This is a genomic window from Arthrobacter sp. ok909 (assembly GCF_900104405.1).
Classification (GTDB): Bacteria; Actinomycetota; Actinomycetes; order Actinomycetales; family Micrococcaceae; genus Arthrobacter; species Arthrobacter humicola.
This window is the reverse complement of the sequence record NZ_FNJS01000014.1, coordinates 57144-112948: the sequence shown is the minus strand read 5'-3', so window position 1 is coordinate 112948 and position 55805 is coordinate 57144. Positions and strand designations below refer to the sequence as shown.

55 protein-coding genes and 1 pseudogene (1 of these 56 only partly in view) are annotated in these 55805 nt (G+C 66.0%); 25 read left to right on the top strand and 31 right to left on the bottom strand.

The window, feature by feature from the left end:
* Positions 1–98: 98 nt before the first annotated feature.
* From BLR03_RS13115 to BLR03_RS13090, 6 genes are all read left to right on the top strand, one after another.
* Positions 99–974: an ABC transporter substrate-binding protein gene (locus tag BLR03_RS13115; protein WP_091253176.1), complete on the top strand. Its 876-nt coding sequence runs from the start codon at positions 99–101 to the stop codon at positions 972–974.
* 112 nt (positions 975–1086) lie between these two features.
* Positions 1087–1875 (top strand): amino acid ABC transporter permease, encoded by a 789-nt coding sequence (locus tag BLR03_RS13110; protein ID WP_091253175.1) that lies wholly within the window; start codon positions 1087–1089, stop codon positions 1873–1875.
* Positions 1872–2651 carry an amino acid ABC transporter ATP-binding protein gene (locus BLR03_RS13105; protein ID WP_091253173.1) on the top strand — a complete coding sequence of 260 codons (780 nt, stop codon included), beginning with the start codon at positions 1872–1874 and terminating at the stop codon, positions 2649–2651. The genes BLR03_RS13110 and BLR03_RS13105 overlap by 4 nt, the downstream gene beginning before the upstream one ends.
* Positions 2651–3706: a Gfo/Idh/MocA family protein gene (locus tag BLR03_RS13100; protein WP_091253171.1), complete on the top strand. Its 1056-nt coding sequence runs from the start codon at positions 2651–2653 to the stop codon at positions 3704–3706. Before BLR03_RS13105 ends, BLR03_RS13100 begins: the two co-directional genes overlap by 1 nt.
* A 65-nt stretch (positions 3707–3771) precedes the next feature.
* The gene (locus tag BLR03_RS13095; RefSeq protein ID WP_091253169.1) at positions 3772–4893 is read left to right on the top strand and encodes an NAD(P)/FAD-dependent oxidoreductase; all 1122 of its coding nucleotides are present in this window, start codon (positions 3772–3774) and stop codon (positions 4891–4893) included.
* Between the two features lie 90 nt (positions 4894–4983).
* The gene (locus BLR03_RS13090) at positions 4984–5667 is read left to right on the top strand and encodes a hypothetical protein (protein WP_091253168.1); all 684 of its coding nucleotides are present in this window, start codon (positions 4984–4986) and stop codon (positions 5665–5667) included.
* A 168-nt stretch (positions 5668–5835) separates the two neighbouring features.
* Here the strand turns inward: BLR03_RS13090 and BLR03_RS13085 are convergent, their stop codons facing one another.
* The gene (locus BLR03_RS13085) at positions 5836–6408 is read right to left on the bottom strand and encodes an MOSC domain-containing protein (RefSeq protein WP_091253166.1); all 573 of its coding nucleotides are present in this window, start codon (positions 6406–6408) and stop codon (positions 5836–5838) included.
* Positions 6409–6634: 226 nt separating this feature from the next.
* Between BLR03_RS13085 and BLR03_RS13080 the strand changes: the two genes are divergently transcribed.
* On the top strand, positions 6635–8596 hold the full coding sequence (locus BLR03_RS13080; RefSeq protein ID WP_091253164.1) for an ATP-binding protein: 1962 nt from the start codon (positions 6635–6637) through the stop codon (positions 8594–8596).
* Positions 8597–8617: 21 nt separating this feature from the next.
* On the opposite strand, the gene BLR03_RS13075 is transcribed toward BLR03_RS13080, so the two are convergent.
* Positions 8618–8827 carry a hypothetical protein gene (locus BLR03_RS13075; protein WP_175460535.1) on the bottom strand — a complete coding sequence of 70 codons (210 nt, stop codon included), beginning with the start codon at positions 8825–8827 and terminating at the stop codon, positions 8618–8620.
* A 131-nt stretch (positions 8828–8958) separates the two neighbouring features.
* On the opposite strand from BLR03_RS13075, the gene BLR03_RS13070 reads away from it, so the two are divergent.
* From BLR03_RS13070 to BLR03_RS13060, 3 genes are all read left to right on the top strand, one after another.
* Positions 8959–9393 carry an ArsR/SmtB family transcription factor gene (locus BLR03_RS13070; RefSeq protein ID WP_217639785.1) on the top strand — a complete coding sequence of 145 codons (435 nt, stop codon included), beginning with the start codon at positions 8959–8961 and terminating at the stop codon, positions 9391–9393.
* A gap of 19 nt (positions 9394–9412) precedes the next feature.
* Positions 9413–9910, top strand: coding sequence for an SRPBCC family protein (locus BLR03_RS13065; RefSeq protein WP_091253161.1), 498 nt, complete (start codon positions 9413–9415; stop codon positions 9908–9910).
* Between the two features lie 90 nt (positions 9911–10000).
* A complete protein-coding gene (locus tag BLR03_RS13060; RefSeq protein WP_217639784.1) occupies positions 10001–10789 on the top strand; it encodes an alpha/beta fold hydrolase in 789 nt (262 codons plus the stop codon).
* A gap of 7 nt (positions 10790–10796) precedes the next feature.
* Here BLR03_RS13060 and BLR03_RS13055 read toward each other — a convergent pair whose 3' ends face one another.
* On the bottom strand, positions 10797–11534 hold the full coding sequence (locus BLR03_RS13055; RefSeq protein WP_091253159.1) for a TetR/AcrR family transcriptional regulator: 738 nt from the start codon (positions 11532–11534) through the stop codon (positions 10797–10799).
* Positions 11535–11668: 134 nt separating this feature from the next.
* Here BLR03_RS13055 and BLR03_RS13050 point away from each other — a divergent pair, with 134 nt between their 5' ends.
* Positions 11669–12394, top strand: coding sequence for a DUF2306 domain-containing protein (locus tag BLR03_RS13050; RefSeq protein WP_091253157.1), 726 nt, complete (start codon positions 11669–11671; stop codon positions 12392–12394).
* Positions 12395–12541: 147 nt separating this feature from the next.
* Positions 12542–13081, top strand: coding sequence for a DinB family protein (locus BLR03_RS13045; RefSeq protein WP_091253219.1), 540 nt, complete (start codon positions 12542–12544; stop codon positions 13079–13081).
* 85 nt (positions 13082–13166) lie between these two features.
* Here the strand turns inward: BLR03_RS13045 and BLR03_RS13040 are convergent, their stop codons facing one another.
* Complete coding sequence (locus tag BLR03_RS13040; protein WP_254788468.1) at positions 13167–13910, bottom strand: TetR family transcriptional regulator; 744 nt, start codon at positions 13908–13910, stop codon at positions 13167–13169.
* A 67-nt stretch (positions 13911–13977) separates the two neighbouring features.
* Here BLR03_RS13040 and BLR03_RS13035 point away from each other — a divergent pair, with 67 nt between their 5' ends.
* Entirely contained in the window at positions 13978–14757 is a 780-nt protein-coding gene (locus BLR03_RS13035; RefSeq protein ID WP_091253156.1) for an SDR family NAD(P)-dependent oxidoreductase, read from the top strand.
* Positions 14758–14879: 122 nt separating this feature from the next.
* Here the strand turns inward: BLR03_RS13035 and hutH are convergent, their stop codons facing one another.
* From hutH to BLR03_RS13010, 6 genes are all read right to left on the bottom strand, one after another.
* Positions 14880–16355 (bottom strand): HAL/PAL/TAL family ammonia-lyase, encoded by a 1476-nt coding sequence (gene hutH / locus BLR03_RS13030; protein WP_091253154.1) that lies wholly within the window; start codon positions 16353–16355, stop codon positions 14880–14882.
* A gap of 211 nt (positions 16356–16566) precedes the next feature.
* A complete protein-coding gene (locus tag BLR03_RS13025) occupies positions 16567–18294 on the bottom strand; it encodes a thiamine pyrophosphate-dependent enzyme (RefSeq protein WP_254788467.1) in 1728 nt (575 codons plus the stop codon).
* Between the two features lie 98 nt (positions 18295–18392).
* The gene (locus BLR03_RS24430) at positions 18393–18539 is read right to left on the bottom strand and encodes a hypothetical protein (protein ID WP_175460534.1); all 147 of its coding nucleotides are present in this window, start codon (positions 18537–18539) and stop codon (positions 18393–18395) included.
* 70 nt (positions 18540–18609) lie between these two features.
* On the bottom strand, positions 18610–20124 hold the full coding sequence (locus BLR03_RS13020; RefSeq protein WP_091253150.1) for an amino acid permease: 1515 nt from the start codon (positions 20122–20124) through the stop codon (positions 18610–18612).
* A gap of 73 nt (positions 20125–20197) precedes the next feature.
* Positions 20198–21142, bottom strand: a complete 945-nt coding sequence (locus tag BLR03_RS13015; RefSeq protein WP_091253149.1) for a glutaminase — start codon at positions 21140–21142, stop codon at positions 20198–20200.
* On the bottom strand, positions 21139–22737 hold the full coding sequence (locus BLR03_RS13010; RefSeq protein WP_091253147.1) for a PucR family transcriptional regulator: 1599 nt from the start codon (positions 22735–22737) through the stop codon (positions 21139–21141). The genes BLR03_RS13015 and BLR03_RS13010 overlap by 4 nt, the downstream gene beginning before the upstream one ends.
* Before the next feature lie 420 nt (positions 22738–23157).
* Here BLR03_RS13010 and BLR03_RS13005 point away from each other — a divergent pair, with 420 nt between their 5' ends.
* The 3 genes from BLR03_RS13005 (at position 23158) to BLR03_RS12995 (ending at position 27095) form a co-directional block, all read left to right on the top strand.
* Complete coding sequence (locus tag BLR03_RS13005; RefSeq protein WP_254788466.1) at positions 23158–24396, top strand: MFS transporter; 1239 nt, start codon at positions 23158–23160, stop codon at positions 24394–24396.
* Between the two features lie 74 nt (positions 24397–24470).
* Complete coding sequence (locus BLR03_RS13000) at positions 24471–26159, top strand: long-chain-fatty-acid--CoA ligase (RefSeq protein ID WP_091253145.1); 1689 nt, start codon at positions 24471–24473, stop codon at positions 26157–26159.
* 9 nt (positions 26160–26168) lie between these two features.
* Positions 26169–27095, top strand: coding sequence for an MBL fold metallo-hydrolase (locus BLR03_RS12995; RefSeq protein ID WP_091253144.1), 927 nt, complete (start codon positions 26169–26171; stop codon positions 27093–27095).
* 124 nt (positions 27096–27219) lie between these two features.
* Here BLR03_RS12995 and BLR03_RS12990 read toward each other — a convergent pair whose 3' ends face one another.
* Both BLR03_RS12990 and BLR03_RS12985 read right to left on the bottom strand, forming a co-directional pair.
* Positions 27220–27531: a putative quinol monooxygenase gene (locus BLR03_RS12990; protein WP_091253142.1), complete on the bottom strand. Its 312-nt coding sequence runs from the start codon at positions 27529–27531 to the stop codon at positions 27220–27222.
* 24 nt (positions 27532–27555) lie between these two features.
* Positions 27556–28590 (bottom strand): LacI family DNA-binding transcriptional regulator, encoded by a 1035-nt coding sequence (locus BLR03_RS12985; protein WP_091253141.1) that lies wholly within the window; start codon positions 28588–28590, stop codon positions 27556–27558.
* A 241-nt stretch (positions 28591–28831) separates the two neighbouring features.
* On the opposite strand from BLR03_RS12985, the gene BLR03_RS12980 reads away from it, so the two are divergent.
* From BLR03_RS12980 to BLR03_RS12965, 4 genes are read left to right on the top strand one after another with little or no spacing between them, the layout of a single operon-like run.
* Positions 28832–30187: an NAD(P)H-dependent oxidoreductase gene (locus tag BLR03_RS12980; RefSeq protein ID WP_091253139.1), complete on the top strand. Its 1356-nt coding sequence runs from the start codon at positions 28832–28834 to the stop codon at positions 30185–30187.
* Between the two features lie 60 nt (positions 30188–30247).
* Positions 30248–31282, top strand: a complete 1035-nt coding sequence (locus tag BLR03_RS12975) for a DctP family TRAP transporter solute-binding subunit (protein WP_091253138.1) — start codon at positions 30248–30250, stop codon at positions 31280–31282.
* A 59-nt stretch (positions 31283–31341) separates the two neighbouring features.
* The gene (locus BLR03_RS12970) at positions 31342–33282 is read left to right on the top strand and encodes a TRAP transporter large permease (protein ID WP_254788465.1); all 1941 of its coding nucleotides are present in this window, start codon (positions 31342–31344) and stop codon (positions 33280–33282) included.
* Positions 33283–33300: 18 nt separating this feature from the next.
* Positions 33301–34191: an NAD(P)-dependent oxidoreductase gene (locus tag BLR03_RS12965; protein WP_091253135.1), complete on the top strand. Its 891-nt coding sequence runs from the start codon at positions 33301–33303 to the stop codon at positions 34189–34191.
* Positions 34192–34229: 38 nt separating this feature from the next.
* Here the strand turns inward: BLR03_RS12965 and BLR03_RS12960 are convergent, their stop codons facing one another.
* Both BLR03_RS12960 and BLR03_RS12955 read right to left on the bottom strand, forming a co-directional pair.
* Positions 34230–36257 carry a glycosyltransferase family 2 protein gene (locus BLR03_RS12960; protein ID WP_091253133.1) on the bottom strand — a complete coding sequence of 676 codons (2028 nt, stop codon included), beginning with the start codon at positions 36255–36257 and terminating at the stop codon, positions 34230–34232.
* A 216-nt stretch (positions 36258–36473) separates the two neighbouring features.
* Positions 36474–36707 (bottom strand): hypothetical protein, encoded by a 234-nt coding sequence (locus BLR03_RS12955; protein WP_091253132.1) that lies wholly within the window; start codon positions 36705–36707, stop codon positions 36474–36476.
* Positions 36708–36983: 276 nt separating this feature from the next.
* Here BLR03_RS12955 and BLR03_RS12950 point away from each other — a divergent pair, with 276 nt between their 5' ends.
* Complete coding sequence (locus BLR03_RS12950; protein WP_091253215.1) at positions 36984–37577, top strand: DnaJ family domain-containing protein; 594 nt, start codon at positions 36984–36986, stop codon at positions 37575–37577.
* A gap of 7 nt (positions 37578–37584) precedes the next feature.
* Here BLR03_RS12950 and BLR03_RS25315 read toward each other — a convergent pair whose 3' ends face one another.
* From BLR03_RS25315 to arfB, 3 genes and pseudogenes are all read right to left on the bottom strand, one after another.
* The gene (locus BLR03_RS25315) at positions 37585–37749 is read right to left on the bottom strand and encodes a hypothetical protein (RefSeq protein ID WP_368086967.1); all 165 of its coding nucleotides are present in this window, start codon (positions 37747–37749) and stop codon (positions 37585–37587) included.
* Positions 37750–37776: 27 nt separating this feature from the next.
* Positions 37777–37884 (bottom strand): annotated as a pseudogene (locus BLR03_RS25310) (hypothetical protein); the annotation flags it as partial.
* A 23-nt stretch (positions 37885–37907) separates the two neighbouring features.
* Positions 37908–38330: an alternative ribosome rescue aminoacyl-tRNA hydrolase ArfB gene (arfB, locus tag BLR03_RS12940; RefSeq protein ID WP_091253130.1), complete on the bottom strand. Its 423-nt coding sequence runs from the start codon at positions 38328–38330 to the stop codon at positions 37908–37910.
* A gap of 380 nt (positions 38331–38710) precedes the next feature.
* Here arfB and BLR03_RS12935 point away from each other — a divergent pair, with 380 nt between their 5' ends.
* Complete coding sequence (locus BLR03_RS12935) at positions 38711–39397, top strand: HAD family hydrolase (RefSeq protein WP_302846589.1); 687 nt, start codon at positions 38711–38713, stop codon at positions 39395–39397.
* A gap of 130 nt (positions 39398–39527) precedes the next feature.
* On the opposite strand, the gene BLR03_RS12930 is transcribed toward BLR03_RS12935, so the two are convergent.
* From BLR03_RS12930 to BLR03_RS12870, 13 genes are all read right to left on the bottom strand, one after another.
* A complete protein-coding gene (locus tag BLR03_RS12930) occupies positions 39528–40448 on the bottom strand; it encodes a MurR/RpiR family transcriptional regulator (protein ID WP_091253128.1) in 921 nt (306 codons plus the stop codon).
* 21 nt (positions 40449–40469) lie between these two features.
* Positions 40470–41375, bottom strand: coding sequence for a phosphoglycerate dehydrogenase (locus tag BLR03_RS12925; RefSeq protein ID WP_254788464.1), 906 nt, complete (start codon positions 41373–41375; stop codon positions 40470–40472).
* A 53-nt stretch (positions 41376–41428) separates the two neighbouring features.
* Positions 41429–42019 (bottom strand): glucose-6-phosphate isomerase, encoded by a 591-nt coding sequence (locus tag BLR03_RS12920; protein WP_091253126.1) that lies wholly within the window; start codon positions 42017–42019, stop codon positions 41429–41431.
* Positions 42016–42978: a shikimate dehydrogenase family protein gene (locus BLR03_RS12915; protein WP_091253124.1), complete on the bottom strand. Its 963-nt coding sequence runs from the start codon at positions 42976–42978 to the stop codon at positions 42016–42018. The genes BLR03_RS12920 and BLR03_RS12915 overlap by 4 nt, the downstream gene beginning before the upstream one ends.
* Before the next feature lie 9 nt (positions 42979–42987).
* Complete coding sequence (gene glpK / locus BLR03_RS12910) at positions 42988–44517, bottom strand: glycerol kinase GlpK (protein ID WP_091253123.1); 1530 nt, start codon at positions 44515–44517, stop codon at positions 42988–42990.
* A gap of 42 nt (positions 44518–44559) precedes the next feature.
* A complete protein-coding gene (locus tag BLR03_RS12905) occupies positions 44560–45609 on the bottom strand; it encodes a zinc-dependent dehydrogenase (protein ID WP_091253121.1) in 1050 nt (349 codons plus the stop codon).
* Positions 45606–46673 carry a galactitol-1-phosphate 5-dehydrogenase gene (locus BLR03_RS12900; protein WP_091253119.1) on the bottom strand — a complete coding sequence of 356 codons (1068 nt, stop codon included), beginning with the start codon at positions 46671–46673 and terminating at the stop codon, positions 45606–45608. The genes BLR03_RS12905 and BLR03_RS12900 overlap by 4 nt, the downstream gene beginning before the upstream one ends.
* Positions 46674–46679: 6 nt before the next feature.
* The gene (locus BLR03_RS12895) at positions 46680–47519 is read right to left on the bottom strand and encodes an SDR family oxidoreductase (RefSeq protein ID WP_091253117.1); all 840 of its coding nucleotides are present in this window, start codon (positions 47517–47519) and stop codon (positions 46680–46682) included.
* 79 nt (positions 47520–47598) lie between these two features.
* Complete coding sequence (eda, locus tag BLR03_RS12890; RefSeq protein ID WP_091253115.1) at positions 47599–48261, bottom strand: bifunctional 4-hydroxy-2-oxoglutarate aldolase/2-dehydro-3-deoxy-phosphogluconate aldolase; 663 nt, start codon at positions 48259–48261, stop codon at positions 47599–47601.
* Entirely contained in the window at positions 48251–49165 is a 915-nt protein-coding gene (locus BLR03_RS12885) for an MBL fold metallo-hydrolase (protein ID WP_091253113.1), read from the bottom strand. Before BLR03_RS12885 ends, eda begins: the two co-directional genes overlap by 11 nt.
* Positions 49162–50001 carry an ATP-binding cassette domain-containing protein gene (locus tag BLR03_RS12880; protein ID WP_091253111.1) on the bottom strand — a complete coding sequence of 280 codons (840 nt, stop codon included), beginning with the start codon at positions 49999–50001 and terminating at the stop codon, positions 49162–49164. Before BLR03_RS12880 ends, BLR03_RS12885 begins: the two co-directional genes overlap by 4 nt.
* Positions 49998–51053, bottom strand: coding sequence for an ABC transporter permease (locus BLR03_RS12875; RefSeq protein ID WP_091253110.1), 1056 nt, complete (start codon positions 51051–51053; stop codon positions 49998–50000). The genes BLR03_RS12880 and BLR03_RS12875 overlap by 4 nt, the downstream gene beginning before the upstream one ends.
* A 49-nt stretch (positions 51054–51102) precedes the next feature.
* Positions 51103–52158, bottom strand: a complete 1056-nt coding sequence (locus BLR03_RS12870) for a substrate-binding domain-containing protein (RefSeq protein WP_091253108.1) — start codon at positions 52156–52158, stop codon at positions 51103–51105.
* A 137-nt stretch (positions 52159–52295) separates the two neighbouring features.
* Here BLR03_RS12870 and glmS point away from each other — a divergent pair, with 137 nt between their 5' ends.
* The gene (gene glmS, locus BLR03_RS12865) at positions 52296–54185 is read left to right on the top strand and encodes a glutamine--fructose-6-phosphate transaminase (isomerizing) (RefSeq protein ID WP_091253106.1); all 1890 of its coding nucleotides are present in this window, start codon (positions 52296–52298) and stop codon (positions 54183–54185) included.
* Between the two features lie 262 nt (positions 54186–54447).
* Here the strand turns inward: glmS and BLR03_RS24425 are convergent, their stop codons facing one another.
* Entirely contained in the window at positions 54448–54600 is a 153-nt protein-coding gene (locus tag BLR03_RS24425) for a hypothetical protein (protein ID WP_175460532.1), read from the bottom strand.
* 10 nt (positions 54601–54610) lie between these two features.
* On the opposite strand from BLR03_RS24425, the gene BLR03_RS12860 reads away from it, so the two are divergent.
* On the top strand, positions 54611–55516 hold the full coding sequence (locus BLR03_RS12860) for a sugar ABC transporter substrate-binding protein (RefSeq protein ID WP_217639783.1): 906 nt from the start codon (positions 54611–54613) through the stop codon (positions 55514–55516).
* A gap of 1 nt (position 55517) precedes the next feature.
* Positions 55518–55805, top strand: partial view of a sugar ABC transporter ATP-binding protein gene (locus BLR03_RS12855; RefSeq protein WP_175460530.1) — the start only. The gene runs 1263 nt beyond the window's last position; 288 of the gene's 1551 nt are visible here — the first part of the coding sequence; it begins with the start codon at positions 55518–55520; the stop codon falls past the right edge of the window.

Here is a 55805-nt window from a genome sequence, read left to right as displayed (position 1 = left end):
CTCAATCCTAGGGACTGAGACCGGACTCAGCAAGAGCTTCATCGACAGTCCCGCACTACGGGGGCCCACTGCCCGACTACCTCGCCCCTCTCCCACGATTGGAAAACGCTGTGAACACAGGAAAGAAATACCGCCCGGTGGCGCTCGTCGCCGCGGCCGTCGCCGCGGTCCTGGCATTGTCCGGCTGCGGGGGATCCTCCTCCGCCTCGTCCTCGCCGGCGGACAACCCCTACGGCCTGATTGAGGCCGGCACCATTCGCGTGGCCAGCCTGGGCGATTCGAAGCCCTACACCTTCACCGACGCGCAGGGGAACTTCACGGGCTTCGACGTCGAGCTCTTCAAGAACGTCGCCCACCGCGCCGGAATCGACAAGGTCGTCTTCACCGGACAGGACTTCTCCGGGCTGCTCGCCGCCGTCTCCAACGGCCAGTTCGACGCCGGCGTTGCGGCCATTGGAATCACGGACAAGCGCAAGCAGACCGTCGACTTCTCCGATGGGTACCTCGCCGGCTATCTGACGGTCATCACCACGAAGACCTCGGGCATTGCCGGCGCAGACGGGCTCTCCGGTAAGCGACTCGGCGTCGTGCAGGGAACGCTGCAGGAGGCCTACGCGGTCAAGAACTTCACCTCCGCGAACCTGGTGCGCTTCCCAGACAACAACACGGCAATCGCCGCCGTCAACAGCGGATCCGTCGACGCGCACTTCCTGGACTACGAGGCCGCCAAGGCTTATGAGACGCAGTACGGTCTGGTCAGCGCCGCGGACATCCCGTCCTTCGACGCCCCCGCCGGGTTCGCCGTGGCCAAGGGCAAGACTGCCTTCAAGGACGCCCTTAACAAGGGCCTGGCCGCAGCCATGGAGGACGGCACCTGGAAGAAGCTCTACCAGAAGTGGTTCCCGGGCTCCCCGATGCCCGAGCAGTACCTGCCGAAGGCCGAACAGACGGCCAGCCCGACCCCCAGCAAATAAGCGTCCCCACAACGAGGCACGTCCGGCACCTAGCCCGCCGGCCACCTGACCGGGCGGGCCGCGCAGCGCGGCCCGTCCGGGATCCACAAGCTACCTACGTCTGAGAGCAACCATGGACTGGTTAAGCACCATCACCCGCACCTTCTTCGACTTCGACGCAATGGCCGAAGTCCTTCCGCAACTTCTGGGAGTCGGTCTCCTCAACACCCTCATCATCTCCATCGCAGCAACGATCATCGGCGTTGCCCTCGGCATGATCGTCGCGGTGATGGGAATATCCCCCTCCAGGTGGCTGCGGGTCCCGGCACGGATCTACACGGACCTCTTCCGAGGGCTGCCGGCCATCCTGACCATCCTGCTGATCGGCCAGGGATTCGCCCGCTTCAGCCAGTCGATCTTCGGTCCCTCGCCGTATCCCCTGGGCATCATCGCGTTGAGCCTGATTGCCAGCGCCTACATCGGCGAAATCTTCCGCGCCGGCATCCAGAGCGTGGACAAAGGCCAGGGCGAGGCCTGCCGCGCCCTGGGCATGAGCTACGCAAAATCCATGGCCCTCGTGGTGGTTCCGCAAGGCGTCCGCCGGGTCCTCCCGGCACTGGTGAACCAGTTCATCGCGATCGTCAAGGACTCCTCGCTGGTCTACTTCCTGGGCCTGCTGGTCACCGAACGGGAACTCTTCCGCGTTGGCCAGGACGCCGCCGTTCTCTCCGGCAACCTCTCGCCCCTGGTCATGGCCGGCATCTTCTACCTGCTGATCACGGTGCCCCTGACCCACCTGGTCAACCACTTCGACAACCGCTTCCGCACGGGCCGGCGCCGCCCCGCCGCCCCCAGCAGCGGTCTCAAGGAAGTCAAGGAACTCGCCGCGGCCTCGCCGCTGACCACCGGGAGCAACACATGAGCCTCGCCAGCAACACCACAAAGAACGCCGCCCCGGACATCGAGACCTTCCACGGCTCCAGTTTGGAACTGAAGAACCTCACCATGGCCTACGGCGACATCGAGGTGCTCCGCAACGTGAGCCTCACCGTCGCCCCGGGCACCACCACGTGCATCATCGGGCCCTCCGGCTCCGGCAAGTCCACCCTCCTGCGCGGCGTCAACCGTCTGCACGAACCCAAAAGCGGGGACGTGCTCCTGGCCGGCGAAAGCGCCCTGGCGGTTAAGCCGGACCTCCTGCGCGCCCGCATAGGCATGGTGTTCCAGCACTTCAACCTCTTTCCGGACCACACCGCCCTCGAGAACGTGGCCCTGGCCCTTTGGAGCGTCAAAGGCATGCCCAAAGCCGATGCCAGGGAACGCGCCCGCCGCCGCCTCGCCGAGGTCGGCCTCGCCGAACGCGCCGACCACCGCCCCCGGGACCTCTCCGGCGGACAACAGCAGCGCGTGGCGATCGCCCGCGCCCTGGCCATGGAACCGGAAGTCATGCTCTTCGACGAGGCCACCAGTGCGCTCGACCCGGAACTGGTCAAGGGGGTGCTGAACCTCATGGCAGGCCTGGGTCGCCGCGGCATGACCATGCTCGTGGTCACGCACGAGATGGGATTCGCCCGCAAAGTCGCCGACCAGGTCGTCTTCATGGACGAAGGCGAAGTCGTCGAGTCCGGAACCCCCGCCGAGCTCTTCGACAACCCCCAAAGCGAACGCCTCCAGCGCTTCCTCTCGGAAGTGCTCTGATGGAGACCCTGACCGGAAACGCAGGAGCTGCACCGATCCGCACCGCCGTCGTCGGATTCGGAATCTCGGGCAAGGTCTTCCACGCACCGCTGATCGCGGCGGATCCCGGCTACTCGCTGGACGTGATCGTCACGGCGGATCCGGTCCGCGCCGCGGAAGCGGCACGGCTCTACCCGGACACCCGGATCGTCCCGACGCCGGAGGATTTGTTCGCCCTCGCCGGGGACCTGGACCTCGTCATTCTCGGCACGCCTCCGCTGACACACTACGACCTCGCTGCAACCGCGATGGCCCGTGGCCTCCACGTGGTGGTGGACAAACCGTTCGTCACGACGGCGGCCGAGGGCGAAGCGCTCATCGCCAGGGCGTCCGAGGCCGGCGTGCAGCTCACGGTATTTCAGAACCGACGCTGGGACGCCGACTTCCTGACCCTCCAAGAGCTTCTCCGGGAAGGACCGCTGGGGGAGGTCCGCAGCTTCGAATCGCGCTTTGAATGGTGGCGGCCGGAAGGCTTCGGGAACTGGCGGGACACCGCCGCAGTGTCCGACGGCGGCGGGATCCTCAACGACCTCGGCGCCCACCTGATCGACCAGGCCATCCAGCTCTTTGGTGCCGTGACGGAAAGCCATGGGGAGACCGCGAACCACGGCCCGGACCCGGACGGTGCCGACACCGAGGCCTTCGTGTCCCTGCTCCACGAATCCGGGGTCCGGTCGCGGCTGTGGATGAACGGGATGGCGGCCCAGGTGGGCCCGAGGTTTCATGTCCTGGGCTCCGAGGCCGGCTACACGAAGTGGGGCCTGGACAGCCAGGAACCTGCCCTCGCAGCCGGCATGACGCCGTTGGATCACGCCTACGGTGTCGACCCCGAGGATACCTGGGGGCGCGTCGGCGTCGATGGCGCCGACGAGTCCGTCCCTGCCCGGGCGGGCGCCTATCCCGAGTTCTACACCCGGCTGGCAGCAGCCCTCCGGGGCGAAGGCCCGCTACCTGTGGACCCCGCAGAGTCCCTCGAAGTCCTGAAGGTCATCGACAAGATCCGCGTTTTCGCCTAGCCACACTGCGCCCCGGCCAAGGCTCGTGCGCAACCCAAACTCACTACGCAACGAAAGGGAGACCCATGTCCTCCACGCCCTCAACCAAACGCGTCGCTATCATCGGCGGCGGCATCCTCGGCGTCTCCACCGCCGTCCACCTGCTCCGCGAAGGCGCCTCCGTTATCCTCCTGAGCGAACGTGGCCTCGCCAGCGAGGCCACGGGCCGCTCGCTGTCGTGGCTGAACTCCGCCGGAGAACGGTCCACCCCGTACCACCAGCTCCGGGTCGCCGGCGTGGACCGGTACCGCACCCTCTTTGCCGCGGACCCCGGCCGGGACTGGCTGCAGTTCGGCGGCGGCGTCATGTGGAACGCCGCCGGGCACGGGGCTGCCACGGAAGCCCGCCACGACTACGAAGAATCCATCGGCTACAACTCCAAGCTCCTTGCCCCCGAACAGATTCCCGCAGCCACGCCCGGCATCGATCCGGACGCCGTACCCGAGAACGCCATCTTCAACCCCGGCGAGGGCTGGGTCAGCCTGCCCGAACTCGTGGATTTCCTGATGGAGGAATTCCACGCCCGGGGCGGCGAACTCGTCCTCAACGCCGGCAAAGTCTCCGTGACGGTCGACGCCGGCCGGGCCGCCGGCGTCGAGACGGCCGCGGGCGCCACCTACGAGGCAGACACTGTGCTGGTGGCGTGCGGCGCCGCAACGCCCGCCGTCGTCGCGCCCCTCGGCGTCGACATCCCGAACGGGTCCCCGGTCTCCATGCTGGTGGTGACCAAACCCGTGGAGCACGGGCTGAAAGCCGTGCTGAACACCCCGCGGGCCGCCGTCCGGCCCAACCCCGGCAACACGCTTGCCCTGGACCACGACTGGTACGAAGAGCACATCACCGAACACGTCGACGGCTCCTTCAGCATCCCCGATGACGTCGTCCAGGAACTCGCCGACGAAGCCTCCAAGCTCATCGCCGGAAACCCCGAGCTCAAGCCGGCCTCCTGGAAGCTCGGGTACAAGCCCATCCCGGGCGACGGCGAGCCGGTCCTCGGCGAACTCGGCCAGGTCCCCGGCTGCTTCGTGGCCTTCACGCACTCCGGGGCCACGCTCGGCCTCATCGCCGGCGAACTCCTCGCGGGCGAGATCATGACCGGCAAGAAGCACCCGATGCTGGCAACCTTCCGGCCGGGACGCTTCTCCTAGGCACTGCCAGCAGAGGCCGAGCCGTGCCCGTCACGGCTCGGCTATGGTGGCTTCAACTGCCCACTCGTCGCAGGAAGCTGAAGGAGCAACTTGTTCGCCGAGACGTCCGCCGCGCTTGCCGGGCTTGCCCTGCTCGCCGTCGAGCTCATCCGGTCAGTTCCCGCGCTCCTGCGGGTGCAACGCACCGGGACCAGCGACGGCGTCAGCGGCGTGAGCCTGGGCGTGCTCGCAGGCACCGGACTGGGCTGGCTGGCCCTGGCGTTGTTGGTGCAGAGCTGGTGGGTGCTGGCCGCCAACCTCTTGTGGATCGTGATCCATGCCTTCCTGTGCCGGGAAGTGGCCCGGACCGATAGCCGGAAGAGACGCGAAATTGTCCTGGCCGGGGCCGGCTCCGCGGCGGCCCTTGTGCTCGCGGCGCTCGGCGCCCGGTTTTTCGTGCCCGTGCAGGACGCCCTCGGGCTCATGCTGGGCGTATCGACGCTGTTCTACGCCGTCCCCGCCGCGTACGAAGGCCTGGCCAGCGCCTCCACTCGCGGCCTGAGCCTGCTCTCTGTGGGTGTGAACACCGTGGAAGGCAGCATCTACTTCTTGGCCGGAATCGCCGTGCTGAGGATCGCCGAGGCCGGGGACCCGGTGTTCGGCTTCGCCTTCTTCGGCGTGGTCAGCATCGCCTCCAACGGGGTGCGGTTCGTGCGCGTCGCGTACCGGCGGATTAGAGGGCTCGACCAGGCCTGGCCGCGGGCGGACGCGCCCGTCGCCGCAGCCCGGCCCTAGCGCCGCCGTACCAGCAGGGGGACGACGACGGCGGGAGCCTCCCGTGAAGCCTGCGGGCCGGATTCGCCGGAAACCCTCCAATTCGCCGGAAGCTTCCGGCGAATTGGCAGCCTTCCGGCGAAATCGGCTGTGGTTGTGAGCACCCGACCATGCGCAGTGCGGTGACTGCTACGGCAGGCGTCTCGGCCGGAGCACCACAGCCTGGCCTGCTTTTTCTGGCTCGAGCGGGACGGGGCTGACCAGGACGGCCGGCCCGCGGCTCAGGAAGCCGTCCGAGAGCGGCTGGCAGCGCACGCCACCCCGTCCCCGCATGGCGGCGTGGGCTCCGGCCGCGAGCATCCGGTCCATCCAGGCGCAGGGGTGGGCGGGGCGACCGGCCCGGAGCCGGACCACTTCCCCGCCCGATTCGAGCGCGAAGTCTTGACCCAGCAGGGGAGCCAACTGGGCGCCCCGGAGGACCACGTTGCGCCGGGTCAGGAGCGGGTCAAAGGGTCCGACGCCCAGCTCCGCGGCCATCGCCTCGAGGGACTCGACGGCGATAAGGGTAACCGCGGCATCCATGTGCGCGGCCTTGCCGAAGAACCGGTCGCCGACGATGCCCTTCCCGGCGACCAGTTCGGCCCGCTCCGCGTCCGTCGTAGGGACATCTGCCGCACCGTCGCGCGCGCGGCCGAAATAGGCGTGCGCCGGCGAGACGAGAAGATGGAGGATCTCGACGTCGTACCTGTACGTTTCCGTCATGCCACCAAACTAGCGTCCAATGCACGGCTCAGGGCCATCGACTGCTCCACAACAGCCCTTTTGGGTCCTCATAACGGCAGTACTGGAGCAGTCGATGCCGTGTTGTCCCCGGCAGGCGAGATTTCGCACGCTCGTGCCACAAAAGCTCAAACTGCTACGCTCCACGTATCGGCACGTCCGGTGCCGACGGCGCAGCAACAGCGAAGTTGTGAGCGAGGTAAACAGCATGACGGTTGCCGAAATCCAAGTGGACCAGCGCGTGATCGGGATCGACTCCCGGCGTTTTGCCTCGGTGGAGAAGGCGCTGGTGGAGCTGATCACGAACAGCGACGACAGCTACGCCCGGCTGGAAAAGGCCGGCGCTTCCGTGACCGGGCGGATCCACGTCGGCTACGAGCGGCACCACGCCGGGGCCGTGCTGATGGTCAGCGACCAGGCGGAGGGCATGTCCTTCGAGCAGGCCGGGCGCATCCTCAGCTACGGCGGCGCGCACAGCCCGCTCGCCCGCGGCGAGGGCGCCGGGCGCGGGTACTTCGGCCGCGGCCTCAAGCAGGCCATCTTCGGCCTGGGCCACGGCTGGATCGAGACCATCCAGAACGGCCGGTTCACCCGGATCGACGTCTTCCGCGGCGAGAATGGCGGCTACCTCTACGACGACGACGGCGCAGACCGCCGCGCCTTCCCCGCCGACTACGCCCGGCTGGGCATCCCCGCCGGGGACATCGACGCCGGCGCCGCCGGCAACGGCACCCGGGTGACGATCGTCGTCGACAATCCCCACGTCACGATCACCCAGCACGCGACCTTGCTGCAGTCACTCTCGGACAACATCTATCTGCGGGACGTCCTGGACCGGCGCGAGGTGGAGCTGGTGCACGGACGTCCCGGCGCCGAGGACTACGGCAGCGAGAACATCCGTTTCCACGAGCCGCCGGCCACCGTGCTCCTCGGCCCCGACCAGCCGGGAAGCTTCAGCCTTGATGGTGAGGAGTTCCCGTTCACCGTCACGCTCAAGCGGGCCCGGGACGTGGAACTGACGCTCAAGGGCGACGAACGCACCGCCGGCTTGGTGGTTGAATCCGGCATGGCCGTGCTCGACTGCCAACTGTTCGAGTACGAGAACCAGGTGGGCACGGAATACCTCTTCGGCACCGTGCGCTGCCCGGCACTGACCGAGATGCTGGGCCGGGGCAAGGCGATCATCAGCGACGAGCGGGAGGGCCTGAATCTCAAGGACCCCTTCGTCGCCGCCTTCTCCCGCGCCGTCAGCCGGATGATCGCCGGCCCCGTGCAGGCTGAGAAGGAAAAGCTCACCCACCTGGAACGCGCCACGACGTCCGGGCGGACCGCCGAGATGATCGAGCACCTGCTGCAGCACATGAGCGAGGCGGCCGTCATCGATCTGGGGCTGGAGACGGGCCCGCCGCTCCGGAACGGCGACGGCTCGGCGGCGGTGGCACCGCCGGCGGCCCTGCGGTTCACCACCCCCTTCTACTACCGGCCGCCGGGGCACCCGTTCCATGTCGCGCTGCTGCTGGATCCTGGTCAGCTGCCCGACGCCGAGACGCTCACCTTTGAGCTCGCGTTGCCCGGTTCACTGCGGATTGACCCCGCGCCCGCCCCGGTCCCGGTCAGCGCGCTCGGGGACACGCGGAGGATCGAGTGGACCATGGCGGGGGAGCGCGCCGGGGAGCACGGCGAGATCACTGTCCGGGCCGGCGACTGCTGGGCGTTGTGCGAGATCGTCATCGCTGAACACGCCTCACGCCGCAGCGCCGACCAGCCGCCGCACCACGCCATCGCCGCCGATGCCTCGGCGCAACAGGCGGCGGCGCACCGCGAGGTCCACCGCCCGAGCCGGGATCACGGCGTCGACCTCTTCACCGGCTACGACTTCCGCACGCTGCACAACAGCGCGGACCGTGCCGTCTACAGCCCCGCGGAGCGCAAGGTCATCATCAACACCGGCGCCCCAACGGTCCAGCTGTATGTCGACGGCCGCGGCCGTTTCCGGGATTCCGCCCGGCTGTTACTGGCCGAGCTCTTCCTGGATGTGATCTCGGACGAGCTGGCCAGGCGCCGCGTGGAACAGCACGGGCATGCGGGCGACCTTAAGGCCTTCCAGGCCGCCAAACGGGACATCATCCGTCGCTACGGGAGCGACATCCACCGCACGTTCCTGGGCTAAGCGCTCGGTGACCGTGCCGGTTTAGGGGACGAGCACGATCTTCCCTGTAGCCGCCGTGCTCCCCAGCAGCTCATGGGCGCGCCGGGCCTCCGAAGCGGCAGCCGCTCGGCCACCACAGGCGATATAGGTGCGGGCCCGCAGTTGCGCGTCGGTGAACGAGTCGCCGCAGGCGAGGACCCTGACACGGACTTCGCCCGGGGCCGGCGGGGGATCCGCGACCTCAACAGGCACGCGAATTCGCCGGACCCCTGTGGGGTCGCCGTAAGCTTCCGGCGAATTGGCGGGCCTCCGGCGAACTCGGCGTCCCGGGCCACCCGCCACCCCATTGACACCCTCGAAACACCGGGCTATTCTACAACCAAATGGTTGTAGATCAGCGCAGGAATCAGCTCGGCGAACCGCTTGGCGACGAAGAACTCGACCGCTTGTTCCAGGCGTTCGCCGATGCGACGCGACGGGACATTGTGCGCCGGGTGACGGTGGGGGAGTACTCGGTCTCCGGACTGGCTGCCCTCTACGCCATGAGTTTCGCGGCCGTCCAGAAACACGTGGCGGTGCTGGAACGGGCTTCGCTGGTCTCGAAGCAGAAGCGGGGAAGGGAACAGATTGTGCGGGCCAACCATGACGGGCTGCAGAAGGCCCGCCGCCTGCTCGATGAGTACGAGGTCATCTGGCGGCGGCGGGCCGACCGGATCGCTGACCTGCTCGCCGAGACAGCCGACCCGCAACCAGGCAAGTCAGAATCAGACAGGACCGAAGCAGGCAAGAAACAGGCAGGGAACACGCAGCAATGCTGAAGGATAGGAAGGGTTTGTCATGACCGTTGTCAGTTCAGTCAAGAATCTCGAGGCGCTGAGCCTCACCGTGGTCGCCGAATTCGACGCCCGCGTGGAGCGCGTCTGGCAGATATGGGAAGACCCGCGCCAGCTCGAGCGCTGGTGGGGCCCGCCCACCTGGCCGGCCACGTTCGAGAAGCACGACTTCGTCCCCGGCGGCGAGGCCACCTATTTCATGACGGGCCCCGAAGGGGAGAAGGCCCGTGGCTGGTGGCGGTTTGTCGCCATCGACGCCCCGCACCGTCTGGAGTTCGATGACGGCTTCTCGGACGACAACGGCGACCCCGTGGCCGACATGGGCAGCATCCGCGGGGTCGTGACGCTGGAACCGATCGGCAGCCGCACCCGGATGACCGTCCTGTCCACCTTCGAGGCCGAGGAACAGATGGAGCAGATCGTCGCCATGGGCATGGAAGAGGGCATGAACCAGGCCCTGGGCCAGGTGGACGCGATCCTCGCCGAATCCGTCAACGCCTGAGCTGCAGCGACAGCGGACGACGGCGGGAACCTCCCGCCGTCGTCCGCTGTGGCCCTATTCAGCCCGCTGCCTGCGGCGTTAGGATGCCTTGTGACTTTCACCCACGGTTACGCGGCCAATGGCGATCTCCGCATGTACTACGAGGTCCACGGTCACCCACGTGCCGACAAGCCCCCGCTGCTGCTCATCCCCGGCGGAGGGTCGACCATCGAGACGAACTTCGCCGGCCTCATCCCGGCGCTGCTGGCCGAGAGTCTTCAGGTAATCGCCGTCGATGAAGAAGGGCACGGCCGGACCGCCGCGACCGGCCGCCCGCTCACCGCTGAAAACTCCGCCGACGACATCAAAGCCGTGCTCGACGAGCTCAAGGTGGACTCCGTGGACGTGCTCGGTTTCAGCGCCGGCGGCCATACCGCGCTGGCACTGGCGATGCGGTATCCGGCCTCCGTGCGGTGCCTGATTGCCGCCTCCACCTTCGTCGGCCGGGACGCGGTCAGCGACGAGTTCTGGGACGGAATGGCGAAGGGCACCCTTGCCGAGATGCCGGAGGCGCTTAAGGACGCGGACCGCCGGCTGAATCCGGAGCCCGGACACCTTGAGCGGCTGTTCGAGCTGGACCGTCAGCGCATCCTGACCTTCGCAGGCTGGCCGGACGATGACCTGCGCCGCATTACGGCCCGCACCCTGGTCCTGGGCGCCGACCGCGACGTCATGAGCCCAGAACACGCCGTGCGGATGTCCCGTGTCATTCCCGGGGCCCGCCTGATGATCGTGCCGGGCGGCCATGGCGATTACCTCGGCGAACTGTCTGCCAGCGGCGGCGACCTGACGGCCATGCGGACCATCGTCCCCTACCTGCTGCGGTTCCTGGGGGAGTAGGACGCGGTCAGGGCTTTGCCGGCGTCGAGGTCTTTTTCGGCATGGAAGTCCAGTGTTGCCGGTGCAGGCGTTCAAAGCCCTCCAGGAGCAGATCCAGCGCGAACTCAAATTCGAACTGGTCGTCGCAGCCCTGCCCCACCACGGAGTCCTCGTGCGCGGACGAGGTGGCGACCTTCAGGATGTTCGGGTACCGCTCGGCCATCTCGCGGAACATGGCGGCCTGCACCTCCGGCGGCAGATCCGCCGTCCCCTCAGCCGTCCCGCCGGCAGGCTCAGGGAACAGCTCCTGAGTGAACCCCCACATGCGGCTGCCCAGGGCATGCATGACGTGGTGGGTCAGATCGACGGAGAAGCCGCCGGCCAGGAACATCCCGATGAACGAATCCATGTACCCAAGGACCGCCGGCGTCTTGTTGGTGCGCGACTCCAGCACCTGCCGGGCCCACGGGTGACGCAGGAGCGCCCGCCGGGCCGAGAGCACCCTTAGCCGCACGGCGTCCTTCCAGCCGGCATCGCGGGCGGGAGGATCGATCTCGCTGACGAGCGCGTCCACCATGCCGTCGAGGAGTTCCTCCTTGTTGGCCACGTGCTTGTAGAGCGCCATCGGCACGACGCCGAGTTCCAGGGCCAGCCGGCGCATGCTCAGCGCCTCGATCCCCACCTTGTCGGCCAGTACGACGGCTGCCGTCAGCACCCGGTCCCGGCTCAGGGGGATCCGGCGCGTGCGTTCCGCTTGCTGGGTCATCCGGCCACCTTTCCCTAGCGCTCTCCTATTGACAAGTGTACGGCGTACACCTAGCGTTGTGCGCATCAGGTGTACGCCGTACACCGCGAGCCGTTCGAAACGGGCCGCGAGCCGCTCCAGCGAAGGACCAAGCCATGACGATTCAAGCCAGCAGCGCTCCCGTGCCCCGCGTCCGCCGTCGCCCCCAGTGGCCGGTGCCCGCCGGATTGATCCTGCTCAGCCTCATCCCGGTCATTGCGGGGGCAGCGCGGCTGACGGAATTGACCGGAGGTGCGGCCATCACGCCGCAGAACGCCCGGTTCTTCGCCTCGCCCGTTCCCGTGGTGACGCACATTGTCTGCGTCACGACCTACAGCCTGCTCGGGGCATTCCAGTTCCTGCCTTCACTGCGGGGCCGCCGCGGCTGGCACCGGATCGCCGGCCGCATCCTGGCACCGGCGGGCCTGCTGGCCGCCCTGTCCGGTTTGTGGATGGCCGCCTTCTATCCGCTGCCGGCCGGCGACGGCCCGGCGCTCTTCGTCCTGCGGCTCGTCTTCGGCTCGGCCATGGCGGCGAGCATTGTCCTGGGAGTCGTCGCCATTGTGAGCCGGGACTTTGTGCGGCATGGAGCATGGATGACCCGCGGCTACGCGATCGGTGTCGCTGCGGGAACGCAGGCGCTGGTGAGCCTGCCCTGGATGCTGCTGGTCGGCCCGCCCGACGAGCCGACCCGGGCGGCGCTGCTGGGATCGGCCTGGGTGATCAATGTTGCGGTGGCCGAGTTCGTCATCCGCCGGCGCGCCCAGCGGGCCACGGGGGTGCCGCGGCCTTCCGGGCGGAAAGTCACGGGTCTTGAACCAGTGAGGCGGACGACGGCGTGAGGCGCCCGCCGTCGTCGAAATCGCCGGAGTGCTGCCGGTTCGCCGTACTTTCCCGGCGACTCGGAGAGTTTCCGGCGAGATCGAGGCCGCGAGGCGTCGGCGGCGCGCCCCACGGACGCCGGATGGCAGGCCGCTAGACTCATGCGCATGACAATTGTGGACGATCAGGGGCGCCCGGAGCCTCCCCTTTCCGCCGATGAAACCGCGACCCTCCTGGGTTTCCTGGACTTTCAGCGGGCCACGCTGGCGTGGAAGTGCGCCGGACTGGACGCCGCCGGCCTCGGGGCGACCACCGCTGCCTCATCGATGACCCTGGGCGGGCTGCTGAAGCACATGGCCTACGTGGAGGGCGAATGGTTTTCCCGTTCCCTGCACGGGCGGGACCGGGAGGCTCCGTTCGACACCGTGGACTGGAAGGCCGACCCAGACTGGGACTGGCATTCCGCCGCCGGAGACACCCCGGACCAGCTACGCAACCTGTGGCAGGACGCCGTCGGCCGCTCCCGGGAATGCGTCGCGGATGCCCTGGCCGGCGGCGGCCTGGACCAACTGGCCCGGCGCCCGTGGCCGGACGGCTCGGCGCCGAGCCTGCGCTGGATCCTGTGCCACATGATCGAGGAGTATGCCAGGCACAACGGCCACGCCGACCTCCTTCGCGAAGTCGTAGACGGCCAGACCGGGGAGTAGCCACGGCGGCCACGGCGTTCCCCGGGCGTTTCCGGCGGGGAGTCCGACGGCGCCACTCGCCCGCCGCCTGCGTCTTCAGGGAGTCCTACGCGTCTATCGAAGACTCCTGCACATCGGGCATCTGCAGCACGTTCATGGCGGCCAGCAGGTACGGCACGGGATCGGAATCGCTGCCGGCGGCCCACTGCATCCAGGCCTCGAATGTTGCCCCCAGATAGGCCGCGCAGAGGTAGCCGGCCATGTCCTCGCGGATGCCGAGCGTGATCAAATACCGGCGGCCCCGCTCGCGCTGGGGAGCGAGGGCGGCGTAGCTCCGGCTGGCCAGTTCCGGGTGTTCGGCGATAAGCCGCAGGCGTCCGCGGGTGAGGTCAAGGTCCGCCAGCACGGCCGCCCCGGCGACGGCCGCCGCGCTCAGCCCCGCCCGGATCTGCGCCGCCCGGATCTGCGCCGTACCCGCCCCTGGCCGGAGCCCGCCGTCGAAGTCGGCGTTGGAACCGCCGTCGGACGCGCCAGCGGGCCCGTCGTCGGACTCGCCAACGGGGCCGCCGCCGTCACCCGCACTACCCAGTGCCCGGCCGGCCGCCTCCGTGACCGGCTCGATGCCGCCCCAGACGAGGTCGGCCTTGCTGGCGAAGTAGCGGTAAAGGCTCTTGCGCCCGATCCCGGCCGCGCCCGCGATGTCCTCCATGGACGTCTGCTCGTAGCCGCGCTCGGCAAACAGGCGCAGGGCGATGCGGGCGACGGCGTCGGGGTCGATCGTCGCCGGCCGCCCGGTGGCGCGCGCGGCGGCGGCGGGCTGGTGGTCCTCGGAGGGCTGGCCGGTATTCACCCTTACATAATGACACAGAGTGTCATAAGGTGAGCCTGTCAGCATCCTCAACGTCTGGAAGGACATCATGGGCAACGAAGCTTCATGGCAGGAAACCGTCACCGCGGGCCGCTTTGCGGGCAAGACCGTCATCGTCACGGGTGCGGGATCGGGCATTGGACAGGCCACGGCCCTCCGCGTCGCAAAGGAGGGCGGCCGGGTGATCGCGGCTGACATCAGCAAGGAACGCCTGGACGCCCTCGTGCAGGACAACGCCGGCCTGGACCTGGTTCCCGTGCCCGGCGACATCTCCACCGAGGAAACCGTTGCCGCCGTCGTGGCCGCGGCGGGCGGCCGCGTTGATGCGCTGGCGAACGTCGCCGGGATCATGGACAACTTCACGCCGATCCACGAGGTGGACGACGAAACCTGGGAGCGGGTTTTCCGGATCAACGTCACGGCCCTCATGCGCCTGACCCGCGCGGTCGTGCCGCTCATGCTCGAGGCCGGTACCGGTTCCGTGGTCAACATCGCCTCCGAGGCCGGGCTGCGCGGGTCCGCCGCCGGCGCCACCTACACGGCGTCCAAGCACGCCGTCATCGGCCTGACCAAGAACTCCGCCGTGATGTACGGGCCGAAGGGCCTGCGGTTCAACGCCGTGGCCCCGGGCGCCACCATCACGAACATCGAGGCCCCGTGGGGATCCGAGCTCGGCGCCGCGCGCCTTCAGCCGCTCATGGGCGTGAACATCCCGGCACCCGCCACCGCGGCGCAGCTGGCAGCCTCGATTACCTTCCTGCTCAGCGACGACGGCACCAACGTCAACGGCGCGGTCCTCGCATCCGACGGCGGCTGGTCGGCGGTCTAAGGTCCGTCCACCCCGCGCCCACCCACGGCCGCCCCCGTGCCCACCCACCCGTTGCGCTGTCGGTCTTGGCGGTTATCCGAGCCGAATGACGACCAGGACTGATAGCGCATCCACGGGGAGGGCTAGTTTTCGGGGAAGCGTTCCCGCAGTTTGCGGTGGACGTCGGCGGCCGATTCGGCACCGTCCGCCGCCTCCGCGCTGAGCCGGAGAACCGCCTCGGCCCCGGCGCCGAGCGTTCCCGGGGCCGAGATGTTCAGCAGGTCGGCAGCCAGCAGAACCTCGATCGCGAGCAGGTCCTCGAGAAGGCCCAGCGCTTCCTCGGTCTTGCGGACGCTCAGCATGGCTCCCGTCGCATGGTCCTCGACGCCGACATCGAGGATGGTCGAGTCCAGGGTGGCCGATGCTGCCAGGAGCCGGAGCTCGGTGTAGCAGGCGGACCCCGCGTAGCGGAGCTGCACGCCGGGAGCCGCGGCGGGGCCGCGGCTCCCGGGCGGCGGCCCCGATTTCATCGCCGCCATGATGGCAGTCCACAAGTGGCTCATGCGGCGTTCGCTGAGCTGCCCCACGTGGACCAGTGCCACGCGCAGGGCGTCGAAGGCGATGGCCAGCACCATCGGATGGAAGTTGCCGTTGCTCAGCACCGAGCCGGATGCGACGTCGACCAGCGGGTTATCGCTCGCGGAGTTCAGCTCCGTGTCCACGGCACCCTCGGCCGTGGCGAGGAACTCACGGAACGCGCCGTGGACCTGCGGGATCACCCGGAAGGAAAGGGCATCCTGCACCGACCGCGGCCCGCCCGGGGTCAGGAGCAGGCTGCCTTCCAGCAGTCCGCGCAGATGGGCCGCTGCCGCGACTTGCCCCGGATACGGCTTGGCCGCGGCCGCGGAGGCCGAAAAGACCGAGGGGTTGCCCCGGGTGGCTTCGATGGACAGGACGGCGGCCTGGTCCGCGGCGCTGGCCGTCCGGGCCGCGCGGGCCAGCACCAGGGCCCCGTGGCCGATCGAGACGCCGTTGGCCGAGATTAAGGCCAGTCCGTCGCGGCCCTCGAGCCGGAGCGGCGCGATCCCGGCACGGCGCAGGGCTTCCGCTCCGGGGAGGGTCTCGCCCCGGAATTCCGCTGTGCCGGTGCCGAGAGCCACCTGGGCGATGCCGGCCATCGGACTGATATCGGCAGCCCCGACCGAGCCCGTGCCGTGCAGGACCGGGTGCACGCCGGCGTTCAGCATGGCCAGCAGGGTGTCTGCCGCGGCCGGGCTGGCGCCGGAGCCGCCCCGGGCCATGCCGTTGACGCGAACGGCCATCGCGGCCCGGACCACCGTCCGGTCCAGCAGGGGGCCGAACGAGCCGCCATGGCTCGCGACGAGGAATTGCTGCTGCCGTTCGAGTTCGTCTCGCGGGACCCTGGTGTCCTTGCCGTGGCCGACCCGCGTGCTGAGCCCGTAGATCGGGTCGCCGCCGGACATGGCCTCCTCCAGCAGGGCCCGGCTCGCCGCGATCCGCTCCCTGGCGGCCTCGCCGAGTGCCACCGGCGCGCCCTCGGCTACCGCGACTAATTCCTCCTGCGTCATCGGCAGATCGCTGATGGTGACTGGTTCCATGACGTTGCCTCCAGCAACCAGTGTGGTGCGGCCCGCCGCCCCGGACAAGAGATCGCCGAACAAGAGATCACCCCAACCACCCGTTGCACTTCAGGTATGGCGGCCATCGGCGCCGAATGACAACCAGACCTGATAGCGCAACCAGGAGGACACGACGACGGCGGGAGGCTCCCGCCGTCGTCGTCCGTCTGTTTACTGGCCGGACCGCAATCTAGTAGGCCTTGACCCGCTGTTCGACGACGAGGTGGACCAGGGCGAACACGCCGTCGCGGTCGATGGCGGCCAGCGCGGCCTCGAGGGCGGCCTGGATGTCCTGGTCCTCGGTGACCGTGACGCCGAAACCACCAAAGGCCCGGGCCATCATGCCGAAGTCGGGATTCTTCAGCTGCGTGCCCGATACCCGGGACGGGTAGTGGCGTTCCTGGTGGGTGCGGATGGTGCCGTACTCCTGGTTGTCCATCACGATGATGAGCGGCGTGGCTCCGTACTGGGCGGCCGTGGCGAGCTCCTGGCCGTTCATCAGGAATTCCCCGTCGCCGGCAATGGTGACCACCCGCCGCTCCGGGCTGGCCAGCGATGCCGCGATGGCCGATGGAATCGAGTACCCCATGGAGCCGTTCCGGGCGCTGATCATCGAGGCGTAGCGCCGGGTGGGGAAGTACCGGTGCGCCCAGTTGGTGTGCTCGCCAGCCCCGAACGTGACCATGGCGTCCTCGGGCAGCAGCGGCACGAGGTTGGCCATGAGGGTGTCCATCTTCGCGGGCCCTTCGTCCGGGGTCGACGGCGGCAGGCTGGCGAACGACTGTTGCTCGGCACGCATCCGGGCCGTCCACGCCTTCCACTCCTCCTTGACCGGGAGGTCAATGTTCCCCAGATCCCGGACGAAGGCCTCCGGCTTGGCCAGGATCTGGCGGGAGACGGGGCCGGAGCGGCCGCGCAGCGAGGGATCGATGGTGACCAGGAAGTTCTTCTTGTTCCAGTCCTGCCTGCAGACGAATCCGTCCGTGATCACGTCGCCCGGAACCGTCCCGACGAACACGAGCAGGTCGGTTTCCTCCAGGAGGTCGTAGGTGGGGCGGGGCCGGCCGTAGCCGATCGGTCCGACGTAGCTGGGGGAGTCGAAGGAGACGGTTCCCTGCGTGCGCCATTCCGCCGCGGCCGGGATGTGGTGCTTTTCGAGCCATTCGGTGAGCTCTGTGGCCGCGTCCTGGGTCCAGTCGTTTCCGCCGGTAACAAAGAGCGGCTTCCGGGACTGTGCCAGGGCCTCGGCGAGGGCGCCGGCATCCGTGCTGCTCATGCCACCCGCGGCCACCGGGATGGCCGGGTGCAGGGTCGGATCGATCTGCGCGCGGATGATGTCCTCCGGCAGGCCTACCACCACGGGGCCGGGGCGGCCGCTCATGGCCGCGAACATGGCCTCGGCGACAATCTCGGAGGCCCGCTCGGGGTGGTCCAGGACCATCACGCGCTTGGCGCCGGTGTCGAACCATGCCTTGATGTCGAATTCCTGGAACGCCTCCCGGTCCCGGTGCGCGAATGGAATGAGTCCGACAAAGAGCAGCATCGGGGTGGAGTCCTGCCATGCGGTGTGCAGGCCGACGTGGGCGTTCGCGGCGCCGGGGCCGCGGGTGACCATGGCGACGCCGGGGCGCCGGTTCATCTTGCCGTCGGCCTCGGCCATGTACGCGGCGCCGCCCTCGTGCCGGCAGACCACGGTCTCGATGTCCGAGCCGTGCAGCCCGTCGAGCACGTCCAGGAAGCTTTCCCCCGGCACAACAAAGGTGCGCTCAACTCCGTGCGCCACGAGGGAATCGACAATCACGTGGCCGGCGGATTTTAGGGCCCCGCTGCCGTTGAAGCTGTCCGGGATAGCCGCCGGGACCGTCTGGAGGGGTGGGAGGGTGTCGCCGTCGACTGGGTACGTGTCGGTTGCGGTCATGGTGGATGCAGACTCCGTTTTCATCACTTGGTTGTCTTCTTGGGTTGGTTTGGCGGGCAAGGCATGTCCACTGAATCCAGCGGATCGGATGGTGGGGCCTAATCGGTTTCCGGTCCGGTGCAGAAGAAGCAGCCGTCCTCGCAGCTGTCGTTCGACGCCGGCGGGTTGCTGGTGCGCGCGGCTGGCGGGTGGCGCTCCTGCAGGGTGCTGGTGTGGCCGGGATTCAGCGGGTTTCGTGGCTTCATGGAGGCTTTCAGGTTGTAGGTCGGATGGTGGGACCGGTCAGCGGACGAATGTTCGATTAGCGAGGTTCGGTTAGTGGATCGGAGTCCGGTTGGCCAGCACGGGCGCGGCGCCCGTGAAGCCCTCGCGGGTTTCGGCGATGTCGTGGATCTGTTTCCGGCAGGCGTACCAGCCGCCGACCATCAGCGCGCAGGCCAGCAGTGTCACCATCAGCGTGAGCGGGGAATCGATGAAGACCATGACGAGCACGCCGAGCAGGAAGACGAGGGAGAGGTATCCGGTGTAGGGGGCGCCGAACATCCGGAACGAGGGGCGTTCGAGCCAGCCCTTGTCTGCCCATCGTTTGAGCTGGATCTGGCAGAGCACGATGGTGGCCCAGGTGACGACGATGCCTACCGAGGCGACGTTCAGGACGATCTCGAAGGCCTGGCCGGGGACCAGGTAGTTCAGCGGGACGCCGAGGAGGGAGACGCCTGCGGTGATGGCGATGCCGCCGTAGGGTACGCCGGCTTTGTTCATCCGCTGGGCGAACTTCGGGGCCGACCCGGCTACTGACATGGAGCGCAGGATGCGGCCGGTGGAGTAGAGGCCGGCGTTCAGCGAGGACAGGGCGGCCGTGAGGACCACGAGGTTCATGATGACGTCCACGCCCTGGATGCCGATGGATCCGAAGAACGTCACGAACGGGCTGACGCCTTTTTGGTAGGAGGTGTAGGGCAGCAACAGGGCGAGCAGGATGACCGAGCCGACGTAGAAGACGGCGATGCGGAAGACCACGGAGTTGATGGCCTTGGGCATGATCTTTTCGGGGTTTTCGGTTTCGCCGGCGGCCGTGCCGATCAGTTCGATCGAGGCGTAGGCGAACAGCACGCCTTGCATGAGGATGATCATGGGCAGCAGGCCGTTGGGGAAGATGCCGCCGTTGTCGGTGATGAGGCTGAAGCCGACTTCCTGGCCTTCCACGGGGGTGCCGAACATGACGAAGTAGCTGCCGATCAGTAGGAACGCGACGAGGGCGGCGACCTTGATCAGGGCGAACCAGAACTCGAGTTCGCCGAAGACCTTGACGGAGACAAGGTTCAGGCAGAGGACCACGATGAGGGCGATCAGCGCCCACGCCCACTGTGGAACGGTCCCCATCCAGGGGACGTATTTGCCGAAGAAGTTCATGTAGAGGGCCGCGGCGGTGATGTCCACGATGGTGGTGGTGGCCCAGTTGATCCAATAGAACCAGCCGGAGATGAATGCGGCCTTCTCTCCGTAGAATTCGCGGGCGTAGGACACGAACGATCCTGAAGAGGGCCGGTGCAGGACCAGTTCTCCCAGGGCACGCAGGATCAGGAATGCAAAGAAGCCGCAGACGGCGTAGGCGATGACCAGTGAGGGGCCGGCAGCGTTGAGCCGGCCGCCGGCGCCCAGGAACAGGCCGGTTCCGATGGCCCCGCCGATTGCGATCATCTGGATCTGCCGCGGCTTCAGGCTCTTGTGGTAGCCAGAGTCTTCCGCATGGATCAGGGCATCCGAAGCATGGGCGTGGCCACCATCGGCCTCGTACAAGCCAACCTCGTCATTGGGGTTGTTGGGCATGGGTGTTCCTTTCGATCTGTCGGAGATCTAAATGGGGTTTGGAGAGAGATTGTGGGGACAGCGAGGCGTCAGATCAGAAGATCGACCACCCGGTCCGGTCGGACAGGTCGGCGAGAGCCGCCGAGCCTGCCAGGGAATTTCCTTTGGAATCCAGCCGCGGGCTCCAGACGCAGATGGCGCACTCGCCGGGGACGATCGCCAGAATGCCGCCGCCCACACCGCTTTTCCCCGGAAGTCCCACGCGGTAGGCGAACTCGCCGGCGGCGTCATACATGCCGCAGGTCAGCATGATGGAGCCGATGCGCTTGGCCTCGCTCCGGGAGACCACCGCGCCTTGCGCCCCGCGGCCATCCTGCGCGAGGAACAGGCCCGCCTGGGCCACCTCCACGCAGGTCATCATGATTGAGCACTGCCTGACGTAGTTCTCCACCACGGCCTGTGCGGGCCGCCGCAGGTTGCCGAATTCCTTCAAGAAGTGGGCGAGGGCCAGGTTGCGGCTGCTGCTGGAAAGCTCACTCCTTGCGGCCGCCTCGTCGATGAAGGGACCCTGTCTACCATTCTGATGACCCACCTGGTCGGTGAGGAAGCGCAGGACCTGAGCAGCGGCGTCGGGCGATCTTTCCATCAGGTGGTCGGTGACCACCAGTGCGCCCGAATTGATGAAGGGGTTCCGCGGGATCCCGTGCTCGACTTCAAGCTGGACCAGGGAGTTGAAGGACGTCCCGGACGGCTCGCGAAGGACCCTGGACCACAACGAGCCGGAGTCGTCGGCGCTGAGCGCCATCGCCAGGGTGAAGACCTTGGAAATGCTCTGGATCGAGAACGGAAGATCGGCGTCGCCGGAACTGAAGACTTCTCCGGACGTCGTGGCAACCGCGATGCCGAACCGGTCGAACGGCGGGGACTGCAGGTGGGGAATATTGGCGGGAACTGACCCCGCTTCCGTCCGGGGCCGGTGGCTGCGGACAAGGTCTTCCAGGACCGGGCCAAGCGGCGGCGAATCAAGTGCTGTCATCATTTCTTGCCCAGGTGCTCCTTCTGCGTGCCGGCCCACTCCTGAACATGAAGCAGGGCCACCAATGAATCGCGGGGATTGCCGAAGTTCAGCCCGGTGACCCGGCTGACCTTGTTGATCCGGTAGTAGACGGTGTTCTTATGCAGCTGCATCCGCTTGGCGCACTCGGCCACGTCCAGGGACGCGTCGAAGAATGCACGCAGGGTGTCGGCCAGTTCCGCGTCGTGTCGGAGGAGGGCCCAGAGGCTGCGGTGCCGGAAGGCCGCCGTCGTAAAGTTTTCGACGGCGTCGTGGAAGAGGATTTCCGCCTCGAAGTCGTCCACAGTGGCTACCGGGACTTCGCCGGACCGGCGCATGCAGTCCAGCAGGGCTTCGGCAATTCCGGTCGCGGAATGAATCGAGAGCAGATCGGGGACAACGGGTCCGACGGCGGCAAAGGGGCTGATGCCGAGGTGCTTGGCGGCGTCCTTGACGATTGCCTCGGCCAGGCTCCGCAGCCCGGCTTCGGCGTTGGCGGACTGGAGACCGGGAATGACGACGGCGGTGTCACCGTGAAACTGTCCCACGATGGCGGACGGTTTGTAGGCGGCCGCGTGGATCGACGCGAGGTTGGCCAGCTCCCCGTGCTTGAGCGCCGCGTCGTCCTCCTTGGCTTCAGATGCTGAGAGGCCAAGCAGGATCAGAGCCGAGGGACGGTCCGCCGGGATCTTTTCACTGTGCGCGCTCGCCGCAGCCTCCGCCGGACCTGAAAGGAGGCGCGCGATCCGGTCCTCGCGCATGTGCACGGACTGCTGGTTGCGGTACCGGATGAGCTCGGCGGAGGCACGCGCGGCCGAGCCGGTGAGCACGTAATCAACGTCGTCGCCGAAGCCGGCGCCGGTTTCCTGGAGCCAGATGTAGCCCATGATGCGGTTGCCGGCGAACAAGGTGATGGCGACGCGTTCCCGCAGGCCGTCCTGGGGCCGGGCCGGCACCCGGACCGGGAGGCGGGTCCGGTGCAGCTCGCGGTAGGCGCCAAGGTCCTTGAGCAGGAGTTCGTATTTGCGCGGGCCGCGCCGGGCCAGGATGGAGGCCTTGCGGAGCTCGTCAATGGCGTTGGTGACCGTGGAATATGCCAGGACCTTGTTGGCGGCGTCCTCGATCACGACGTGGCTGGAGGTTAGCCGGGCCGTGGTCTGGGCGATGGCGAAGAGGTCCTCTTCAAGCAGGGTCAGCACTTCGCGCTGGTAGCTGGGCGGCTGGATCCGGTCCTTGGCGATGGACAGGAGGCGGTCCCAGTCTGCGGCCGGGTCCACCAGCAGCAGACCGGTTCCGGCGGCGCGCAGCAGTTCTTCGGCTTCCGCCAGTTCCTCCGGGCTGCCCTTGACGGCCAGGACCAGGGGAGGGTTCTTCAGCAGGCGCCGCACTGACGGCAACGCGGAGCGTCCGCGAACGCCGACCAACAGGACAAACGCGGCCCCGCCGTCGGTGCTTTCGTCGTCGGCGTCCACGATCAGAAAGCGCTCGATCGCCGCATCCGTGCGGGCGGGCCGAAGAATCAGGGTCGCGGAGCCCAGCGGGAGATCCGCGAGGATGTCGTCCACTGTAGCTGCGGCCATGGGCTTCCTTCTGACATTGGCACCCTCCCGGACGGCTCTGTCCGGACACCTCATGCTATCGAGCGGTTATCCCCGAAAATATGGAAAATATCCTAAGTTACGTGGCTCGTTTTAGGTCCAAGGACCAAGGTGGGGCGGGGTCCGGCTGTTGCGCGTCTCCTGGCAGCTCCATCCGCTGCTCCAGAACTGCCGTTATGACTCCTCAAAAGGGCGTCTACGGAGCAATCGATGGGGTTTGGCCCTTCTGCGGTCCAGCCGATGGGGGTACTGGCAGTGACTCCCGGGCCATAAGTGACGCGCTTAGCCTTGGGGACGTGGGTGCGGCCGTCGTCCGGCGGAGCAGCTCACGCCCGGCCGAACGACGGCAAGGGCAAGCGCCCGGGGCCTGCGGCACCCGCGACCTGACAGGAGACCACGGACATGAGCATGCGTCAGAGCGGCGGCCCCAGACTCGAGGAAACGACACGGGCCTCGCAGCCCCCGCGCCTGCTGGTGTCCTCGGCGGCACTGCTCTGGGGGTTGCAGTTCGCCTTCCTGAACCCCGCGCTGGCGCTCCTGCTGGTCGCGCTGTATGACGCCACCCCCGCGGACGTGGGGTGGGTTCTTGCCGTGTACAACGCCGGCGGGTTTGTCGCTGCCCTGCTGGTGCCCGCATATGCCGACCGCATGAACAACTATTTGCGGCCCCTCCTGGTCTGCGCCGGCCTGACCCTTGTGCTCGCCGGCGTGCTGGCCGGCACTACCTCGCTCCCGGTCGCCGTCGTCGGCTTGATCGCCCTCGGCGGCCCGGCGGGAGTCGGCGTCTCGCTACTCTTCGCGCACCTCAAGCATTCGGGGGCGCCGCGGGCGGACGTCATGAAAACCCGGGCCGTCGTCTCCGTCGCGTGGGTGGCCGGGCCGCCGCTGGCAACGCTCATCATGGGTACGCTGGGCAACCGGGCGATCCTGCTGGCCCTCGCAGCGGTGGCCGTGCTCAACATTGCCACCACCGCGGCCATGATCCGCCGGAAACCGCAGACGGTCAGCGACTCGACAGGCCCGTCAACCCCGGACGACGACGGGCCGTCGCTGTCCAGGGTAGGCCTCGCCGCCGTCGTCCTCGCGTTCATCGCTTTGCAGGCCACCAACAGTGCCGCAGTGTCCGTCATGGGTCTCTTCGTGACCGGTCGGCTTGGCCTGGACGTCCTCTGGGCGGGTATCGCGCTGGGCGTTTCCGCCGCGCTTGAGATTCCCGCATTGCTTGTCATCGGGCGGCTGAGCGCGCGGTTCTCCAGCCGTGCCCTCATCACCTCAGGCTGTTTCGCCGGGATTGCGTACTACGCCGCGATGGCCTTCGTCGCGGACCCCGTGGGCCTCATCGCGCTCCAGATCCTCAATGCCTGGTTCTTTGCGATTGTGGCCGGAGTGGGCCTGACCCTGTTTCAGCAGATCATTCCGCGCCCGGGGCTGGCCTCGGGCCTCTACATGAACACCAGGCGCGTCGGTGCGATCGTCTCCGGCCCGATCATCGCCTTCGGATCCATGACCGCGCTCGGATACCAGGGAGTCTTCGCGGCCTGCGCCGCGCTCGCCGTCGTGGCACTTGCAGCCATCGCGCTGACCCGGACGACCAAGGCCGCCGTACCGGACCCGGAGGCCGTCCAAAGCGTACCGGCCTGAGCATCAGCCGGCACCCGCCGTCGGCCCCCGCGCCCGAATTCGCTCCGGCCGGAACTTCGGGAAATGATGGGGCCATGGCGAAAACAGACCAGCAGCCCTGGGTGAAGAATTACCAGCCGGGCGTCCCGGCGGAGATCGAACTGCCCACGGAGTCGCTCGTGGACATGCTGGAGCGGTCCGTGGCCGAGGCGGGGAGCGCGCCGGCACTGGAGTTCTTCGGCCGCCGCACCAGCTACTCCGACCTCGGCGAACAGGTGAACCGGGCCGCCGAGGGCCTGCGCCGCCTCGGCGTCCGCGCGGGCGACCGGGTGGCTCTGATCCTGCCGAACTGCCCGCAGCACGTCGTTGCGTTCTACGCCGTGCTGCGCCTGGGCGCGGTCGTCGTCGAACACAACCCCCTGTACACCCCCGGGGAACTGCGCCACCAGTTTGAGCACCACCAGGCGCGGATCGTGATCGCGTGGGACAAGGCCGCGGCGGCGGTGCGGGACTTCCCGGACGACGTCGAAATCGATCACATCGTCTCCGTCAACCTGCTCGAGGCGTTCCCCGCCGTCAAGCGCCTCGCGTTGCACCTGCCGGTGAAGAAACTGCGCGAAACGCGGGCCTCGCTGACCGCGCCGACGCCCGGCACCACGCCGTGGAAGGAGATCCTCGCCCACGGCCGGATTGACCCCGCGCACCCGCGGCCCTCCGTGGGCGACCTCGCGGCGATCCAGTACACCTCGGGCACCACCGGCCGGCCCAAGGGTGCCATGCTGACCCATTTCAACCTGTACTCCAACGCGCTGCAGGGCGAGGCCTGGATGCATGGCGCGGAGTACCGCAAAGAGGTGTTCTACGCGATCCTGCCGATGTTCCACGCCTTCGGCATGACGCTCTACCTCACCTACGGCATCCGCAAGCAGGGCCTGCTGGTCCTCTTCCCGAAGTTCGACCCGAATCTGATCCTTGCCGCCATGAAGAAGTCGCCCGCCACCGTCTACTGCGCCGTCCCGCCCATCTACGAGCGCACGGCGATGGCTGCGAAGGAAAAGGGCATCTCGCTGCGGTCCTGCAAATACTGCATTTCCGGCGCCATGAACCTGCCCGACCACGTCGTAGAGCTGTGGGAATCCGTCTCCGGTGGGTTGCTCGTGGAGGGCTACGGGATGACCGAGTCCTCGCCGGTGGCCATGGGCAACCCGTTCTTCCCCACCCGGCGCACCGGAACCATCGGCGTGCCCTTCCCGTCCACGCTCATGAAGGTGGTGGACATCGAAGACCCGGCCGTTGAGGTGCCGCAGGGCCAGCCGGGGGAGTTGCTGATCAAGGGTCCGCAGGTCTTCCAGGGCTATTGGAACAACCCCGAAGAAACCGCGAAAGCCTTCACGCCCGAAGGCTGGCTGCGCACCGGAGACGTCGTCACCGTGGACGCCGACGGCTTCACCAAAATCGTGGACCGGGCCAAGGAACTCATCATCACCGGCGGCTTCAACGTCTCGCCCACCGAAGTGGAGGCCGCGCTGCGGCTGCACCCGGACGTCGCCGACGCCGCCGTGATTGGCAAGCCGCTGGAGCGCGGCGGTGAGATGGTGGTCGCCGCCGTCGAACTCGCTCCGGGTGCCGACCTCGACGAGGAGGCGCTGCGCGCGTACTGCCGAGAGCACCTCGCCGGTTACAAGGTCCCCAAACGGATCGTGGCGATCGGCGATATGCCCCGTTCGATGCTGGGGAAGATCCTCCGCAAGCAGGTGCGTGAGCAAGTTCTGCCGGAGCTGTGAGGAAGACGAATGCACGCTGAGACCGACTTCACCGCAGGCGTCCCGCGCCCCGGTGATCTGGAGGCGGCCTGGATCCACGGATCCGAGTCCGCGAAGCACAACACGGACCCGGACATCCAGGTCCACGCCTACGACGAACATACGTTCATCCTGCGTCAGAACATGGCGGTCAATTACGAGGCGCCGTTCATGTTCCTGCTGTTCGGCCACGCCCGCGCCGTGCTCATCGATACCGGCGCCACCGTGTCCGCGGACTTCTTCCCCCTGCGCCGCATTGTCGACGGGCTCATGGACGCCTGGCTTGCCGCGCATCCCCGTGTCGGTTACCAGCTACTCGTCCTCCACACCCATCCGCACGGCGATCATGTCGCCGGGGATGCCCAGTTCGCAGGGCGCCCCGACACCGTTCTGGTGGACGCGGCCCGGGACAGTGCGTGGGAATTCTTCGGGTTCACTGACAACCCTGACGGCGGCGGCGGCTCGGACGGCGGCGACGGCGAATCGGACGGCGGCGGCACCGTTGAGTCGGCGCACGTGGATCTGGGCGGACGCGTCCTGGAATGCTGGCCGAGCCCGGGGCACCACAACGCGGCCGTCACGTTCTACGATCGGTACACCGGCTTCCTGCTCACCGGCGACACGGTATATCCCGGCCGGCTGTACATCCAGGACTGGCCCGCGTTTGTCCGCACCATCGACCGGCTGATCGGATTCTGCAGCACCCGTCCCGTCACGCACGTCCTGGGCTGCCATATCGAGATGTCGCGGGAACCCGGCGTTGACTACCCCATCTACACCACATACCAGCCGGACGAACCGCCGCTGCAGATGAGCGTCGACGACCTCCGGGAGATCCGCCGGGCCATCGACGAGGCCGGTGGACGCCCCGGCCGGCACGTGTCTCCCGGTTTCATCCTCTGCGTCGAGGGGGAGTGAGGCGGTCGCCGCGTCGGCCCTCAACGTCAACTACGCCGACGCGAGTGGGCACTTCGCGGCGATGATCGTGAAGAACATGGCCGCGAAATGCCCACTCGAGGCGCGGAATGGACGGGGACGGCTCCTAGAGAGCGCCCTGGCCCGGGGTTCCGGCGGGGATCGGCTCGTGGCGCATCACGTCGACCGGCCCCTGCAGGAGGCCTTGCAGGGAGGCGTTCAGCCGTTGAACCGGGCCGCCGGCGCCGTGGGCGTCGAGCAGTTCAGCGGACTCCCACTTCTCGATCATGAGGATCTGGCCGTTGGGAGATTCGTGAATGGCGTAGAGGAGGCAGCCGGGTTCCTCGTGGACCTCTGCAATGGCCGGGGACAGGGCCTCGACCACCTGGTCAAAGGATCCTTCTTTGGGTGTAAACGTTGCTGTGACGACGACGGGCATGGTTCTTCCTTTGCGATGTGGTTATTAGCGGGTAGCGGTCTGGGCGAGCGGGGCACAGCTGTTGCGCGGCAGAAAGTCGGCCTTGACCTCAATAAGCCGGGGCCCTTCCGGCAGCTTGCCCTGCATGCGTCCAAGCACGAGTTCGAGCGCATGGACGGCGAGCATGTCCAGCGGCTGCCGGATCACGCTCAGCGGCGGGGTCATCAGTTGTGTCCACGGATTGTCATCGAAGACGATCACCGAGAGGTCCTCGGGAATGCGGACTCCCTTCTGAACAAGCCGCCGCACCGAGCTCTGCACCTGGGCCGTGTTGGCGACGATGAGGGCCGTGGGCGGCTGCGGCATGGCAAGAAGGGAACCGACGGCATCGCCGCCGGCATCCCCGCGGAAGGGGACGTCGCGGATGAGCAGGGGGTCAACCGGCAGCGAAGCGGCCTCGTGCGCCGCCCGGTAACCGCTGATCCTGGCGCGGCCCGTTGACGTGCTCAGTGGCCCCGTAACGAGGGCGATCCGGGTATGGCCGAGGCCGATCAGGTACTCGGTGGAGCGCCGGGCGGAGTCAAAGTTTTCAATGCTGACGACGTCGACGTTGCCGAGTTCCTCGATGGTGCGGTCAACGAACACCACATTCACGCCGAGGTCCTGCAGGCGCGCCCATTTCTCAATGTTGCCGCCTGTGGGAGTGGCAATGACGCCGCTGACGGACCGGTCCAGCAGGGTGTCCAGCGATTCCGCCTCCAGGTGCGGATCCTCCTGGGTGGTCATCAGAACAACCTGCACGCCGTGGCTGCGGGCCTCCCAGACGATGCGGTCGGCCAGGCGGGCGAAGAACGGGTTGGAAAGGTCGGTGACCACGAGCCCGATCGTGAGGGCATGGCCCCCGCTGAGCTCGCGGGCCGCCGCCCGGGGGCGGTAGCCCAGCTCGTCGATGACCCGGACGACTTCCTGTCGCTTTGCTGGTGCAACGGGCCCGGAATCCGGGTTCAGTACCCGGGACACGACCGAGACCGAGACTCCCGCAGCCGCCGCGACATCGCGAATGGTTGGGGCCTTCTTCACCGCTCCTCCTTGAGGGAAATCCTAGGCAGTAGTTCGTACACAGCGTCTCCGTTCGAACGCCATGAGCTGGCGGAAGACGTTTCGTTTGGATCCGTTGACACAGCTTAGCACCGGGTGGTACAAAAGTGGAACCGGTTCCACTTCGGGTAAATTTCAAGCCGAACCGCGACAAAGAAGTTGTGCCATCCGCTACGGCGGCAGGGTGTCTCTTCGCTTCGCACCTCCTACCAGAGAGACTCCAGTGAATCTTCACAAACTCCTCACCGACCGTGAACAGAAAGGCCGCCCCATCCGGGTCGGCCTGATCGGCGCCGGCCGCTACGGCACCATGTACCTTGCCCAGGCCAACAACATCCCCGGCATCCACGTCGTCGCCATCGCGGACATCAACGTCAAACGCGCCGAAGGCGCCTTCGCGCTGGTCGACTGGCCCACCGAGCAGATCGCCCCCGACATCGCCACGGCGCTCACAAACCGCACGACGGCGATTGTTGCCAACGCGGACGAGCTGTTCGACGTCGACATCGACGTGATCGTCGAAGCCACCGGCAACCCGATCGTGGGGATCAAGCACGCGCTCCGCGCCATTGAAACCAGGAAGCACATCATCATGGTGACGGTCGAGGCCGATGCCCTGGCAGGCCCCGCCCTGGCCAAACGGGCCGAAGCCGCCGGCGTCGTCTATTCGATGGCCTACGGCGACCAGCCCGCCCTCATCATGGAGCTCGTGGACTGGGCCCGCACCAGCGGGTTTGACGTGGTCTGTGCCGGCAAGGGCGCCAAGTACCTTGAGCACTATCACGAAATGAACCCCGACAACGTCTGGGAAAACTGGGAATTCTCGAAGGAGCTCACCGACTCCGGGCAGCTGAACCCCTACATGCACACGTCCTTCCGGGACGGAACCAAGGCGGCAATCGAAATGGCCGCCGTGGCCAACGGCGCCGGGCTCGAACCGTCCGACTCGGGACTGAGCTTCACGCCGGGCAACGTCGAGGAAATCGCCACGATCTGCCGCCCCAGCGACGTCGGCGGGGCACTGGCCCACGAGGGAAGCGTCGATGTCATGTCCAGCGTCAACCGTGACGGCAGCTGGATCAGCCACAACACCCAGGAGGGTGTCTTCGTCGTCGTGAAAGCCACGAACGGCTACGTTTCCGGCTGCTTTAACGAGTACCCCTGGCACCCTGACCCCACCGGCCAGTACGCGGCCCTGTACCGCCCGTACCACTACGTCGGCCTCGAACTCAACGTCTCCATCGCCAACGCCGCCCTCCGTGGGATTGCCACGGGTTCGCCCATCGGATTCTTCGGTGACGTCGTCGCGACGGCGAAGAAGGACCTCAAGGCCGGCGAATTCCTCGACGGCGAAGGCGGCTTCACCGTCTGGGGCAAGCTCGTTTCGGCTAAGCACTCTGTCGCCACCGGCGCCCTCCCGGTTGCGCTGGCCCACCACGTCGAACTGCGTAACGACGTCGCCAAGGGCGACATTGTCGGCTGGGACGATGTCATCATTGATGACTCCCTGTCCCAGGCTCTCGAGCTGCGCCGCGAAACAGAGGCGTTCATCGCCGAAACCGCCGCCGTAGGGGCCTGACTCACTCCCTGATTACTTCCGTACTCCGGATCACATCCTTCCAATGAAGAAAGGCATCGCATGAATACGAAGACCCGCGCCATCACCGGAGTCCTGGCCTGCAGCCTGGCAGCCTCCGTCCTTGCCGGCTGTGCCGCCGGAGCATCCGGCGGAGGGCAGGCCGGACCGGTCGCCAAGATCCAGTTGTCGATTCCGGACCCGCTCACATCCTCTGTGGGAGTCTCGGCCCAGCACTTCGCCGACCAGGTCAAGAAGACGTCCAACGGTTCCGTCGCCGTCACGGTGGTTCCTAACGGCACAAGCTTCAGCGGGGACCAGAACGCCGCCGTGACCAGGCTGCAGGGCGGTTCCCTGGACGCCCTGATCCTGTCCACCTCGGTGTATGCCTCGGTGGTGCCGGAAATGAATGCCATCAGCATCCCGTACCTGTTCAAGGACACTAAGGAGGAAGCGGCCTTCCTTGACGGCAAGCCCGGCCAGGCCCTGAAGGACAAGCTGGCCAAGAAGGACACCGTCGCCTTGAGCTTCCTGACCCGGACCGGCCGCGAGATCACAAACTCGGTCCGTCCCATCGAGAAGCCCGCGGACCTGAAGGGCCTGAAAATCCGGGTACCCGGCAATACTCTCTGGACCGACTTCTTCGGCAAGCTGGGCGCCAGCCCCACCACCATGGCCTTCTCCGAGGTCTTCACCGGTCTCCAGACCGGAACGATCGACGGGCAGGAAAACCCGATTGAAGTGCCTTGGACCAACAAGTTCTCCGAGGTGCAGAAATATGTGTCGCTGACCAACCACATCAACGACGCCTGGGTCTTGGCTCTTTCTTCGAAGAAATGGGGGTCGCTCAGCGCCGACCAGCAGAAGGCTCTCACCGACGCGTCGGCGGAAACCGCAACGTTCAAGACCGGTTACGACGCCGAACAGTCCAAGAAGCAGCTGGACGAACTCGCTGCCAAGGGCATGAAAGCCAACGAGATCACTGCCACCGGCCTTGAGGAGTTCAAGGCCGCCTCCAAGAGCCTGTATCCGGAGTTTTCCCAGCTCATCGGCAAGGAATTCTTCGATCAGGCGATCGCCTTCACCACCTCTAGCTAGTCCCGCAGGGGCGGGAGCGTCTTCCCGGCTTCCCGCCCCTGCCCACCCTCCCGCTCTCAATGTCGACAGTCTGGAAGAACATGAAACACGCCCTCGCCCCCGAGGAACTCGAGGAGGTCCTTCCGTCTGACGCGGAAGAGATCCTGCACCACGGTCACGTCGCGTCGCGCTGGAGCGGGGGACTCTGGTTCGACAGAACACTGGAGTGGATCGTGGGCGCGGCGATCCTCGCAGAGCTCCTGGTCATCCTGCTGAACATCACGGTCCGCGTCGTCACCGGCGACTCCGTGCTCTGGACCCAGGAAGTATCGGAGATAGCACTCCTGACCATTGCCTTCATCGGCGGAGCGATCGCCTATCCCAAGGGTGCCCACATGTCGGTGCAGGCACTGATCATGCGCCTGCCCGCGGGGTGGAAGCCCTATCTGGCCGCCCTGGTCGACTGGCTCGTCTTCATCATGAGCGCCGGCGCGTTCGCCCTCTTCGTGCCGACCCTAGCCCAGCAGATCGACGAAAAGACGCCGATCCTGCAGCTACCCGTGTTCTGGGTTTCGCTGCCTTTCTCTGCCGGCATGGTGCTCATCGCATGGTTCGCCCTCGTCAAGCTCTGGCGGCAGGAACGCCGTCCCGTTCTGGTTGCCGCCGGGATCGCCGCGGCGATGGTCGCCGTCGTTCTCCTGGCCCCGCCCCTTTTCTACTACGCATCGCCGAACGTCCTCCTCGGCGTGGTGCTCGCAGTGCTGTTCCTGCTGCTCTTCCTGGGCCTCCCGATCGCCTTTGTCCTGGCACTGGCGTCCGGAATCTACCTCTACCTCGGCGGCATTTCCGATGTCAGCGCCATCCCGATCGGCATGGCCTCCGGGGCCAAGGGGTTCGTGCTGCTGGCGATCCCCTTCTTCATCCTCGCCGGCACGGTCATGAACTCCGCCGGCCTCACCCTGCCCCTGGCCAAACTCGTTGACGCGCTCATCGGCCACCTGCGCGGCGGCCTGCTGCAGGTCGTCGTCGTCACCATGTACATCTTCTCCGGCATCTCCGGATCCAAAGTCGCCGACGTCGCCGCCGTGGGCACCACGATGCGCGGCATGCTGGAGGAACGCAAATACCCGCGCGGCGAGGTGGTCGCCGTCCTGTCGGCGTCGGCCATCATGGGCGAAACCATCCCGCCCAGCATCGTGTTGCTCGTTCTCGGTTCCATCACGACCATCTCCACCACCACCCTGTTCCTGGCCGGCTTCATTCCCGCGGCGTTCCTTGCGCTCGTCGTCATGGGCCTCGTGTTCCTGCGGGCCCGCAAGCAGGGTGGCGTCGCCAGCCCCAAGGCCACCTGGCGCGCACGCGGCTCGGCGTCATTCTTCGCGCTGCCAACCCTGCTCCTGCCGGTCGGCATGGTGGCGGGCATCCTCACCGGTTTCGCGACACCGACGGAAGTCTCCTCGGTCGCAGTGGCCTACGCGTTCGTCCTGGCCGCCGCCTACCGCCGCGGCAGCAAGAAACTCCTCGGTGACACCTTGCGTGAAACGACGACGACGGCGGGCATGGTGCTCTTCATCATCGCCGCGGCCTCGCCCCTGGCCCAGACCCTCGCACTCGCCGGCGTCTCGCAGCAGATCCACGACCTCATGTCCGGACTCGGCGACTCCCCGGTCCTGTTCATGCTGTTCACAGTGATCCTGCTCATCATCATGGGCCAGCTGCTCGAGGGCCTGCCGGCAGTACTCATCTTTGCCCCGCTGCTGCTGCCGATCGCCACCGACTTCGGCGTCAACCCGGTGCAGTACGCCATGGTCCTCATCATCTCCATGGGCATCGGGTCCTTCGCTCCTCCGGCCGGCGTCGGCTTCTACGTCGCCTGTGCCACCGCCCGCGAAACCGTGGAAAACAGCCTCAAGCACTTCTGGCCCTACCTGGCGGCCCTGTTCATCGGGCTCCTCGTGCTGGCCGCGGTTCCCTGGTTCAGCACGTTCCTTCCCGCCCTCGCGGGACTCATTCCCTCCTAAGTCGAGAGACCGCAAACAATGAACGTTTCTTCCTCCGGACTGCCCACGTCAGTGGCCCTGCTGGGAACAGGTCCCATGGGCGCCCCGATCGCCCGGAACATCATCGCCAGAGCCGTGCCCCTGACGCTGTGGAACCGCACTGTGCACAGGGCCGAGGCCATCGCCGGCGGCCGGGTTGCCGCCTCCCCGGCGGAAGCGGCCAGCGAGGTGGTGCTGACCGTGCTCCCGGACCTGCCCCAGGTTGCAGCTCTTCTTCATGGTGAAGACGGGCTGCTCGCAGGGTGGAAGACCGCCGGCATAGAGCATCCAATCCTCGTGATTCACGGCACGGTGTCACCCGTCGCCATCGCGGAGTTCGCCGCCGAGTGCCGGCGCGCCCACGGCGTGACCGTCATCGACGCACCCCTCAGCGGCGGCACCATCGGCGCCGAAGAAGGCCGGCTGAGCACCATGATTGGCGGGCCCCGCGCGGTCGTCGAGCAACTCGAACCGCTCTTCCGGCTGTACAGCGCGACAGTCGTGTGGTTCGGCGACACCGGTGCGGGATCGACGGTCAAGGCGTGCAACCAGATCGTCGTTGCCGCCACCGTCACCGCCCTGTCAGAAGCCATGGCCCTGGCAAGCTCCACCGGCCTGGACCTTGAAAAAGTACAATCCGTGCTGTCCGGCGGGCTCGCCAATTCGGAAGTGCTCCGGCAAAAAGGGCAGCGATGGATCGACGCCGACTTCGAGGGCGGCGGATCTGCCAAGAACCAGCTCAAGGACCTCGGATTCATCTCGGAGGTCGCAACGCAGGCCGGACTGACGTTGCCCGTGGCCGGAAGTCTCCTGACTGCGTTCCAGGCGATGGTCTCCGCGGGCCGCGGCGACCTGGACCACACGGGCATCTACCTCGGCCTCCGGGGCTGACCCGGAGGCGGCGGCCTACCCCGGACGGCCCGCGACCCTTAGCGGCCCCGGAGCGACGCCGCGGCCGGAACACCCGGCGGGAATTCGGGCAGCGCCCCTGCGGGAGTGTGGAAGATCCACAACGAGAGGGCGCGGTAGACGGCCCAATCGTCGTCGGCCGCCCGCAGGGACGCGGTTTGGGATCCGCCCGGCTGTTCGATGGCCCGGATGACCTGCAGCTGGACCGGTGCGGCTTCGGGGAGCCGGAGTGTGACCAGGCCCGAGGCCGGCAGCGTTCCATGCGGGAACCGTACCGCGGCGCCGCCGACGGAGATGTCCAGCAGCTCGCCGCGGACACCCTCGGCTTCCACGGGCGCCTTCACTTCAATCCGGTGCGCGTTGCGGCGGGACGTGGCGAATTCGGCGGCCCGGATCCGCCGGGTGCCCAGGACCAGGACCACGCCGGCAAGCACGAGCCAGGCGCCCGAGGCCACCGTGGAACCGGGCGTCGTCCGCCAGGGAACCAGCCCGGCCAGCCCGGCCGCCGCGTACAGAATGACCGCGGCGATGAGGACAACCATCACGACCAGGATGCGCGGCGTCCGGCCGCGGAGCCGCGAATCGGCGGCACCCTTGGGCGTGACCTGAAACTCCAGGACGTTACGGGACATGAGCCACCAGAGGCACGCCAGGCCCACCGGGACACGGAAGATCCGCAGGGCGAAGGCCGTGGGCCAGTGGATTTCGTTGCGCATGAGCTGCTTGGAGCCCCACAGCCGCACGGTGAACATGACCACGAAGACGCCGGCGAACAGCAGCGGCGCGGCGGTGGAGGTCTGGGCTCCGGACAGCATGATCAGCACCGGAATCAGGAAGGCCACCAGTGTGGCGATGCCCTCCAGCCACCACAGTGTTCCGTTGAGGTACTCGTGGTAGTTCCGCCACGACATCCAGCCCTTGGCCGCCCACAGTTTCTCGTGGACCAGGATCTGCATCGCGCCCATGCCCCAGCGCCGCCGCTGCAGCAGGTACTGGTCCGGCGTCGCCGGCGCCAGCCCGACGGCGAGGGTCTGGTGGTGGTACACGGTCCGCCAGCCGCGCCGGATGAGCTTGAGCGTGGTGTGCATGTCCTCGGTGATGGTTTCGGTGGCCACGCCGCCCACCTCTTCCAGGGCGCTCATCCGCAACAACGACGTCGACCCGCACCAGAAGGGCCCGGCGCCGGGAACGTTGCGGGAGGCCATGAGGACGTTGAAGAAGGTGCCCTGCTCGCCGGTGATGCCGTCGTCGTCGAACGCGCCGCCGTTGTAGAAGGACTGCGGACCCTGGATCAGGGCGATCTCCGGGTCCTCGAACCAGCCCAGCGTGGCGGTGAGGAAGGTGGGCAGCGGGACGTGGTCGCAGTCCAGCACCGCGATGATGTCGATGCCCGGGCCGCCCGCAGCTCTTTCCGCGGCCATCAGGCCCAGCGCGTGGTTCATGTTGCCGGCCTTGGCGTGGTCGTGGACGTCCCGGCGGACATAGCGGGCGCCGTAGGCGGCGCACATTTGCTCAACCCAGGGCCGGTCGCCGTCGTCGAGGACCCAGGTCTCATGGTCCGGGGCCAGCTCGCAGGCCGCGGCCACCGTGGGCGTGAGAACCTCGATGGGCTCGTTGTACGTGGGGATCAGGACCGCCACCCGCATGCCGTTGGGTGCCTCGGTCACCGGCGCCGGCGGATGGCTGTCGATGTTCCACACGGACCACGCCTTCAGGATGAGGCCGGCGAGCGGGAGGGCTTCGAAGGCGACCAGGATCCAGGCGATGGTCAGATTCCATTCCCCCGACGGCATCGTGAACAGCACACGCCGCGTCAGGTACAGGACCAGGGCCGCGATGGCCGCAAAGCCGCCAAGATGGGCGAGCCGCCGGGACCGGGGCGCCTCCGGCCCGGGAGGTCCCAGCCTGGCAGCCCAGCCGGCAATGCCCGCGCGGGTCAGCGCCGTGGCATCAAGTTGTGCGGGCCGCGGCGCCGCGGAAGTTTTCTCGGCCGACAGTCCCTCAGCCGATGCGCTTTCGGCGCGCTGCCGTAGGTCCTCACGAGACACGTGATCTCCCTCAGCTAGATCCGGTGCTCAAGTCCGATCATCGTAGCCGCGGAGTGCCCCATGTCGCCGGGGCCGGGGTAATACTTGCACAAAACTGCGCCCGGAGTGCTGTTTGGGAGGCGCCACGGCATGTTAATGCGCCGGAACCCGATGCGCAGGCGCCCCGTGCGCTGCGGTTTGCTGCGCCGACTTAGTGCATTGATTTGGTGGATTGGCTTAGGGCACGGCGACGTTGTCCGCGTCCCCGGGCCCGACGAAATTGCACGAGCCCGGATGGCGCACGGGCAACGTGCAGGTGCGCCCGGTGGGCAAGTGGACATTGGCGCACCGTCCTGCGAGGGCCACATCTTCCCGGACATGCGTGACGTGCGTGCTGCTCAGGTCCCGGGTTCCTTCCTCACTGCTGGCGGGCTGGGGGCTTCCGGACGGACGGCGCTCTTGGCTGTTCACGGCTGCAACTCCTCGGGATCTGTTCTGCGGGAAAGATGGGAAGGATGCTTCGTTTCCGAAGCCCCCAGCCTTGCACGGTTGGGTTAACACCGGGTTACGGGGGCGTTAGGGTCCCGTCTCGGCGCTGGACTGCGGGCGGGCGGGCCCGGGGGCGCAGGGAGTCCGGGAAGCCAACCGACTGCCAACCCTTTCGCCGCCGCCCGGGTGTTCCTCATACTGGAAAGGCAGATCCGCGATTCCGGCAGGCGAGGACGGTGGTGGCTGATGAGCAGCGGGGTGAGCGGTTCCAGTAGCGCGTTCCGGCGCCGGGTGGAGCGCGCGGCGGAACTTCGTGGCGTGCGGGTCTCCGGCAGCACCGCCCAGGAGAATGATGCGCTCAACGCCGCGGAGGAGGAACTCCGGCAGAAGCGGGCCAAGATTGACGACGCCGCCAAGGCCGAGTACCTGATCCGCGACGCCATGGCGCAGGGCAAGTTCGACAACCTCAAGTACGCCGGCAAGCCCATCCCGGGCCTGGGGGAGGTGTACGACCCCGACTGGTGGGTCAAGGGCCTGATCCAGCGGGAGAACATCTCCGGCCTGGGCCCGAAGGCGATCCTGCTCCGCACCGAGGACGCCGAACTCGATGCCCGGCTCGATGCCCAGTTCGGTGAGAAGCAGGTGCGGGAGATGGTGGAGGACTTCAACGCCCGGGTCATCGATGCCCGGCGGCAGCTTCAGGGCGGGCCGCCGGTGATCACCAGGACGCGCGACGTCGACGTCGAACTGGACCGCTGGCGGGGGCGCCGGGTTGCCGCGGCCGCCGCTGCCCCGCCCGAGCCGGAACCGGCCCGGTCCTGGTGGCGGCGGCTCTGGAACGGCTCCGCTTAGGCGCTGCCTAGGCGCTGTCCGGGGGATGCCCGGTGGAACCCCGCACCAGCAGTTGCGTCGGAACGAGGTGCAGCCGCTGCGGAAGATCCCGGTTCTCCCGCCGTTCGAGGATGAACCCGCCCGCCCGCAGGCCCACGGCGTCGTAGCCGACCAGCGAGAGGTCGCCCGGCACCGTGAGGCCCTGGTCCGCGGCGGCCGAGAGCGCGCCAATGCAGGCGAGGTCGTTGAACGCAAAAATCGCGGTGGGCGGCTGCGACCCGGCCAGCTGGCGGCGCGCGTCGGCCCACTCTGTTGTCGGTGTAGGAATCGACGAGCACGGGGGAGACCCCGTTATTCGGCGGACGGCCGCCTTCGTTGCCGTTTCGTCGCGGCCCGCTGTTCCTTGGCGGCGAGGCGCCGACGGTTCGAGCCCCGGGTCGGTTTGGTCGCCCGGCGGCGCGCAGCGTCGGGGGCCAGGCCCTCGGCCACGAGGGCGGCGAGCTTGGCCAGGGCGATCTCGCGGTTGCGCAGCTGGGAGCGCCGCTCGGAGGCAGTCACGGTGATCACCCCGGCGATGAGCCGCGGTCCAAGACGCGTGACGAGCCTCAGCCGCTGGCCCTCCGACAGCGCCGCCGAGGCGGCGACGTTCCACGAGAGTTCGACGCGGCTGTCCGAGGTATTGACGTGTTGGCCGCCCGGCCCGGACGAACGCGAGAACCGCCAGCCGAGTTCCGATGCGGGAATCGTGAGCGCGGGCGATACCTCCAGATCCATGCACCTAGCGTTGCACGATATGTGTGTAATCTGAGCCCCGCACCCACGGGGGCTCAAGCGTAACTGTCTCAGGCGGGTGCCCGTCCGTACGCTGACCTCCCAGAGAACGATGCCGTCATTCGATGTGGCCCGGGCATACGCCATCTGGGCCATGGAATTTATGGTCGGCGTTCGAAATCCGACCCGGACGCGATTCGCAGGGTTCAGGCACGGATGGAACAAAGGTAAGAGACATTCCGGCGAGGCGAAACGCCGGAGTAAGTAGTGCAATTGTGAAGCCGTCATGGGCCCACGGCGGTGCATTTTGTTAGTATCTCTAGGTGCTAGATGATGCGTGCGGCCGTCGTCCCGACGGGGCGGTCAGTGCCGCGCGTCGCGCACTGTACGGCCGGGCAGGTCGTTCAGATTTTCCACGGACTTTTGGCGACTGGCAGCCCCGCGCAGTGGTTTTCGACTGCGATGGGCTACTGATGGATACCGAATCCCTGTGGATTCAAACCCAGCGTCTTGTCAGCGAAAGCCATGGCGTCCTCTTCGACGCCGACTTGCAGCACCGTCTCGTTGGCCTCCCGGCCAGCCGCATAGGGCCGTTGATTGCCTCTCGTGCGGGAGAGGATCCGGGGTTAGTTGTTGAACAGTTACTGCAGGTCAATATGGCCATGGTGGCTCAATCTGCCGTGCCGATGCCGGGCGCGCGATCCTTCGTCGCGGTAGTCGCCTCGCGAGTCCCGGTGGCAGTCGCCAGTAATTCCGCCCGGCGCATCTTGGATCAGACGCTGCTTCGTGGCGCGTTCGACGGAGGGTTCAGCGTCACGATTTCCGCCGACGAAGTCGCCAATCCGAAACCGGAACCGGACGTGTATCTGGCCGCCGTGGACGCCCTGAATTTGTATCCGGAGGATTGCTTGGCTTTCGAAGACTCCGAGGCCGGGGCCTCGGCGGCGCGCTCCGCCGGGATGAAAGTTATCGCAATACCCGCTTCGCCGGACCAGAAACCAATGGCTGACCTGACGCGCGACTCCCTGGAAGCATCCGACCTTCTGAACTGGGTGAAGGGCTGGGCCTGAGAGAAGGTCCTGGCGGCTCTTCAAGATCCGGCCTGGTGCCGGCACGCACCCGAGTTGCGAGACGCCGACAATGCATGAGTGCAGACTCCCGTCTGCGATCCATTTCCGTCGTCCGAGGCGTTCCTACGAACTAATGTGGAGATATCGGGGGGCTGCTTCGTGATTGGCGAATTGCGCCTTGGTACGTCTGCCTGAGGTGTTCGACGGTGGCATCATAGTGCCGGCTCGCGTAGGCGGCGTACAGAATATCGATTACGAGCAGCTGACCCCATTTGCTCGTCACGGACTCTCCGTAGAGTTCCCCGCCGCTGGGAACAGTGGCGGTGTATAAGAGAACATCCGCGTATTCGTGCAGCGGGGAACCCTCGGTGCCGGTGATGGCAATCGTCGCCGCCCCGCGTTTTTGGGCCAAGTGCATCGCGTCGATGATGGGGGTGCTTTGGCCGGAGTCGCTGATTCCGATCAGCAAATCTCCGGGCTCGATGATGGCCGCCAGCATGACCTGGATCGTCGTGTCCCGATACAACATGCACTTCTTGCCGGCCCGGGTGAAGCGCATGACAGCTTCCTCAGCCGCGATGCTAGATGATCCCATGCAGCAGAAGATCACGGTGTTGGAGGCGTCGATGATGTCGACCGCGCGCTCGATGGACTTAATATCTTGTCGGTTCGCGGTCCGTCTGAGGGACTGTATGCTGCTTCGTTCGACCTTCCCGGCGATATCTTCTGTTGAGTCTCCGCGGTTGACGCCTTCGTAAACGACCTCCGAATTCGTTGACTGTGCGCCGCTTGCAGCTTTGGAGATGAAGGTAGCTTCGGCCAGACCGAGCATCATGGATTTGTAACCATCGATGCCCAGTTCTTTCACGAACCTGGACACAGTCGATTCTCCGACGCCGGCAGCGAGGGCGAGTTCGGTGATGGTCATGGCCTGAGCCTGCTCGGGAGACTTCAGCACTGCCTCGGCTACCAGACGAAGCGAAGGTGGCAGGTACGGCAACCGCCCCGATATTCGGTGCAGCAGTCCGCCTCCTGTAGAGGTCTCCGTCATTGTGCAATCTCCGGTCTAGGGCTATGTGGCCAGCGCGTTCAGCAGGTTTTCCACCGCGGCTTCGGTGGCTCGATCCACGCTTTCCTTAGTGTATCCACCGATGTGCGGGGTGGTGATGACCCTCGGATGCGAAATCAATTTGCTCGGCGCAGGCGGTTCCGAGCTAAATACGTCGGTGGCGAGAGTGTCCACCCGTCCGGAGTCCAGAGCTTGCAGCATTGCTGCGTCGTCAATGAGCGACGCCCTGGCCGTATTGATAACGATGGCGCCGTCCCGGAGCAGTCCTATCGCCTCGGCGCCAAGGACCGGGAGGCCTGCGGGCGGCATATGAAGCGATACGATCTGGCTTGCTGACAGGACAGTCTCCAATGGCGCCCAAGAGAAATCGGGAGACGGATTGAAGGATGCCAGGGGGTATTCATCGAACGCCAGCACTTTCATCCCCAGTCCCAAAGCCAGGGAGGCCACCCGGCGGCCTATCTGTCCGCACCCGATGACACCCAGAACCTGGCCGGAGATTTCGCGGCCCTGCCGGCGCTTCCAATCCCCTGATTTCAGTTGCGTGTCATGCCAAGGGATACTGCGGCAGCTGGCCAGCATGAGCGCGATCGTTAGTTCCGCGACTCCCTGGGAATTTGCTCCCGGTGCCGTGACGACACTTATGCCAAGACGAGCAGCTGCCTCCTGGTCGATGGAGTCAACGCCCACGCCGTTGCGGGAGATGGCCCGAAGGTTCGGAAGTTCTTCCAGTAACGCGCCGGAAAGGACTTCGGTCCCGGCTAGATAGCCCACACAGTCCCTCAGTGAGGACCGGATCTGCTCCTCACTGGGTACGGTGCCGGGGGCCGGAAACACGAGATCGTATCCGGCGTCTTCCAGCAGCCTGAGGGCAGGGTGCCCCCCGCCCGAAAGTGAGCGGGGGGTCACTGCGATGCGGCCCTTCCGGCCGGTGGCTGTTGTTCCAGTTGGCGGCATGGAGCTCAGGCCTGCCAACGGGGATTGTCAGTGAACTCCGGCTTGCCGTCGCTTTCGACGCACAGCTTGCGGAATCCCTTAGTTTCGATGGTCCCGTAGTCGTGGCCGGCGTGTCCGGGGAAGGCGAAGAAAGTTACGAGCGGCTCGGTATCGGACACATTGATGCTGCGGTGGGCATAGCGGCGCGGGACGTAGACGGCCTGGCCCGGGGTGAATTCGGCCGCCTGCCAGTCACCTTCAGGGTTTTCCATAAGCATGTAACCGCGTCCGCTCAGGCAATAGTAGATTTCCGCCGTGTCCAGGACTTCATGGAAGTGTCCCTTGGTCATGTGGTATTCATCGCCCACCTTTCCCGGATACGTGATGCTTGTTCCGTATGCCACGTCGCCACTGGTGGAGGGGACCCCCATGTCGAAGAACTCGTACACGAGCACGTCCTCCTTGGCGAGCTGAGCGGCGGCGGCCTCCTGGTCGGCGTACATCTCGGCCATGGCAGACAGGCGGCGCTGCAGGGGGGCTTTGCTGTTTGACAGTCCGGTGACGACGTTGAAGTCGGTGACGACTGCCTCGACAGTCGTTGCGGGGGTGGTGTTCATGAGAGGTTCTCCTTCTGGGATACGGTGTGGGCAATGTCGGAGAGGCGGTCAAAGTCCGCTCCCCGGGTCGGAATGTCGATGTTGAATACGTCGGCGATAACGCGGGTCCAGCCGTGGATGAAGTACACCCAGCCGTCCTCCACCCGGACCTGAAGCTCCGGCTGTTGCGCCCGGGCCTGGTCGAGGAAGACCAGATCGCCGCGGTAGTTGAAATCCCAGGCGATGGCTCCCTGGGGGAAGGTGACACTGTCAGTCAGCGGCGAACCGGGACGGTCTTTGCCCAGTCCGGTGGCGTTGATGATCAGGGATCCGGGAGATGCGTTGGCAACGACGTCGTCGTTGGTCGCTTCCTCCGTTGCCTGGACGTACGTGATCGGCAGCGTGCTGCTGATCCTGACGTGCATTTCCCGCATTTCCTCAAGCCGCAGACTCCGGCGGTTGGTGACAATAATTTTCTTGGGACCGGGCAGGCCAGCGGCGGCGCGCTGGTGCAGGTACAGGGTGAGTGCCAGCGAGGACCCGCCGGCGCCGAGCAATACCAGGTCTGCCGACGAGTCTTCCCAGTAGTTTTCGGGAAGGATGGCTTCCAGAGACAGGCCGCTGGTGACGGCGTCCATGGCGTTGCCCCAGAGGTGCGTGGACCGTTTGCTGATGCTGCTGATCTCGTGCAAGAGCTGCGCGTCGGGGCCAAAGTCGTCGAAGAGGTCGCGGGCAGCGCTGACAATGTCCAATTTGTGGGTCGTCACCAGTGCCCCGAGCGACATCGGGTCGGATTTCAGGAAACCGACGACGTCCCGGTAGGCCTCCCGTGGCGCGCCCAACGGCAGATCAATGCCTTTGAGGGTCGCATTCAGGCCAAGCTCTTTGGCCCAAGCCGGGAAGACTTTCATGATGGAGGATTTGTTCGTCGTGACACCGATGAAGTACATCGTCGGTTCGACGGCGGGCAGTAGCGTCACAGGGCGCTCCTAGAGTTTGGTGGTCGGTGGGATGGTGGATTCGTGTTCTTCCCAGTCGCAGGCGCGGGCGACGGCCTTCTGCCAGCCGGCGTACAGGGCCGAGCGCTTTTCTTCTGACATGTCCGGGACAAAGGCCCGGTCGAGCGCAAACGTGTCCCGTAGTTCGTCCTGGCTGTTCCAGAATCCGCAGGCCAGGCCCGCAAGAAGCGCAGCACCCCGCGCGGTCGATTCCACCTGGCGTGGACGGAGGACCGGGACGTTCACCATGTCGGCCTGGAACTGCATGAGGAAGTTGTTGCGCACAGCCCCACCGTCGACCCGGATTTCCGAGACGGGGAGACCGGCGTCGGCTTCCATGCAATTAATCACGTCCTTGATCTGGAACGCGATGGATTCCAGGGTGGCCCGGATAATGTGGTTCCGGCTCGATCCCCTCGTGAGTCCGAGGATCGCCCCGCGGGCATACGGATCCCAGTAGGGTGCAGCAAGGCCGGTGAACGCGGGTACAACGTACACCCCGCCGGAATCCTCGACCCGCATCGCAGCGTATTCGCTGTCGGCCGCGTCGTAGATGACCCGCAGCTCATCCCGCAGCCATTGGATTGACGCCGCTGCCACGAAGATCAGTCCTTCGAGCGCATACTCGACCTTGCCACCGATACCCCAGGCAATCGTGGTCAGCATGCCGTTTGCCGAGCTGACGGGCTTGTCTCCGGTGTTCATGACCAGGCTGGCGCCCGTGCCGTAGGTGGCCTTGACCATTCCGCGGTCGAAACACGCCTGGCCGAACAAGGCTGCCTGTTGGTCGCCGATGGCCGCGGCTACCGGGATGTGGGCGCCGGCGAAGATTCCGTCGCAGGTGTATCCGTAGATCTCGCTGCTGGGACGCACTTCGGGAAGGATGAGCCGGGGTACGCCGATCTCGGTGAGCAGTTTGTCGTCCCAGTCCAGCGTGTTGATGTTGAACAGCATCGTCCGGGCAGCGTTGGAGTAGTCCGTGACGTGCGCTGCCCCGGCGGTCAGGTTCCAGATGAGCCAGCTATCGATGGTGCCGAAGCACAGTTCGCCGGCCTCTGCCCGGACGCGTGCACCAGGCACATTGTCCAGCATCCACGCAATCTTGGTGCCGGAGAAGTAGGCGTCTATGACCAGGCCCGTTGTGGAGCGGACATGGTCCTCCAGGCCCTTCTCCTTTAGGCCGTCACACGCGCCTGCTGTTCGCCGGTCTTGCCAGACGATGGCGTTCATGATGGGTTTGCCGGTGCCGCGGTCCCAGATGACTGTTGTTTCGCGTTGGTTGGTCACGCCGATGGCACCGATGTCGTGCGGGTCGATGTTGGCCCCCAGCAGCGCGCGGCGGGCCACGGCGAGTTGGGTGTTCCAGATTTCCATGGGGTCGTGTTCCACCCACCCCGGCTTGGGGTAGATCTGGGTGAATTCCTGGCTGGCTTCGCCTACGATCTCCACGTCTGAGTTGTAAATTATTGCCCGGATGCCGGTCGTCCCGGCATCCAGCGCCATGATGTACTTCGTCGTCATCGCCGATCCATTTCTGTGCGCGTTGCGGGTTGGTGCAACGCGTTAATTCGATTCGAAAAGGATCATGGCTTTCATCCCTTGGCCCGATCCTGCGTAGGCCATAGCCTTCTCGATGTCATCCAGTGTGAATGTCTGGCTGACCAGTGGCGAGAGGTCCAGGCGGCGTTCTCCGACGAGCCGAAGGGATTCGGCATAATCGGAGTTGCTTGACCCTGTCGTCCCCGTGAGTGTCAGGCCCCGGTAGTGGACCCTGTTGGTGTCCAGCGGCACGGTCTGTGCCTTACCGAGTCCGGCAAAGAAGTTCACGCGACCGTGGGTGGCCAGCAGCTGGACCGCCTGGGCCTGCACTTCGGGTTTGGACACGCACGTCAGGGCAACGTCTATGCCACGGCCTCCGGTCTCTTCATCCACCGCGGTGGCAAGGTCACGTTCGGTGAGGTTGACCAGTACATCGGCCCCGACGGATGCAGCGAAGTCCAGACGCGGCTGCCTGTTGTTTGAGACGATGATCTTCCGGGCGCCGTAGAGTTTGCTCAGCATGACGTGGCAGGCGCCGATGGGTCCGGCGCCCATGATCAACACCGTGGTGGTGGGCCCCACACCCAGCTTGCTGACAGCGTTGTAGCAGCAAGAAAGTGGTTCCACCAGGGCCGCGTCTGCGTACGTCACGCTCCCGGGCAAGTGGAACACGTTGCCCCGGTTGATGGCGAAGCCGGGTATGCGCACGTACTCCTGGAAGCCGCCGTCCATGGTGATGCCGAAGGCTTCGTAGGAGGGACACATGTTGTTCAAGCCCACGAGGCAGTTCGCGCATCGCCCACAGCCGACGTTCGGCGTGACGCTGACCCGGTCACCCACGGCGTAGCCCACCACTTCACTGCCTGCCTCGATGATTTCCCCGGCAAATTCGTGACCGAGCACGCGTGGGGTGCCGTCCTGCAGTTTGAAGTGCCCGTTGGCGGCGATCCGCCGGTCAGTTCCGCAAATTGACGCTGCCCGGACTTTGATGACGATGTCGCCGGCTCCCGCAATTGGCGTCGGGATTTCGTCGACTGTGATGTTGCCCGGGGAATGGAGGCGTGCTGCTTTCACTGGGTCCGCACCTCCGCCTGCGCCTCGTCCGAAACAGCGAAGAGCACTTTGTTGTACCAGATCTCCCGGTCGGTGAGCTTCCTGAATGTTGCGGGCGCCGCCTCGAGGGGCAGGACATGGCTGATCAGTTCGTCCACGTGGAGATCGCGGCCCAGATGGGCGATGACCATGTCCCATTCGCTGCGGCCCTTGGGCGCAACTTTGGCGTTCCACGTCCCGTAGAGCCGCAATTCCCGCCGCAGGAGAGAGGAGACGGCGGTCTTGGCCAGATGCAGGTCCCCGCTCAGGTCCCCGAGAAGGACCACCTGCCCCTGGACTGACGCTGCGTCGATTGCCTGGACCAGCGCGTTCGGATTTCCAGTCGCCTCGACGGCGATCTGCGGACCCCACCCGCCGGTGGCTGTCTTGGCAAGTTCGGCCGTGTCACCCGTTTTGGCATCGAGAGTCTCGAAGCCGAGGCCGGTCATGATATCCAGCTTGCGGTCGTCGATATCGGCCACCAGGACACGGGAACAGCCCAGAATCCGCAGCCACTGCGCGGCGAGGGCGCCGATGGGGCCGGCTCCAATCACCAGGGCCGTGGCATGGGTGGGGATCTGCACCTTCAGCATGGCGTGCAGGGCAACTCCGGCAGGTTCCACCATGGCCGCGTGGGTGAGGGGCATGTCGTTTGGAACGCGGAAGATGCTGCGCTCTGGCACCCACATCCTCTCGGACATGGCACCGTGCCTGCGGGAGCCGAAGTAGTCGTATCCGGTGCCCAGCGCATATTCGCCGATCTCGGACATCGGGTCATCGTGCCTGTGTAGCAGCGGAAAGACCGCCGCGCGGTCCCCCGGCGTAAGGCCGGGGCTGTGCGGGGCTTCCTCGACGATGGCCGAAAACTCATGTCCTAGCACCAGGGGGTAGTGATACGCCTTGCCGTGCCCGTAACGGAGCACATCGGATCCGCAGACTCCGACGGCGCCGACACGCACCAGCACGGGGTTGTCCCCGACCGGGTCTGGATCCGGGATGTCCGCGTATTCCAGATCGTTGAGTCCGTTAAGGATGGCAGCTTTCATGGTGTCTTAGACCTCCATGCCGTAGCGGTGGGCCTTATGCGTCGGGTAAAGCGCGATCTGCGGGATGGTGACGTCGGGGGTCCGCGTTGCCACAAACAGGGTGATTTCGGCGACGTTGTCCACCTCGATGCAGCTGGCGTGGATGCCTTCGTTGAGTTCCTTCTCGTCAAGCCAGCCGTCGATGTAGGCGGGGACGTCGCCGTCGTAGAGGCCCTTGTCGATGATTTCGGTCATCGGGGTCTTGACGTGGGACGGGTTGATGACGGTGACGCCAATCTTCTTGTCCTTGCCTTCGAGCAGGATGTTCTTGCTGAAGCCCATCAGGCCGTGCTTGGATGCGCGGTACGGGCTGTGCCCGGGTCCGGACGCGACGCGCGCCGAGGACGAACCCATGTTGATGATGCGTCCGCCGTTTTCCTGCTTTTCCATGATCCTGAAGGCCTCCCGGCACATCAGGAACACGGCCGTCAGGTTCGGGGTCATCGTCTTGTTCCACTCGTCAAGGGTGACGTCCACTACCGGTGGGGCCAGGGAGTCGCGTCCGGCGCTGTTGACGATGAGGTCAACGCTGCCCCACGTGTTCTTGGCCCAGGCAAAGAGGTCGATGACGGACTGTTCGTCGGTGACGTCGGCGAGGATGGAGTGCACTTCTCCCCGGCCGTAGCCGCGGATGCTGGCGGTAACCTTTTCCAGTCGTTCTTCGTCGATGTCCACGAGCAGGACCTTGCTTTCGTTGGCGGCGAAGATCCGGGCAACGGCCTCGCCGATTCCGGACGCTGCTCCGCTGATGACGGCGACTTTGCCGGCCAAGGCAACTCCGGGCTGGGGGACGTATGTTTCGCTCATTTTGTTTTCTCCTCTTGGATGATGGAACTTGCAGAAAAGTGTTCGGGTAGGGCCGGCATCCGGCGGGACGCGGCGGCCGTTACGATGATGCCGCGTGGGATCGGACCGCGTCGGCGGCGAGTTCGGCAGCCTGCGCTGCGTTGGTGCGTATTTCTTCCCAGCGACGGCCTGCGACGGCGTCGCGGGCGGCGATCCAGGAGCCGCCACACGCGACGACGGAAGGCTGTCCCAGCCAGGCTGTGACCGTCTCGGGCGTGATTCCTCCGGTCGGCATGAAGGACACGTCCGGGTATGGTGCGCTGAGCGCCCGGACCAGCCGGATGCCTCCTATGGCCTCGGCCGGGAAGAGTTTCAGTAGTCGCAGCCCAAGGGACCTGGCTGCCTCAATTTCCGTTGGCGATGTGACGCCGGGAATGATCGGCACGGAACGTTCTCGGGCGCGCCGGACGACGGCGGCGTTGAGGCCGGGAGAGACGATGAAATGCGCGCCGGCGTCTGCGGCGGCGTCCACGTCCTCTTCGGACAGTACGGTGCCGGCTCCGACAAGAAGCCCGGGGACGTTCTCGACCATGCGGGCAATTGCTTCGGCGGCCGCATCCGTTCTGAAGGTGACTTCCGCGATGGGAAGACCGGCTTCGACCAGCGTCCGGCCGAGCGGGATAGCGTCGTCGGCGTATTCGATCTCAATGACGGGGACAATGGCGAGCCGGCGAAGCGTATCTTCCAGATCCTCAGCGTTCATGACTGATGCTCTCTTCCTGCAGGACAACGTCTGTCCTGGGTACGGTGATGCTGTAAGGTCGCCCGACGGTCGGGACCGTCCACTGAAGATCTCCCGCAGTGCGGGCAAATTCGGCGGCGGCATCGTCGGGGTTGATGGTGTTGAAGTCGAAGAGTCCGAAGTGGTGCCCCACCATGGCGGGTATGCGCGCTGCCGAACACAGCCCGATGGTTTCTTCAACCGTGAAGTTTCCGGGTACGCCGTTTGTCAGCCGGTGGCTGTCGCGGCCGTTGATGGGCAGCAATGCCAGATCCACGCCGTGCTGACGGAGCAGTTGGGACTGGCCTTCGTAGGGGACGCAGTCGCCTGAGTGGTAGATCCGGAATCCGGCGATGTCGATGACGTAGCCCAGGAACACCGAGTCCCCGTGCTCGTCGGTTTCGAGTGTTTCGTGTGCGGCGGGAACTGCCGTGACCGTGATGTCCGGTGCCAGTTCGACCCGGTCACCGGCCGTGACCGGTGTGAATGAGCTGGCCGGGACGTGGCGTTCCAGGGCGATCTGGGCACGCGCCCTCGGGGCAATGAACCGGGGGCTGTTCCGCGTCTGGAGTGCCTGCACGGTAGCCGGGTCCAGGTGGTCGGTGTGGGCGTGGCTGTGAAGTACTGCGCTGACCCCTTGGATTTCTGAGGGGTCCACGGGCACTGGGTGGAGACGGGTGTGGGGGAATATGGTGCCGGCGTACTTGGTGGCGAGGCTGTCCGAGAGGTAGGGGTCGAGAAGTACCCTGCGTCCGACATGTTCGAGTGCAAATCCCGCCTGGCCCAGCCACCAGAGTTTGATGTCCTCGGATGGTGTAGCTGCCTTGGTCAGGTAGCCCAGACCGGGTCCGTCTGCCAGGGTGCGAATGATGGGCTGGGAATTCATTGCCTCACCAGCCGCTCGGGGATGGTTTCGGGATCATGGTCTTCCGGGGGTGTCTGGGCTCCGGTCATGAGGGAAACGGCGTCGTTCATCGTGATCTCGGTCTTCTGCACGCAAGCGATCCGCCGGCCGAGCCTCTGGATGTGGATTCTGTCGGCTACTTCGAAGACGTGCGGCATGTCGTGGCTGATGAGGATGACCGGAATTCCCCGGTCTCTGATCTCGGCTATGAGGTTGAGGACTTTGGCCGATTCCTTCACGCCCAGCGCGGCTGTGGGTTCATCCATGATGATGACGCGGCTTCCGAACGCTGCTGCGCGGGCGACGGCGACGCCCTGGCGTTGACCGCCCGAAAGTGTTTCCACGGCCTGGCCGATGTTCTGGATCGTCAACAGACCGAGGTCGCCGAGGATCTTCGCCGTTTCCTGGCGCATGGTCTTGCGGTCCAGCATCCGCAGTCCCCATCCAAGGGGTCCCGGCTTGCGGAGCTCCCGGCCCAGGAAGACATTGGCCGCTATGTCCCGGGCTGGGGCCAAGGCCAGGTGCTGGTAGACGGTTTCGATTCCTGCTGACCTGGCATCAAGCGGGGTGCGGAAGCGCTCGGGTTTTCCGTTGACCTTGATTTCTCCTTCGTCGGGCACCACTGCGCCGGACAGGCATTTGATGAGGGATGATTTCCCGGCGCCGTTGTCTCCGATCACGGCGAGGACTTCTCCGGGGTACAGGGTCAGGTCCGCTCCGGCAAGTGCGGTGACGTGACCGTAGCGTTTGACGAGGTTCCGGGCAGAGAGGATTGGCGTGATCTGCCGGGTCCGGGCGGGGTTGCTTGTCGTTGTCATCCTGCGACCTTTCGTGTCCACTGGTCCAGGCCGACGGCCACGATGACCAGGACGCCTGTGGTGAAGACTTGCCAGAGCACGTCCACGCCTGTGAGTGTCAGACCGTTGCTGAACACCCCGATGATCAGGGCGCCTAGCAGTGTGCCGAGCACGTGTCCGCGGCCGCCGAAGAGACTGGTGCCTCCGATGACGACGGCTGTGATGCTGGCAAGATTTACGCCTTCTCCGGAGAACGGGCTGACGGAGCCGACGCGCCCGATGAGAAGCCATCCGGCAATGGCGCAGATGACGCCGGCGACGATGTAGACGCTCATGAGCACCCTGCTGGTGCGGATACCGCTCAGGCGTGCCCCTTCGGCGTTGTCTCCGACGGCGTAGATGTGTTCGCCCCAGGCGGTGCGCCGGAGGATGTAGCTGACGACGATGAAGGCTGCCAGGACGAGGATCGAGCCAAACGTTACCGGCGCCCCCAGAACACGAAACGTCTGGCCGGGCCACAGGAGCAGGTCAGGCAGTGCATTTGCCTTGATTGTCTGGCTGCCGGAGACGTACAGGTTAAGGGCAGTAAAGATGCTGAGGGTGCCGAGGGTCGCGATGAAGGGCGGTACCCGGAACCGGGTGACCAGGGCGCCGTTGAGGGATCCGCACACTGCACCGGTCAACAGGGCCAGGAGCAGCGCCAACAGCGGGGGAGTGCCCGCTTCGGCGGCCAGCTTGCCAGCGATCACGGTGCAGAAGACCATGGCTGCTGCCACGGACAGGTCAATGCCTCCGGTCAGGATGATCAGGGTCTGTGCGATGCCGACCATGCCGATGATCTGGACCTGTTGCAGGATCAGGGAGATGTTCAGGGGTTCGATGAAACGGGGTCCGACCGCGACGGTGAAGAAGATGCAGGCGAGGATCAGCACGGCAGTCGGCCCCAGCAGTGGGTGGGCGTGCATGGCCCGCTGGATGCGGCCCAGGAGCGGGACTTGCGGCTGGTCGACGAGGCGTTCCCCGACCCGGCGCGGGGGTGCCGGCGCGGTTGGCGGTGATGATACGGACTTCATTGTGTGTACCTTCGCTGTTCAAAGAGGTGGTGTCCTGGGGGAATGGGGCTCATCCCCAGCAGTTCGCCAGACCCCAGGCCGTGTCCTTGGAGTCGACTCCGGCGGCAGGCTTGTCGCTGATGAGCGTCACGCCCGTATTGGTGAAGTCCAGGCCCTGGCTGGTTGCAGGCCTGGTGCCGTCCTTGATGTAGGCGCTGATGGCCTGAAGCGCGTCACCGGCCATCTTCAGGGGAAACTGCATTGACGTGGCCCCGATGGCTCCGGCTTTGACGTCCTTGACTCCGGGGCAGCCGCCGTCGATGGAGACCACTGTCACTTTGTTCTCGAGGCCTGCGGCCTTGATGGATTCGAACGCGCCAGCCGCGGCCGGCTCGTTGATGGTGTAGACGAGGTTGATGCTCCGGTCGCGCTGGAGGAGCTTCTCCATGGCGGTCCGGCCGCCAGCTTCGTTGGCGTTGGTGACTTCGTGGCCGACGATGCGGGAGTCTGACTCGTCGCCGATCTTGGATTTGTCGGCGACGTCGATGCCGAACCCCTGGAGGAATCCCTGGTCTCTTTGGACGTCGACGGCGACCTGGGCGGGGCTCAGGTCCAGCATGGCGATGCGGGCCTGTTTGCCGCTGAACTGGGTGGCGGCCCACTTCCCGATGAGTACTCCGGCCTGGAAATTGTCCGTGGCGTAGGTTGCGTCGGCGGCCGAGGCCGGATTGGTGGGGGAATCCAGCACGGCGACAAAGACGCCGGCGTCGCGTGCCTTCTTGATGGCGGGAAGGATGGCTTCGGAGTCGGAGGGGGCGATCATGATGCCCTTCGCTCCCCGGGCGATCAGATTTTCAATCGCTTTGACCTGGGAGTCATTGTCACTCTGGCCCTGGCCGGACAGCGCCTGCAGCTCGAAGCCGAGTTCCGCTGCCTTCTGCTGGGCGCCTTCGCGCATCTTGACGTAATACGGGTTGTCGTCGGTTTTGGTGATGAGCCCGACGAGCGGTTTGGAACTGCCTGAGGCTCCGGAACATCCGGAAGCTCCGATGGCGAGTCCGGCCGCGATCAGGATGGCCGCTGCGGTTTTGATCTTCGGTGCACGCCTTTGTGTACGGGTCAACATTCTTCAAGAGCCTTTCTCGCGTCCACGAGCGTCGCCGCTCTGAACTTCGGGGTGCTGTTGGTCACTACAGTAGCAGAAATTTTCAACCATGCAATAACTTTCGGAAGAAAGTTCCAACCTCAAGTAGGGTCATTCTCATGTGTGGAATTGTGGGATATACGGGCAGGGTAGGATCGGCTGAGGCCGCGGTGACGAGCTTGGCGGTAAGTGTGGTCCTCGAGGGCCTTCGACGCCTGGAATACAGGGGGTACGACTCCGCAGGAGTCGCGGTCCTGGCCGGGGGGAGCGTTCATGTGCGCAAGAAGGCCGGAAAGCTGGCGAACCTCGCGGCGCTCGTGGAAACGGAGCCCCTGCCGGCAGCAACGGTAGGCATCGGGCACACCCGGTGGGCGACGCACGGGGCCCCGACCAATGTAAACGCCCACCCGCACCTGGCTGACGATGGCCGGCTCGCCGTCATACATAACGGGATCATCGAGAACGATTCACTTTTGCGGAGCCGGCTGGTAGCCCGGGGCCACGTGTTCCGTTCGGAGACCGATTCCGAGGTTGCGGCGGCCCTTCTGGCGGATCACTACCGCAGCCTGGACGGGGATCGGGCCGGTGCCGACCCTCTTGCCGCTGCGATGCGCCGGACATGCCAGGAGCTGGAGGGGTCGTTCACTATCCTTGCGGTGCATGCCGACCACCCGGGCCTCATCGTGGCTGCCCGCCGGGATTCCCCTCTCGTGGTGGGCCTTGGTGACGGTGAGAATTTCCTGGGATCGGACGTCTCTGGATTCATCGATTTCACGCGCCGCGCCGTCGAACTCGGGCAGGACCAGGTTGTCAGCCTCACGGCGGATGCGGTAGCCATCACCGACTTCAGCGGCCGACCCGCTGCGGGGACCGAATTCACCGTCGAATGGGAGGCCGCCGCAGCCACCAAAGATGGCCACGCTTCGTTCATGGCCAAGGAGATCCACGAGCAACCCGAAGCCGTCCGCCGCACCCTCAGTGGCCGGCTTGGCTCGGACGGAGCAGTTTCGCTGGGGGAGCTTGGAATCAGCGACAAAGCACTGGCGAGGATTCAAAAGATCGTCATCGTGGCCTGCGGCACCGCCTCCTATGGAGGCCAAATTGCCAAATACGCGCTCGAACGCTGGTGCCGCATACCCGTTGAAGTCGATCTGGCGCACGAATTCCGCTACCGGAGCCCACTGGTTGACGACCGCACGCTCGTGATTGCCATCTCGCAATCAGGCGAAACGATGGACACCCTGATGGCCGTTCGATACGCGCGGGAACAGGGTGCGACGGTCCTCGCGATCTGCAACACCGTCGGCGCCACCATTCCCCGTGAAGCCGACGGGGTGCTCTACACGCACGCAGGACCCGAGGTGGCTGTGGCCTCGACAAAGGCGTTCCTGACCCAAGTGACAGCCGCACTGCTGCTCGCTTTATACTTCGCCCAGATGCGGGGCTCCGGAGACCCGACGGAAATCTCAGCCGCAGCACGGGAACTGGCCGGCATGCCGGGAAAGGTCCAGAGTGTGCTGGCAGGCGCAGGCCAAATCGAGGCTCTCGCCGCATCAATGGCCGACGTGACAGCAGTACTCTTCATCGGTAGGCACGTCGGGCACCCGGTTGCCATGGAGGGGGCCCTGAAACTCAAGGAGTTGGCCTACATCCACGCCGAAGGCTTCGCCGCCGGCGAGCTCAAGCATGGCCCGATTGCCCTCATCGAGCCGGGCCAGGCTGTCATGGTCATCATGCCTTCGCCGGCCGCGAGCCCGGTCTTGCACGCGAAGATGATGTCCACAATCCAAGAAATCAAGGCCCGCGGGGGGCGGGTCATCGCCATCGCGGAAGAGGGTGATGCCGCGACCACGGCGGATGCGTTGCTGACCGTGCCGGCGTCCAGCCCCCTGCTGGCGCCCCTGCTGACTGCCATCCCGCTGCAGCTCTTTGCAGCCAGCCTGGCCGGCGCCAAAGGGCTGGACATTGATCGGCCCCGAAATCTCGCGAAGTCCGTCACTGTGGAATGACACGCTTAGGTGTAGAAATTCCTACCAAATATCTAGTTATGGTGGGAAATTCCTGCTACCTTGATGCTATTGCCAATGAGGGCAAGACCCATTGCGTCCCCAACTGGTCCCGGCCACCGAAATACTGCCGCCAGCCACTGCAATGGCATTCAGAGAGGCCCAACATGTTTCAACGGAGAAACCACAAACGGGGGAGCGCGGCCGTGGCCTTGCTTGCCTGTCTCATGCTGCTGACCACGGCCTGTGGGTCCGCGCAATCAAGTCAGACATCACAGACGAATTCCGCCGCTTCGGCAGCGTTTACAACCAAGGTCACCGCTGATGTCGCGGCAGCCACCGCGCCGCAGACCCCAACGACCAACCCCGTCCCGGCCAGCGCATCGCTCTCCGCCGGGGCCAAAAAGATCGTGATCATCCCCTGTTCCATGGCCGTGGAAGGGTGCGCCCGACCGGCCCGTTCAACGCAGGAAGCCTCACGGCTCCTTGGCTGGGATGCGACCATTGACGACCCCGCGAGCGACAGCACCAAGATCTCCGCCGCTATCCAGCGGGCAGTTTCGCGGAAAGTCGATGCCATCGCGCTGACGTCCATTGACGCCGCTGCAGTCCAAGGCGATATCAAGTCCGCGCGAGACGCAGGCATCGCAGTCACCTGCAATATGTGCGGTAACAAGGATGATTTGTACGAGTCGTTGATTCCCGCCCTGGACGCTAACAACAAGGCGGGCTATCTGCTCGGTGAGTTCGCTTTCCTCGAAGCCCGTAAGCGCTTCAACTCGGCCCCCAAATTCATCGTCCTGACGGATCCGGAATTCGACACCGTCAAGGCCCGGGTGAGTGGGCTTAAGCAGTTCATCGATGACTGCAAGGCCGCCGGAGCGGGCTGCGAGCAGGTCGCGGAAAGTTCTTTCCTGGCCGGTGAAATCAGCACCGTGGCCCCCGGACGGGTGGCCCAACTGGCGCGCAGCAACCCCCGATACAACGTGCTGTTTGCAGGATTCGACGCGGCCATGCTGTTCTTCTCCCAGGGTCTGCAGCAGGCCGGACTGGCTGACTCCAAGAAGGCTTTCGGGATTTCCGTGGACGCGGACGTCGCCAACACAGAGATGATCCGCAAAGGCGGGTTCCAGGCGGCCTCCATCGGATTTGCCTTCGGCCGGGCCGGCTATGGCCAGGTGGACAATCTGAACAGGATCTTCAGCGGCCAGAAGCCCCAGGACCAGGGCGTTACCGGCAAACTCGTCACCGCCGAAAATGCCCCGGCCTCCGGCGGCTGGGATGGAGACTTCGACGCGGTGGGCCTTTACAAGGGACTGTGGAAGGTCAGCTGACATGACGACTGCCGATTCGCCCCGCCCTGTGCTCACGGTGCGGGGGCTGTCCAAGACGTTCGTTGGGCAAAAGGCCCTCGACGCCGTGAGCCTCGAGCTGCGCTCGGGTGAAGTACACGCACTCCTTGGCCAGAACGGCTGCGGAAAGTCCACACTTATCAAGTGCCTTGCCGGGTTCCATCACCCGGACGAAGGCGCCGAAATGACTCTAGACGGTGTGCCTGTCACCCTTCCGTTCGAACCCGCCCAGGCCGCGGCCATGGGTTTGGTGTTCGTTCACCAGGACCTG

Bases quoted from the DNA above. Each gene is read 5' to 3' on its own strand.
- BLR03_RS13110 (WP_091253175.1), top strand. From the start codon at position 1,087: ATGGACTGGTTAAGCACCATCACCCGCACCTTCTTCGACTTCGACGCA.
- BLR03_RS13105 (WP_091253173.1), top strand. From the start codon at position 1,872: ATGAGCCTCGCCAGCAACACCACAAAGAACGCCGCCCCGGACATCGAG.
- BLR03_RS13100 (WP_091253171.1), top strand. From the start codon at position 2,651: ATGGAGACCCTGACCGGAAACGCAGGAGCTGCACCGATCCGCACCGCC.
- BLR03_RS13095 (WP_091253169.1), top strand. From the start codon at position 3,772: ATGTCCTCCACGCCCTCAACCAAACGCGTCGCTATCATCGGCGGCGGC.
- BLR03_RS13085 (WP_091253166.1), bottom strand. From the start codon at position 6,408: ATGACGGAAACGTACAGGTACGACGTCGAGATCCTCCATCTTCTCGTC.
- BLR03_RS13080 (WP_091253164.1), top strand. From the start codon at position 6,635: ATGACGGTTGCCGAAATCCAAGTGGACCAGCGCGTGATCGGGATCGAC.
- BLR03_RS13070 (WP_217639785.1), top strand. From the start codon at position 8,959: ATGGTTGTAGATCAGCGCAGGAATCAGCTCGGCGAACCGCTTGGCGAC.
- BLR03_RS13065 (WP_091253161.1), top strand. From the start codon at position 9,413: ATGACCGTTGTCAGTTCAGTCAAGAATCTCGAGGCGCTGAGCCTCACC.
- BLR03_RS13055 (WP_091253159.1), bottom strand. From the start codon at position 11,534: ATGACCCAGCAAGCGGAACGCACGCGCCGGATCCCCCTGAGCCGGGAC.
- BLR03_RS13050 (WP_091253157.1), top strand. From the start codon at position 11,669: ATGACGATTCAAGCCAGCAGCGCTCCCGTGCCCCGCGTCCGCCGTCGC.
- BLR03_RS13045 (WP_091253219.1), top strand. From the start codon at position 12,542: ATGACAATTGTGGACGATCAGGGGCGCCCGGAGCCTCCCCTTTCCGCC.
- BLR03_RS13035 (WP_091253156.1), top strand. From the start codon at position 13,978: ATGGGCAACGAAGCTTCATGGCAGGAAACCGTCACCGCGGGCCGCTTT.
- hutH (WP_091253154.1), bottom strand. From the start codon at position 16,355: ATGGAACCAGTCACCATCAGCGATCTGCCGATGACGCAGGAGGAATTA.
- BLR03_RS13025 (WP_254788467.1), bottom strand. From the start codon at position 18,294: ATGACCGCAACCGACACGTACCCAGTCGACGGCGACACCCTCCCACCC.
- BLR03_RS24430 (WP_175460534.1), bottom strand. From the start codon at position 18,539: ATGAAGCCACGAAACCCGCTGAATCCCGGCCACACCAGCACCCTGCAG.
- BLR03_RS13020 (WP_091253150.1), bottom strand. From the start codon at position 20,124: ATGCCCAACAACCCCAATGACGAGGTTGGCTTGTACGAGGCCGATGGT.
- BLR03_RS13015 (WP_091253149.1), bottom strand. From the start codon at position 21,142: ATGATGACAGCACTTGATTCGCCGCCGCTTGGCCCGGTCCTGGAAGAC.
- BLR03_RS13010 (WP_091253147.1), bottom strand. From the start codon at position 22,737: ATGGCCGCAGCTACAGTGGACGACATCCTCGCGGATCTCCCGCTGGGC.
- BLR03_RS13005 (WP_254788466.1), top strand. From the start codon at position 23,158: ATGAGCATGCGTCAGAGCGGCGGCCCCAGACTCGAGGAAACGACACGG.
- BLR03_RS13000 (WP_091253145.1), top strand. From the start codon at position 24,471: ATGGCGAAAACAGACCAGCAGCCCTGGGTGAAGAATTACCAGCCGGGC.
- BLR03_RS12995 (WP_091253144.1), top strand. From the start codon at position 26,169: ATGCACGCTGAGACCGACTTCACCGCAGGCGTCCCGCGCCCCGGTGAT.
- BLR03_RS12990 (WP_091253142.1), bottom strand. From the start codon at position 27,531: ATGCCCGTCGTCGTCACAGCAACGTTTACACCCAAAGAAGGATCCTTT.
- BLR03_RS12975 (WP_091253138.1), top strand. From the start codon at position 30,248: ATGAATACGAAGACCCGCGCCATCACCGGAGTCCTGGCCTGCAGCCTG.
- BLR03_RS12970 (WP_254788465.1), top strand. From the start codon at position 31,342: ATGTCGACAGTCTGGAAGAACATGAAACACGCCCTCGCCCCCGAGGAA.
- BLR03_RS12965 (WP_091253135.1), top strand. From the start codon at position 33,301: ATGAACGTTTCTTCCTCCGGACTGCCCACGTCAGTGGCCCTGCTGGGA.
- arfB (WP_091253130.1), bottom strand. From the start codon at position 38,330: ATGGATCTGGAGGTATCGCCCGCGCTCACGATTCCCGCATCGGAACTC.
- BLR03_RS12930 (WP_091253128.1), bottom strand. From the start codon at position 40,448: ATGACGGAGACCTCTACAGGAGGCGGACTGCTGCACCGAATATCGGGG.
- BLR03_RS12920 (WP_091253126.1), bottom strand. From the start codon at position 42,019: ATGAACACCACCCCCGCAACGACTGTCGAGGCAGTCGTCACCGACTTC.
- glpK (WP_091253123.1), bottom strand. From the start codon at position 44,517: ATGACGACGAAGTACATCATGGCGCTGGATGCCGGGACGACCGGCATC.
- BLR03_RS12900 (WP_091253119.1), bottom strand. From the start codon at position 46,673: ATGAAAGCTGCCATCCTTAACGGACTCAACGATCTGGAATACGCGGAC.
- BLR03_RS12895 (WP_091253117.1), bottom strand. From the start codon at position 47,519: ATGAGCGAAACATACGTCCCCCAGCCCGGAGTTGCCTTGGCCGGCAAA.
- eda (WP_091253115.1), bottom strand. From the start codon at position 48,261: ATGAACGCTGAGGATCTGGAAGATACGCTTCGCCGGCTCGCCATTGTC.
- BLR03_RS12885 (WP_091253113.1), bottom strand. From the start codon at position 49,165: ATGAATTCCCAGCCCATCATTCGCACCCTGGCAGACGGACCCGGTCTG.
- BLR03_RS12880 (WP_091253111.1), bottom strand. From the start codon at position 50,001: ATGACAACGACAAGCAACCCCGCCCGGACCCGGCAGATCACGCCAATC.
- BLR03_RS12875 (WP_091253110.1), bottom strand. From the start codon at position 51,053: ATGAAGTCCGTATCATCACCGCCAACCGCGCCGGCACCCCCGCGCCGG.
- BLR03_RS12870 (WP_091253108.1), bottom strand. From the start codon at position 52,158: ATGTTGACCCGTACACAAAGGCGTGCACCGAAGATCAAAACCGCAGCG.
- glmS (WP_091253106.1), top strand. From the start codon at position 52,296: ATGTGTGGAATTGTGGGATATACGGGCAGGGTAGGATCGGCTGAGGCC.
- BLR03_RS24425 (WP_175460532.1), bottom strand. From the start codon at position 54,600: ATGATCACGATCTTTTTGGCCCCGGCGGAGAGCGATGCGCTGGCCGGG.
- BLR03_RS12860 (WP_217639783.1), top strand. From the start codon at position 54,611: ATGGCCGTGGAAGGGTGCGCCCGACCGGCCCGTTCAACGCAGGAAGCC.